The organism is Arthrobacter sp. NQ4, from assembly GCF_029077345.1.
GTDB lineage: Bacteria > Actinomycetota > Actinomycetes > Actinomycetales > Micrococcaceae > Arthrobacter.
The window spans coordinates 113,043-154,215 of the sequence record NZ_JARETC010000011.1; the positions used below are offsets into that span (position 1 = coordinate 113,043).

33 protein-coding genes, 1 tRNA gene, 1 rRNA gene and 1 riboswitch (1 of these 36 running past the window's edge) are annotated in these 41,173 nt (G+C 66.1%); of the genes, 12 read left to right on the top strand and 23 right to left on the bottom strand.

Annotated features, from left to right (window positions below; all coding sequences use genetic code 11):
* The 3 genes from PUN51_RS16905 to PUN51_RS16915 all read right to left on the bottom strand — a co-directional run.
* Positions 1–278: the beginning of a threonine/serine ThrE exporter family protein gene (locus PUN51_RS16905; RefSeq protein ID WP_159632870.1), read on the bottom strand. Its footprint begins 1,210 nt before the window's first position; only the first 278 of its 1,488 coding nucleotides appear in the window; its start codon is at positions 276–278; the stop codon falls past the left edge of the window.
* Positions 279–312: 34 nt separating this feature from the next.
* Entirely contained in the window at positions 313–1,629 is a 1,317-nt protein-coding gene (locus PUN51_RS16910; RefSeq protein ID WP_275181874.1) for a peptidoglycan bridge formation glycyltransferase FemA/FemB family protein, read from the bottom strand.
* 161 nt (positions 1,630–1,790) lie between these two features.
* Positions 1,791–2,924, bottom strand: a complete 1,134-nt coding sequence (locus tag PUN51_RS16915; RefSeq protein WP_275181875.1) for a lipid II:glycine glycyltransferase FemX — start codon at positions 2,922–2,924, stop codon at positions 1,791–1,793.
* A gap of 121 nt (positions 2,925–3,045) precedes the next feature.
* Between PUN51_RS16915 and PUN51_RS16920 the strand changes: the two genes are divergently transcribed.
* Positions 3,046–3,591, top strand: a complete 546-nt coding sequence (locus tag PUN51_RS16920; RefSeq protein WP_275181876.1) for a TspO/MBR family protein — start codon at positions 3,046–3,048, stop codon at positions 3,589–3,591.
* Positions 3,592–3,629: 38 nt separating this feature from the next.
* Here PUN51_RS16920 and PUN51_RS16925 read toward each other — a convergent pair whose 3' ends face one another.
* From PUN51_RS16925 to PUN51_RS16940, 4 genes are all read right to left on the bottom strand, one after another.
* On the bottom strand, positions 3,630–5,069 hold the full coding sequence (locus PUN51_RS16925) for an L-serine ammonia-lyase (RefSeq protein WP_275181877.1): 1,440 nt from the start codon (positions 5,067–5,069) through the stop codon (positions 3,630–3,632).
* 340 nt (positions 5,070–5,409) lie between these two features.
* Positions 5,410–6,558 carry a glycine cleavage system aminomethyltransferase GcvT gene (gene gcvT / locus PUN51_RS16930; RefSeq protein WP_275181878.1) on the bottom strand — a complete coding sequence of 383 codons (1,149 nt, stop codon included), beginning with the start codon at positions 6,556–6,558 and terminating at the stop codon, positions 5,410–5,412.
* 12 nt (positions 6,559–6,570) lie between these two features.
* Positions 6,571–9,417, bottom strand: coding sequence for an aminomethyl-transferring glycine dehydrogenase (gcvP, locus tag PUN51_RS16935; protein WP_275181879.1), 2,847 nt, complete (start codon positions 9,415–9,417; stop codon positions 6,571–6,573).
* A gap of 192 nt (positions 9,418–9,609) precedes the next feature.
* Positions 9,610–9,707, bottom strand: a riboswitch (glycine riboswitch).
* A gap of 91 nt (positions 9,708–9,798) precedes the next feature.
* The gene (locus tag PUN51_RS16940; RefSeq protein ID WP_159632877.1) at positions 9,799–10,335 is read right to left on the bottom strand and encodes a TetR/AcrR family transcriptional regulator; all 537 of its coding nucleotides are present in this window, start codon (positions 10,333–10,335) and stop codon (positions 9,799–9,801) included.
* A gap of 83 nt (positions 10,336–10,418) precedes the next feature.
* Here PUN51_RS16940 and PUN51_RS16945 point away from each other — a divergent pair, with 83 nt between their 5' ends.
* Positions 10,419–11,975, top strand: a complete 1,557-nt coding sequence (locus PUN51_RS16945) for an MFS transporter (RefSeq protein ID WP_275181880.1) — start codon at positions 10,419–10,421, stop codon at positions 11,973–11,975.
* A gap of 82 nt (positions 11,976–12,057) precedes the next feature.
* On the opposite strand, the gene PUN51_RS16950 is transcribed toward PUN51_RS16945, so the two are convergent.
* Entirely contained in the window at positions 12,058–12,537 is a 480-nt protein-coding gene (locus tag PUN51_RS16950; RefSeq protein WP_275181881.1) for a Dps family protein, read from the bottom strand.
* Positions 12,538–12,758: 221 nt separating this feature from the next.
* Between PUN51_RS16950 and PUN51_RS16955 the strand changes: the two genes are divergently transcribed.
* Positions 12,759–14,315 carry an APC family permease gene (locus PUN51_RS16955; protein ID WP_159632880.1) on the top strand — a complete coding sequence of 519 codons (1,557 nt, stop codon included), beginning with the start codon at positions 12,759–12,761 and terminating at the stop codon, positions 14,313–14,315.
* A gap of 71 nt (positions 14,316–14,386) precedes the next feature.
* On the opposite strand, the gene PUN51_RS16960 is transcribed toward PUN51_RS16955, so the two are convergent.
* From PUN51_RS16960 to araB, 7 genes are all read right to left on the bottom strand, one after another.
* Positions 14,387–14,938 (bottom strand): AMIN-like domain-containing (lipo)protein, encoded by a 552-nt coding sequence (locus PUN51_RS16960; RefSeq protein ID WP_159632881.1) that lies wholly within the window; start codon positions 14,936–14,938, stop codon positions 14,387–14,389.
* Positions 14,939–15,125: 187 nt separating this feature from the next.
* On the bottom strand, positions 15,126–15,428 hold the full coding sequence (locus tag PUN51_RS16965; RefSeq protein ID WP_018762118.1) for a DUF4193 domain-containing protein: 303 nt from the start codon (positions 15,426–15,428) through the stop codon (positions 15,126–15,128).
* A gap of 92 nt (positions 15,429–15,520) precedes the next feature.
* The gene (locus PUN51_RS16970; protein WP_159632882.1) at positions 15,521–15,724 is read right to left on the bottom strand and encodes a hypothetical protein; all 204 of its coding nucleotides are present in this window, start codon (positions 15,722–15,724) and stop codon (positions 15,521–15,523) included.
* Positions 15,725–15,800: 76 nt separating this feature from the next.
* Positions 15,801–16,832 carry a LacI family DNA-binding transcriptional regulator gene (locus PUN51_RS16975; protein WP_275181882.1) on the bottom strand — a complete coding sequence of 344 codons (1,032 nt, stop codon included), beginning with the start codon at positions 16,830–16,832 and terminating at the stop codon, positions 15,801–15,803.
* Between the two features lie 39 nt (positions 16,833–16,871).
* Positions 16,872–18,392 (bottom strand): L-arabinose isomerase, encoded by a 1,521-nt coding sequence (gene araA, locus PUN51_RS16980; RefSeq protein WP_159632884.1) that lies wholly within the window; start codon positions 18,390–18,392, stop codon positions 16,872–16,874.
* 29 nt (positions 18,393–18,421) lie between these two features.
* Positions 18,422–19,150 (bottom strand): L-ribulose-5-phosphate 4-epimerase, encoded by a 729-nt coding sequence (locus PUN51_RS16985; protein WP_275181883.1) that lies wholly within the window; start codon positions 19,148–19,150, stop codon positions 18,422–18,424.
* Entirely contained in the window at positions 19,147–20,907 is a 1,761-nt protein-coding gene (gene araB, locus PUN51_RS16990; RefSeq protein ID WP_275181884.1) for a ribulokinase, read from the bottom strand. Before araB ends, PUN51_RS16985 begins: the two co-directional genes overlap by 4 nt.
* A gap of 267 nt (positions 20,908–21,174) precedes the next feature.
* On the opposite strand from araB, the gene chvE reads away from it, so the two are divergent.
* From chvE to mmsB, 3 genes are all read left to right on the top strand, one after another.
* Positions 21,175–22,302 carry a multiple monosaccharide ABC transporter substrate-binding protein gene (gene chvE, locus PUN51_RS16995; protein WP_224025006.1) on the top strand — a complete coding sequence of 376 codons (1,128 nt, stop codon included), beginning with the start codon at positions 21,175–21,177 and terminating at the stop codon, positions 22,300–22,302.
* Positions 22,303–22,408: 106 nt separating this feature from the next.
* Positions 22,409–23,938 (top strand): multiple monosaccharide ABC transporter ATP-binding protein, encoded by a 1,530-nt coding sequence (mmsA, locus tag PUN51_RS17000; RefSeq protein WP_275181885.1) that lies wholly within the window; start codon positions 22,409–22,411, stop codon positions 23,936–23,938.
* A gap of 4 nt (positions 23,939–23,942) precedes the next feature.
* Positions 23,943–25,223: a multiple monosaccharide ABC transporter permease gene (gene mmsB, locus PUN51_RS17005; protein WP_275181886.1), complete on the top strand. Its 1,281-nt coding sequence runs from the start codon at positions 23,943–23,945 to the stop codon at positions 25,221–25,223.
* A 100-nt stretch (positions 25,224–25,323) separates the two neighbouring features.
* Here mmsB and PUN51_RS17010 read toward each other — a convergent pair whose 3' ends face one another.
* From PUN51_RS17010 to PUN51_RS17030, 5 genes are all read right to left on the bottom strand, one after another.
* The gene (locus PUN51_RS17010; RefSeq protein WP_275181887.1) at positions 25,324–26,574 is read right to left on the bottom strand and encodes an MFS transporter; all 1,251 of its coding nucleotides are present in this window, start codon (positions 26,572–26,574) and stop codon (positions 25,324–25,326) included.
* Between the two features lie 39 nt (positions 26,575–26,613).
* Positions 26,614–28,785 carry an elongation factor G-like protein EF-G2 gene (locus tag PUN51_RS17015; RefSeq protein WP_275181888.1) on the bottom strand — a complete coding sequence of 724 codons (2,172 nt, stop codon included), beginning with the start codon at positions 28,783–28,785 and terminating at the stop codon, positions 26,614–26,616.
* A gap of 85 nt (positions 28,786–28,870) precedes the next feature.
* Positions 28,871–29,296, bottom strand: a complete 426-nt coding sequence (locus tag PUN51_RS17020; protein WP_224024998.1) for a ChaB family protein — start codon at positions 29,294–29,296, stop codon at positions 28,871–28,873.
* 68 nt (positions 29,297–29,364) lie between these two features.
* Positions 29,365–29,441, bottom strand: a tRNA-Thr gene (locus PUN51_RS17025).
* A 149-nt stretch (positions 29,442–29,590) separates the two neighbouring features.
* The gene (locus tag PUN51_RS17030; RefSeq protein WP_159632893.1) at positions 29,591–30,478 is read right to left on the bottom strand and encodes a DsbA family protein; all 888 of its coding nucleotides are present in this window, start codon (positions 30,476–30,478) and stop codon (positions 29,591–29,593) included.
* 178 nt (positions 30,479–30,656) lie between these two features.
* Between PUN51_RS17030 and PUN51_RS17035 the strand changes: the two genes are divergently transcribed.
* The 4 genes from PUN51_RS17035 to PUN51_RS17050 all read left to right on the top strand — a co-directional run bounded on the left by PUN51_RS17035 (position 30,657) and on the right by PUN51_RS17050 (position 35,855).
* Positions 30,657–32,159, top strand: coding sequence for an alpha,alpha-trehalose-phosphate synthase (UDP-forming) (locus PUN51_RS17035; protein ID WP_275181889.1), 1,503 nt, complete (start codon positions 30,657–30,659; stop codon positions 32,157–32,159).
* Complete coding sequence (otsB, locus tag PUN51_RS17040; RefSeq protein ID WP_275181890.1) at positions 32,149–32,985, top strand: trehalose-phosphatase; 837 nt, start codon at positions 32,149–32,151, stop codon at positions 32,983–32,985. Before PUN51_RS17035 ends, otsB begins: the two co-directional genes overlap by 11 nt.
* A gap of 217 nt (positions 32,986–33,202) precedes the next feature.
* Positions 33,203–34,285 (top strand): ABC transporter ATP-binding protein, encoded by a 1,083-nt coding sequence (locus tag PUN51_RS17045; RefSeq protein WP_159632896.1) that lies wholly within the window; start codon positions 33,203–33,205, stop codon positions 34,283–34,285.
* A gap of 151 nt (positions 34,286–34,436) precedes the next feature.
* A complete protein-coding gene (locus tag PUN51_RS17050) occupies positions 34,437–35,855 on the top strand; it encodes a DUF4032 domain-containing protein (RefSeq protein ID WP_141158077.1) in 1,419 nt (472 codons plus the stop codon).
* A gap of 3 nt (positions 35,856–35,858) precedes the next feature.
* Here PUN51_RS17050 and PUN51_RS17055 read toward each other — a convergent pair whose 3' ends face one another.
* Complete coding sequence (locus tag PUN51_RS17055; protein ID WP_275181891.1) at positions 35,859–37,229, bottom strand: FAD-binding oxidoreductase; 1,371 nt, start codon at positions 37,227–37,229, stop codon at positions 35,859–35,861.
* A 189-nt stretch (positions 37,230–37,418) separates the two neighbouring features.
* On the opposite strand from PUN51_RS17055, the gene PUN51_RS17060 reads away from it, so the two are divergent.
* Both PUN51_RS17060 and PUN51_RS17065 read left to right on the top strand, forming a co-directional pair.
* On the top strand, positions 37,419–39,152 hold the full coding sequence (locus PUN51_RS17060; protein ID WP_374114965.1) for a glycoside hydrolase family 13 protein: 1,734 nt from the start codon (positions 37,419–37,421) through the stop codon (positions 39,150–39,152).
* Between the two features lie 2 nt (positions 39,153–39,154).
* Entirely contained in the window at positions 39,155–40,210 is a 1,056-nt protein-coding gene (locus PUN51_RS17065; RefSeq protein ID WP_275181893.1) for a LacI family DNA-binding transcriptional regulator, read from the top strand.
* Here PUN51_RS17065 and PUN51_RS17070 read toward each other — a convergent pair.
* Together PUN51_RS17070 and rrf are read right to left on the bottom strand one after the other, a co-directional pair.
* A complete protein-coding gene (locus PUN51_RS17070; protein ID WP_275181894.1) occupies positions 40,207–40,734 on the bottom strand; it encodes a hypothetical protein in 528 nt (175 codons plus the stop codon). The two genes, PUN51_RS17065 and PUN51_RS17070, sit on opposite strands and share 4 nt — an antisense overlap.
* A gap of 125 nt (positions 40,735–40,859) precedes the next feature.
* A 5S ribosomal RNA gene (rrf, locus tag PUN51_RS17075) occupies positions 40,860–40,976 on the bottom strand.
* Positions 40,977–41,173 lie beyond the last annotated feature (197 nt).

Sequence of the window (41,173 nt, forward strand, 5' to 3'; positions counted from 1 at the left end):
CGGAACATGGTCTCAGCCAGGTGCAGGGCGAAGTCCAGGGTTTTGCGCGCGGACGTATCCACGCCGCCCACCTGGATGGTGGGGTTGGCGTACGGGCTGCCCGCCAGCCGGTCCACGATGCTCAGCGGAGCCGTGGGAGGATTCTCGCCCTGCACCAGGCGGCGCAGCATCCTCTTGGCGGCGGCGTCCTGCCGAAGCTGTGCAGGGGTCAGCGGTTCAGTCTTGGGCAGGCCATCAGTCTTCGGCCTGGACCCTGGCCGTTCGGGCCGGTTGGTCATGCCCGTTTCCTCCCTGTGCGCGGTTGATGGACTCTCAGGATGCGCGCTTCAGCGGCAGTTTACCCAGCAGTGTGCGGGCGGCAGCGGCAGCGGACCTGGCCAGCCGGTTGGCGTGGAAGACGGCGGGGCGGACCGGGAGGACGAAGTCCCCCACCAGCTGGACCACTTCCCCGCCGAATCCCTTCTTGAATTCGTAGCCGCCGTGGCCTTCCTCGTCCTGCCCGGAGATGCCGAACGTGCCGTAGAAGTTGTACCGCGGGTAGCCCTTCTCCAGGGCGTGCAGCATCATTCCCCAGTAAAGGGAGGTTGCGCCGTTGAAGTAGATGTAGTCCTGGACGGTGCCGCCGATCACGCACACCACCTCGTCGCCGTAGCAGACGAAGTGGATGGCCGCGACGGTGGCCGTTCCCACGGAGTCGGGGAAGCGTTCGATGTCCTTCAGGCTCCGCTCGTAGCTGTCCACCAGGTCCTGGACCACTTTGAGCCGGTTGGCCTTCTTCTTGCTGCCGGTCTCCTCCACCTCGCGGCGGAGGTCCGCCGCTGTGGCCGACTCCGCGGCCAGCCGTTCGGTGATGGATTTGCGGTAGGCCGGGATGTCGATCTTGGCCATCATCAGCTTGGTGAACTCCGTGGAGGTGGTGCGGAGCAGGTTCTCGTAGTAGGCGCGTTCGCGGTACACGAACCCTTTTTCGTCGCCTGCCCGGCTCAGGGCGCCGTAGAAATCGTCGAGGGTTTCCAGGGTGGCCTGTTCGAGGAAGACGCCGTTCTTTTCCGCCTTGCGGATGGCTTTGCGGGTGCGGTAGCTGGTGCCCATGATCAGTTCTTCGGCGTCCTGGATCCCCACCAGGTTTTTGATGAACATCCAGTTGACGTTGATGAAGTTCATGTCCAGGCCCTGGTGCTGGAATCCGAGCTGTTCCAGGTCCGCCACCAGCGGCCTGTTGTCTTCGACGTCCGGGTGTTCGGCGCCATCAGCGTCGCGTGCGATGTACCTGATGTTCGGCGAGATCCGCAGTTCAGCCGCCTTGCGCTCAGCGGCATGGTTGCGGAGAAGCCCGACGACGGCGCGCACCAGGTCCCGGTCCGAGTAGTCCATGAGGGGGCCCTTGGCACACTCGCAGACGGTGTAGCCCAGGCGGGTGGTGGTGTAGTTGAGCTTTCCTGCGGCCACGAGTTCGCCGTCGCGACGGACCCCGAAGAGTTCCACCTGCTGGCCCCGGGCACGCTGGAAGCGGGCGAAGTCGATGGACTGCAGGAAGCTGTTCTGCGGGTGCTTCAGGGCGAAGGCCTCGAATTCGGCGTCGCTGAGGTTGGCGTATTCAAGCCCGGTCGCGGCGGAAACTGGATTCAAGGGGTGACCTTCTTCTGGACTCTTCGCGGCCTGTGGGCACGCACTGGGTGGAGGGTGTTCAGGGTGGAGGGTGTTCAGGGCGGACGGCGTTCGGGCCGGCCGGGTTCCCGCAGCGTACGGGCCGCGCGGGGCGCTCAGGAGAGGGCCCTGGCGGCAGCGGGTCAGTAGAACTGCTGCCCGGTTCGTGCGGTCTCGATCCGGCGGAACACTTTCTCTCCACCGTTGACCCAGAGCCGGTGCCGGAGCGGGGACAGGATGTAGTCGTGGCAGCCCACAAAGTCGGTGACCGTCTTGGTGAAGCTGGTCTTGAACATGCCCATTCCGTAGAGGTTGTGGGTCTTGTCTTTGATGCGGGCAGCCGGCGGGGTGCCGCAGAAGTCGTATTCCGTGCAGCCAAGTTCCTGCATCCGTCGGATGGCCGTCCACTGCACCAGGTGCGAGTCCCCGTACTGCTTGCGGTTCTGGGTGGAACCGCCGTCTTTGTACGTTGCCTTGCCCCCGTAGTTGATGACGAAGGCACCAACACTGGGTTTTCCGTCCTCATAGGCGAAGAAAAAGTTGCCCTGGCCGCGGTTGCAGAACTCCTCCCAGAACCGCTCGTAGTACTCATAGCTGCGCAGGGGCATGGAACCCTTTGCGTTGACCGTGTTGGCCATCAGGTCGTACAGGGCCCGGTAGGTTTCCGGTCCCTGTTCCTGCCGGACCACCTGGCAGCCCTCGCGCTCTGCGCGCCGGATTGCGTTCCTGGCCCGGGAAGAGATGGCCTTAAAGACTTCCTCTTCCGTGCCGGAGATATCCAGCAGGGCGGTGGAATCGTTGGACTGGATGTTGGGGGCTTTGGCCAGGTGGGCTGCTGCCAGTTCCCGCTGCGCTTCGTCTGAGTCGATGATGTCCGGTTCCACTTTGATGGTGAACACCTTCAGCTTGCTGCTGCGGACCAGCTGCGCGCACGCTGCGAGGGCAGCGCCCAGGTCTGCTGCCCCTGCCAGGTCGGGGCCCTTGATGAGGTACCAGAGCCGTCCCAGGACAGGGAAGCTTTTCTCCAGCACCAGGTTATAGCTGGCGTTCCCGCCGCCTTCCAGCACCAGGAACCGGACTTTCCAGCCGCTTCCGTTCTTGACCGATGCGTAGGCGGCGGACTGCAGCATGTTGCCGCCGTTCGGGTTGGCCGTGACGTGCTTGTCCCAGTTTTCAATTTCCTCGGCTGTGGCAAAACGTGCGGTGAATTCTCGCAAGGGGGCCGTGTCCAATCGGGTTTGTGCGCGGTTTCGGTACTTCTGGATGCGTGCGGACATGCAGCCTCAAGTCTAAAGCCTCAGGCGCTCCCGGCTTTTCTCCGGCATGCCCGGGACGGCGGCCGTCCGGGTGTGGAGCGTCACCTTGACGGAGCTCAGGATGTTCAACAAGGGTTGGGGTATGAGGCCGGATGGGGAACAGAGCACCGCTCCCGCGGGCAGCGGCGGGAAGCCGTACAGTGCCGGGGTGCAGGCCGCCGCGCTTGCCGGCTTCCTGTTGGCGTCCTTGGTGGTGGCGGCGCTGGGCGGTTTGGCATCGGCGGCCAATGTCACTGGCTGGTATGCAGCCGCGGACAAGGCCCCCTGGTCCCCGCCCAATGGCGTGTTCGGTCCGGTGTGGACCATCCTTTATGCGGCAATGGCCCTCGCTGCATGGCTGGTTTGGCGTAAACGCACCGCTGGGACACGGCAGGCCATGGTGGTTTACGCCATCCAGCTGGCCCTCAATCTCACCTGGACCCCGGTCTTTTTCGCCCTTTACCCGGCTCTTGGCACGGCGGCCCTGTGGCTGGGCCTGGCCGTCATCGTGGCCCTGGTCGCCGCGGTAACGGTGACGGTGCTGCATTTCGGTCCGATCAGCCGGACGGCAGGGCTGCTCCTGCTCCCCTACATCTCATGGCTGGTGTTCGCTGCCAGCCTCAATTGGTGGGCGGCAACTCACAATTAGGCGCACGGGCACCGCCCGTCCCGCCATTCGGGCGGGTGTCAGCATTCGACGACGTTGACGGCGAGGCCGCCCATGGCGGTTTCCTTGTATTTGTCGCTCATGTCTTTGCCGGTTTCGCGCATGGTGATGATGACTTCGTCGAGGGAGACGCGGTGGGTGCCGTCGCCCCAGAGCGCCATTTTCGCGGCGTTGATGGCTTTCGCGGCGGCGATCGCGTTCCGTTCGATGCAGGGGACCTGGACCAGCCCGCCGATCGGGTCGCACGTCAGTCCGAGGTTGTGTTCCATCGCGATCTCGGCGGCGTTCTCCACCTGGGCGGGGGTGCCGCCCATGACCTCGGCCAGGCCCGCGGCGGCCATCGAGGACGCGGAGCCGACCTCGCCCTGGCAGCCCACCTCGGCCCCGGAGATCGAGGCCTGTTCCTTGTAGAGCACCCCGACCGCGCCGGCGGCGAGCAGGAACCGCACCACCACATCGTCGCGGTCGGCCTGGGTGGCCTGGTCCATGCCCGGGGCGAAGTGCAGGGCGTAGAACAGCACCGCGGGGATGATCCCGGCGGCCCCGTTCGTGGGGGCGGTGACCACCCTCCCGCCGGAGGCGTTCTCCTCGTTCACCGCCAGCGCCACCAAGTTAACCCACTCCTGCCAATACCTCGGGTCGTAGTGGTCCTGGCCGTCCTGGCCGTCCTGGTCGGTGTCTTCGGGGCGGGCGGTTTCCTTCTTCAGCCGCTCGTACCAGTCCGGTGCGCGGCGGCGGACCTTCAACCCGCCCGGCAGCACCCCCTCACGCTTGAGCGAGGTGGCCACGCAGTTCTCCATCACCGACCAGATATGCCCCAGCCCGGCCCGGATCTCCTCCTCGGACCGGGAGGACTTCTCGTTCACGAACATCACGTCCGCGATGCCCAGCCCGGTCACCGCGCAGTGCTCCAGCAGCTCCGCCGCGGTCCGGAACGGCAGCGGCAGCACCTCCTTGGACGCGTCCAGTTCCTGCTGCGCGGCGTCCTCTTCACCCTCGCGGACGATGAACCCGCCACCGACCGAGAAGAACGTCGCCGCATGCACCACATCCCCGGCCGCGTCGGTAACGGTGAACGTCATCCCGTTCGTGTGCCGCGGCAACACCGTCAACGGCCGCAACACCATGTCGCCCACCCCATACGGCAACGCCACCGCACCGGCCAGGTTCAGGATCCCGGTCTCCGCGATCGAAGCCAGCCGCTCCTCCACCTCTTCGGGCAGGATCAGTTCCGGATGGAACCCCTCCAACCCCAACAGGATCGCCGTCATCGTCCCATGCCCATGCCCCGTCGCGGCCAGCGACCCATACAAATCCACCCGCAACGACGCCACGTCCGCGAGTTTCCCCGAGGCCTTCAACTCCTCAGCAAACACAGCAGCAGCCCGCATCGGCCCCACAGTATGCGAGCTCGACGGGCCAATCCCGATCGAAAAAAGATCAAAGACACCAACGGCCATGAGGAAATTCCTAACTAAAACAGGTTGTTGGGGTTGGAGCGGGCAGGACATCCTCTGCGTGCTCGGTCGCGAAGACGCCCGCTGCGCGGACGTGACGCTCCCTTAGACGCACGCTGCCGGATGCCCCGCCCACTCCGCAAGCACGTCACCAAGGCGACGCGGCAAGCAGGTAACGTCGTGCCCACGAGCGCCGGCGGAGCCGGACTTTTCGAAAGCGTGCTCCCCACCGTCTCCCTAGCCTCGCAAGCTCGGCCAGGGAACCCTGACGGCGTGGGCCCAACGCAGGCGTGAAAATGTCCGGTCCGCCGTCGCGAAGGTGACCACGGGGTGGAACAAGGGACTACTTGGCGCGGCGGTAGAACGGGAGGTCGACCACTTCGAAGGGTTCTGCCTTGCCGCGGAGATCGATGTCCAGGGCTGTGCCGGGTGCCGAGTGCTCGACGTCGACGTAGGCCATGGCGATCGGGTAGCCGAGGGTGGGCGAGGGCTGGCCGGAGGTGACTTCCCCGACCGGGGCGCCGTCCTTGAGCACGGGGTAGTGTGCCCGTCCGGCGCGGCGGCCTTTGCCTTTGAGCCCCACGAGGCGGCGGCCGGAGGTGGTGCCGGCACCGGCTTCCTTCTTTGCTGCCAGCGCAGCCTTGCCAACAAAGTCGCCTTCCTTGGAGAGCGCGACGACGGGGCCGAGGCCTGCAGCGTACGGGTCACCCTGCAGGGACAGTTCGTTGCCGTACAGCGGCATCCCCGCTTCCAGTCGAAGCGAGTCGCGGGAGGCAAGGCCGGCCGGGGTCAGCTCCCCGTCGTCGGCGATGGCGACCAATGCCTGCCACAGTGCCGGGGCGTCTGCGTTGTCCACGAAGATCTCGAACCCGTCCTCACCGGTGTACCCGGTACGCGCGAGCAGGAGTTCCTTGCCGGCGCCGCCCACCAGGAACGGAACCTCCACGGCGGCGTAGTACTTCAGCTCCGTCACCAGGGAGTGCTGTGCGGCCGGGACCAGGCGAAGCAGGAGTTCCTGGGCCTTGGGGCCCTGCACTGCGATCAGCGATGTCCGGGCCGAGGCGTCCTCCACCTGCACGTCGAACCCTGCGGCCCGTTCGTGCAGGGCCGCCGCCACCACCGCGGCGTTGCCCGCATTGGGCACCACCAGGAAGACGTCCGTGCCGTCTCCAGCGGCGGGACGGCGGTAGGTGATGAGGTCGTCGATGATGCCGCCGTCCTCGTTGCAGATCAGCGAGTACTTGGCCTTGCCCACGGCCATGGCGGAGATCTTTCCCACCAGGGCGTAGTCCAGGAACGCGGCGGCCTGCGGCCCGGTGACCCAGACTTCGCCCATGTGGGAGAGGTCGAACAGGCCGGCGGTGCTGCGGACGGCGTGGTGTTCAGCCAGTTCGGAGCTGTACTTCAATGGCATCTGCCAGCCGCCGAAGTCGGTGAAGGAGGCGCCAAGCTTTTTATGTTCGTCGTAAAGGGCGGTGTATTTCTCGGTCACGGTGCCGGTCCTTTAGTTTTCGAACTCTTCGAGCGGCGGGCAGGAGCAGATGAGGTTCCGGTCTCCGGCGGCGCCGTCGATCCGGCCCACCGGCGGGAAGTACTTGTCCTGCTTGTGGCGGGAAGGGAACGCCGCCTGCTCGCGCGGGTAGGCACGGTCCCAGTCCGAGCTGACGACGGCGGCTGCCGTGTGGGGTGCGCGGCGCAGGGGTGAGTCCGCTACGGCAAAGTCGCCGTTGGCCACCTGGTCGATTTCCTTGCGGATGGTGATCATGGCTTCGATAAAGCGGTCGATCTCGGCCAGGTCCTCGGACTCGGTGGGCTCTACCATCAGGGTGCCGGCCACCGGGAAGGCCAGGGTGGGGGCGTGGAAGCCGAAGTCGATGAGGCGCTTGGCCACATCCTCGGCCGTGACACCGGTCTTGGCAGTGAGGTCGCGCAGGTCCAGGATGCATTCGTGCGCTACGAGGCCGCCTTCACCGGTGTACAGCACCGGGAAGTACTCGTTCAGCCGGGCTGCGACGTAATTGGCAGCGAGCAGCGCGGACTTGGTGGCCTCGGTGAGCCCTTCCCCGCCCATGAGCTTCACGTACGCCCAGGAGATCGGCAGGACGCCGGCCGATCCGAAGCGGGAAGCCGAGATCGCGACCCCGTGGCCTTCCTCATGCGTTGCCTTGTTGGCGTCGCCGGGCATGAACGGCGCCAGGTGGGCCTTGGCCGCCACAGGTCCGACGCCGGGTCCGCCGCCGCCGTGGGGGATGCAGAAGGTCTTGTGCAGGTTCAGGTGGGAGACGTCGCCGCCGAACTTGCCGGGCTGGGCCAGTCCCACCAGGGCGTTCAGGTTGGCGCCGTCGATGTAGACCTGGCCGCCCGCCGCGTGCACGGCGTCGCAGACCTCACGGACGTCCCCGTCATAGACGCCGTGGGTGGACGGGTACGTGATCATGATGCAGGACAGGACGTCCTTGTTCGCTTCGATCTTGGCCGTCAGGTCATCGTGGTTGATGGTGCCGTCCGCGGCCGTGGCAACGACGACGACCTTCATGCCGGCCAGGACGGCAGAGGCGGCGTTGGTGCCGTGGGCGGAGGCGGGGATCAGGCAGACGTTGCGCTGCTCTTCGCCGCGGGAGTGGTGGTAGCCGCGGATGGCCAGCAGGCCGGCGAGCTCGCCCTGGGAACCGGCATTGGGCTGGATGGACACCTGGTCGTAGCCGGTGATTTCCGCAAGGTCGGCTTCCAGGCCGCTGATCAGTTCACGCCAGCCTTCGGTCTGGGAGTCCGGGGCGAAGGGGTGGATGGAGGCGAATTCCGGCCAGGAGATGGCTTCCATCTCGGCGGTGGCGTTCAGCTTCATGGTGCACGAGCCCAGCGGGATCATGGTGCGGTCCAGCGCCAGGTCCCGGTCCGACAGCTTCCGGATGTAGCGCAGCAGCTGGGTTTCGGACCGGTGGGTGTTGAACACCGGGTGCTGCAGGTATTCGGAGGAACGTCCGACGGCGGCCTCCAGTCCGAAGCCTTCAGCCGCTGCAACGGAGGCCCCAAAGACGTCCGCGACGTCGGCGACGATGGCCGCCGTCGTGGTTTCGTCGAGCGAGATGCCCACGGTATCGGCGTCGATGGAACGCAGGTTGATGCCGCGCGCTTCGGCATCGGCGACAAGCGCGGCAGCGCGTCCGGGGACGCGGACGGTAAGGGTGTCGAAGAAGCTCGTGTGCAGCACCTCCACACCGGCAGCTGCCAGCGAGGCCGCCAGCACCCGGGCGTGGCCGTGCGTCGTTTCCGCGATCGCCTTCAGCCCGTCGGGGCCGTGGTAGACGGCGTACATCGAGGAGACGATGGCCAGCAGGGCCTGCGCGGTGCAGATGTTGGACGTGGCCTTTTCACGGCGGATGTGCTGCTCGCGGGTTTGCAGCGCCAGGCGGTACGCGGGCACCCCTGCGTCGTCCTTGGACACACCCACCAGGCGGCCGGGCAGCGAACGCTCCAGGCCCTTGCGGACCGCCATGTAGGCGGCGTGCGGGCCGCCGAAGAACAACGGCACCCCGAAGCGCTGGGTGGAGCCGACGGCGATGTCGGCGCCCTGCTCGCCCGGAGGGGTGATCAGGGTCAGGGCCAGCAGGTCAGCGGCCACGGTGACCAGTGCGCCGCGGTCTTTCGCCGCCGCAATAGTGGCGGACTGGTCCCAGACCCGGCCGGAGGCGCCGGGCTGCTGGAGCACGATGCCGTTGATGTCGCCGTCGGGCAGGCCGTTGGACAGGTCGGCGACCTCAACCTCGAAGCCGAGCGCCTCGGCGCGGCCCTTGACGATGGCGATGGTCTGCGGCAGCACGTCGATGTCCAGGACAGTCTTGCCGTCCGCTGCAGGCTTGGTCTTGTTGGAGCGGCGCATCAGCAGCACGGCCTCGGCCACGGCGGTGGCTTCATCGAGCAGGGACGCGTTGGCGATGGGCAGGCCCACCAGGTCCTGGACCATGGTCTGGAAATTCAGGAGTGCCTCGAGCCGGCCCTGGGAAATCTCGGGCTGGTACGGGGTGTAGGCGGTGTACCAGGCCGGGGCCTCGAGGATGTTCCGGCGGATGACAGCAGGGGTGATGGTGTCGTAGTAGCCCTGGCCGATCAGTTGCACGGCGGTCTTGTTCTTGGCGGCGAGCCTGCGCAGTTCCGCAAGGACTTCAACTTCGCTGAGGGCATCCTGCAGGCGGAGGGCTGTTTCCTGGCGGATGACTTTGGGTACGGCGGTGTCCACCAGGGAATCGACCGTGCCGTAACCAACGGCTTTGAGCATGGCGTCGACGTCGTCCTGGCGGCGTGCACCAATGTGGCGGTCTACGAAGGTGGTGGAGGCTGGGGTAACCGACACGAAGGAACTCCATTTATTCAGGCGGCGCAGGGTACGCCACAGCTATTCGGGTCCCTCCCCGCTCTGTATTGGACCTGAGAGTTTCCGCGTTGCCTGCCTGGGCAGGACCCGCTTGCACCGTCGGTGAGCACAACAGCCGTCTCGCTTCCCCCAAGGGAGGCCGGACAACTGCCTGCTGCTTTCCAGAGGTGCCTCGCCGCGGCGGTACAGGGGCCTGCGAGATTCCTGGGGAGGATTTGCTCCTACGGCGCCTGCCTGTACTTCCGGCAGAACTCTCCCGCCGCAGATCAAAGGCTATTCATTTGTTGATGATGACGGCCGGTGACAGCCCTCACAACTCTCCATTGTCCTACGCCACAAGCCCTCCCGGCAAATGGAAAGCTACCTGCGGAGCCGTTCCAAAGCAGCCAGGAGTTCCTCCACATCGGCGGCCGCTCCGCCTTCCGGCGCAGGGCCCACGGAAAGCATGGCATTGAAGTACAACCCGTCACCCATATACAGGACAGCCTTGGCCAGGCCGTGCCCCACATCTGCTGCGATCTCGTCCAGCCACCGCTGCTGGATGGCGGCGAACCGGCGGCGGGTCTCTTCATGTGCCACCTCGGCAAGCCGCGTGGCAGCCACGATGACCCGGTCAAGCGGAGTATCCGCCCAGACGGAGGAGCGGATGAAATACGCGGCAGCACCTTCGCTGGCGGAAGCCATCGCGTCGGCGTCCTGCCTGGCCAGGCCTTCCAGGCGGTCAAGCAGCACGGAGATGAGCGCTTCCTTGTTGGGAAAGTGATAGAGGAGGCCGCCTTTGGACACCCCGGCCTTCCGGGCTACGGCGTCGAGGGTTGCAGCGCGCTCCCCCACGTCGATCAGCAGGGACTCGAAGGCGTCAAGGACCGCATCACGGGCTACAGGCTTTCGGGGCATGCCTTCCATCATGCCCTCCACCGGCAGGGAAGAAGGAATGCCCGCGTTTTCAAACTGTACCGTCCAGACGGTACAGTTATTGCATGACGACTTCCATCAGCCCGGCCCCCACCCAACGGGACAGCACCGCCGCGCGGCCTCCGTGGCGGGATTGGCTTGCGCTGGGGCTGCTGATGTTTCCCGTGCTGCTGGTGGCAGTGGACAACACGGCCCTGACGTTTGCCCTGCCCGCCATCGCACGCGCCCTGGAACCGACCGGCCTGCAGCTGCTGTGGATCGTGGACTCCTATCCGCTGGTCCTGGCCGGGCTGCTGGTGTCAATGGGAAGCCTCGGCGACCGGATTGGGCGGCGGCGGCTGCTGGTCATCGGCAGCCTGGGCTTCGCCGGACTGTCCGCCGCCACAGCCTTCGCGCCCACCCCGGAGTGGCTGATCGCCGGCCGCGCGGCGCTCGGGTTCTTCGGCGCCATGCTGATGCCGTCCACCCTGTCGCTGATCCGCAATATATTCCCGGAACCCAACCGCCGGCGGCTTGCAGTGGCCATCTGGGCGGCCGGATTCTCCGGCGGCGCCGCCCTGGGCCCCATCCTGGGTGGATGGCTGGTGGAGCACTTCTGGTGGGGCGCCGTCTTCCTGGTGGCCGTGCCGCTCATGCTGCCCCTGCTGGCTCTGGGGCCGGCCTTCATTCCGGAATCAAAGGATCCCGCGCCGGGCAGGGTGGATATCCCAAGCGTCCTGCTCTCCATGCTGGTCATGGTGCCCGTGGTGTACGGCATCAAGTCAGTAGCCACCGAAGGCCCGGGCACGGCCGGGCTGGGCAGCATCGCCTTCGGCGTGGTCATGGGGATCGTGTTCGTGCGCCGCCAGCAACGCCTGGAATACCCCCTGCTGGACATGTCGCTGTTCCGGAACAGGGTGTTCAGCATGGCCATCAGCGCCAACATCCTGGCCCTGTTTTCCTTCAACGGATTCATCCTTTTCCTTGCCCAGCACCTCCAACTCCTGGAGGGGATGACGCCGTCCGCGGCAGGCATTGCCATGCTTCCGGCCCTGGCAGCCACAGTGGCGGCAGGCCTGGTGGTAGTCCCGCTGGTCCGGAAGGTCCGCCCGGGGTACGTAGTGGCCGCGGGCCTGTCCTTCAGCGCCGTCGGCTACAGCATGGTGGCCTTCGGAAACCACGACGGCGGGCCTTCCCTGCTGCTGGCAGCACTGCTGGTCCTGGCGCTGGGCGTCGGCACGGCGGAAACCATCTCGAACGACCTCATCCTCGGCTCGGCCCCGCCGGCGAAATCAAGCGCTGCGGCGGCGATTTCCGAGACGGGCTACGAGGTGGGCTCGCTGCTGGGGACTGCCGTGCTGGGCTCCATCCTGACCGCGTCCTACCAGCAGAACCTCCGGCTGCCGGCAGGGCTGGAGGCCATGCTGCCCGGAGCCTCACTGCACAACGCCGGGGAAACGCTGGCCGGCGCGGTGGAGGCGGCCGGCCTGCTGCCGGAATCAGTCGCGGGGGCAGTCCGGGATGCCGCGGCCGCCGCGTTCGATTCCGGCGTGCACATCACGGCCGCAATTGGGCTGGCACTGATGGCGACGGCGGCAGTGCTCGCCGCCGTCGTGCTTCGGAAAGTTCCCAAAGCGGCCTAGCAGTACAACGGCAGTGCTGTCCGGGGCAAAAAGCGTCCTGCGCCGGGGCAACCCCGGCGCAGGACGCCCTGACGGATGTCCGCTACTTGGAGTCGGGGGCCGTGACCTTGGCGGTGGGCTTCATCTTCTCGGCCTGCACCATCCAGGCGAACTGCTCCAGCCTGGCGATGAACTCGTGCAGGAGGTCCGCGGAGGTGGGGTCTTCCTCATCCACTTCGTCGTGGACCTTGCGCATGGTGCCAACGGCAGCTTCCATGGCGGCGACAATTAGCTCAATGGCATCCCCGGTGCTGATGAGCCCGTCAGGGAACTGGGCCAGGCTGGTGGTCCCGGCCACGGTGGAGCTGCGGCCGTCCGGAAGCGCGTGCAGGGCACGCATGCGCTCGGCGGTGTCGTCGGCGAACTGGCGGGCGGCGTCGACGATCTCATCGAGCTGCAGGTGGAGGTCGCGGAAGTTGGTGCCCACGATGTTCCAGTGCGCCTGCTTGCCCTGGATGTGGAGCTCGATCAGGTCCGCCAGGACGGCCTGCAGGTTGTTGGTCAGTGTCGGTGAAGCTTTCATGCGTCCTCCTCAATTGGTCCAGTACGGCAGACGCTACCAGCCGTGGACGGCGCGGCGGCAGGGCTAAAGACAATTTCTCAGTGGGCTTACTAATTTCGAAAACCAGTCATAAACGAACGTGATTCATATTGCGTCTTGCATCACACGCCCGCCACCCCCATACTAAATGAACGCCATTCATATAGTGACCTCCGTCTCACAGCCTTCCAGAAAGTGGTGCCATGACAGAGACAATCCGCACCAGTACTGCCAAACCCGGTCCGCACGCCCACGCCCCCTCCGCGGACGGCGTCAGTGCCAAAGGACTCAAGGGCGGCCAGCTCGGGCTCCTGGCCGTCGTCGTGCTGGGCATTTCAACCATCGCCCCCGCCTACACCCTCACCAGCGCACTGGGACCCACCGTCAATGAAGCCGGCCTCCAGCTGCCCGTCATCTTCCTCATCGGGTTCATCCCCATGATCCTGGTCTCGCTGGCCTACCGGGAACTCAACGCCGACTCTCCGGACAGCGGCACCACCTTCACCTGGGTCACCAAGGCCTTTGGCCCGTGGGTGGGCTGGATGGGCGGCTGGGGCCTGCTGGCAGCAAACATCATCGTGCTGTCCAACCTGGCGGGCGTCGCCGTCGACTTCTTCTACCTCTTCCTGTCACAGCTCACCGGCTCCCCCGAACTGGCGGACCTGGCGGACAACAAAGCCCTGAACGTCATTACCTGCTTCGTCTTCGTGGCGCTGGCCGTCTGGGTCAGCTACCGCGGCCTGCACACCACCAAGCTGGTGCAGTACAGCCTGGTGGGCTTCCAGTTGCTGGTGCTGGGCCTGTTCGTCGTGATGGCCTTTGCCAACTGGTCCACCTCGGAAACGGCCATCCCGTTCAGCTGGGAGTGGTTCGATGTCACCAGGATCGAGACGTTCGGTCAGATTGCCGCCGGCATCTCCCTGTCGATCTTCGTGTACTGGGGCTGGGACGTCTGCCTCACCGTGAACGAGGAAACGGCCAACGGCAAGAAGACCGCCGGCGTGGCAGGCACCCTGACCGCCGTCATCGTCCTGGCCATCTACCTGCTGGTCAGCATCGCCACCATGATGTTTGCCGGCGTCGGTGATACCGGCAACGGCCTGAACAACGCTGAAAACCACGAAAACATCTTCACCGCACTGGCCTCCCCCATCATGGGCCCGTTCGCCATCCTGATGTCCCTCGCCGTGCTCTCCAGCTCCGCTGCGTCCCTGCAGTCAACCTTCATGTCGCCGTCGCGCAGCCTGCTGGCCATGGCCCACTACGGCGCACTGCCGGAACCCTTCAGCAGAATGAGCAGGAAGTTCGCCACGCCGGGCTTCGCCACCATCGCCGCCGGCGTGATGTCAGCGGGGTTCTACGCAGTGATGCACGTGGTCAGCGAGAACGTCCTGAACGACACCATCCTGGCCCTGGGCCTCATGATCTGCTTCTACTACGGCCTCACCGCCCTGGCCTGCACCTGGTACTTCCGCCACAGCCTGTTCAACAGCGTGCGCCACTTCGTGCTGCGGCTGGTATGCCCGGTGGTGGGCGGCGTGGGCCTGTTCGTGGTGTTTGTCCAGACCGCCGTGGACAGCCTGGCACCGGAGTTCGGCAGCGGTTCCGAGGTGTTCGGCGTGGGCCTGGTGTTCATCCTGGGCGTCGGCATCCTGGCCCTGGGCGCCGTGGCCATGCTGGTCATGTCCCGCACTCACCCGGGCTTCTTCCGCGGCGAAACCCTTAAGCAGGACACCCCTGCGCTCGTCGTTCCGGAATAGCCGCCAGCCCAGAAAGGTGCCGTGCCCCCGCCAGGGGCACGGCACCTTTTGTGTTGACGACGCCGGATGGCTCACCAGTAGTGCGCCACGTCGACCACCAGGCGTGAGCCGGAGCCCGGGCCGTCGAGGGTGAACACCCGGAACGGCAGCCGGGCACGGACGCCGAGCCCGATGGTGGTCTGGCCCTCGAAGCTTCCGGCCCAAACCACCTGGCGGAAGGTCTGGTAGCCCGAAACGTTGGAGAGCTCAGCCTTGTCGGCAGGGGTGTAGGTGGGCTGGCCGTTGTTGTCATAGGCCGGCGCCTTGACGACGACCTGCAGCCGGGCGCCGCCCCGCGTTGGCACCACTGCTCCCGAGCCGTCCTGGATGATCTGGGGGACGTAGCGGACCGTGTAGCCGGGGGCCGGCGCGCCGCTTAGGTCAACCACCAGCCGGTCAAAGCAATAGTGCTGCCCGGTCCGGACATTGGTCACGGGTGCGCCGCCCATGGCGCCGTCCGACTTCATCAGCGAACCCCACGTGAGTCCGCAGTACGACGTGGTTGCCGAGGCGGCGCCCGGAACCACCAGGCCCAGGCCTGCAGCCAGCAGGACGGCTGCGAGCCAGATGAAGAACTTTTTCATTGCAGTGCCATCCAAAATGAGAGCCATTGGATGCTTCCAGCGTAGGAGCGTTCGCGGGCGGAAACGAGGGGTCATTTTGGTAACGACGGCGGCACCGGGCCAAGCAGCCGGACCAGAGCAGCACAGGACAAAGAAGCGCCGGCCACCTCGTGTGAGGTGGCCGGCGCCGGGAAACCAGGATGGAGATTTAGCCTTCGCAGTCGCGGCAGTACTTCAGGCCGTCCTTTTCGCGGGCAACCTGCGACCGGTGGCGGACCAGGAAGCACGACGAGCAGGTGAACTCGTCAGACTGCTCGGGAACCACAATGACGGTCAGTTCCTCGTTGGACAGGTCGGCGCCGGGCAGGTCGATACCTTCAGCGGTGTCGTTCTCGTCGACATCGATAACCGCGGTCTGCGCGTTGCCGCTCCGTGATGCCTGGAGGGCCTCGAGAGAGTCGGCCGGCGACTCTTCTTCCTGCTTGCGTGGAGCATCGTAATCGGTAGCCATAGCATGTTCACTTTCGTTGCTGCGCAGCGCCATTTCAGGCACCTCAGTGAAGCAGTTTAGGGCATTATCCCGCTACCGGCGCAATAGTGTGCTTAACCAGACATTGGGCCGGTTTCTGCCGTTGTTCCCGCGTGCACCGAGCGGGCGTGGCCGGCTCCGATGGACACTCCGCTCAAGGCCGGCAGCCAGCCCCACCGGGTGGCGTCAGCCATGGCGCCGGCGGCGTCCGTTTCGGAGTCGAAAGTGAGGGTGTCCAGCAGCCAGCCGCGGAGCCGGACGAACAGGGTAGGCGTCATGCCTGAAACCTACGCAGGTATTGTTGTGGCCACGTTTCGCCGCCGTCTCCTCCGGATTAATTCCGCGGTCCCGGCGTTACCGCACCGGCGGGGCCGTGCTGCTGCGCAGGATGAGCTCGGGCTGCACAACAAGGGTCCGCGGGCCGCCCGTGCCATCGAACGCAGTGAGCATCATGTCCATGCACCGCCGGCCCAGTTCTTCAAAGTCCTGCCGGACCACCGTCAGCGGGGGACTGAAATAGCCGGCTTCGGGCTGGTCGTCGAAGCCCACCACGGATACGTCCCCGGGCACCTTGATGCCTGCCTCGTTCAGGGCACGCAGGACCCCAAGGGCCATCTGGTCGTTGCCGACGAAGAGAGCCGTGGCCCTGCGGCCGGCTGCCAGCCGCCTGCCGATCCCGTATCCGCTGCCCGCGCTCCAGTCGCCCTCGATGATCAGGTCTGCCTCGAGCCCGGCGGAGACCAGGGCTCCCCGCCAGCCCTCGGCGCGGGCTACGGCGTCGATCCAGTCCTGTGGCCCCGCGACGTGTCCGATCCGGACGTGCCCCTGCCCGATGAGGTGTTCCACTGCCAGTTCCGCGCCGCGGCGCTGGTCCACCTTGACCCCGCCCACGGAGTCATTTCCGTTGGGACCGACGGCCACCACCGGCACTCCAATGGGCAGTTCCGCCAGGGCGGCCAGCGTCTCCAGGTGCGGGACGATCACTACTATTCCGTCCACCGACTGGTCCAGGAAGTGCCGGACGGCGTCCAGGATCGCGTCCCGGTTGACCTCCCGCAGCGCTGCGACGCTGACGAAGTATCCTGCGTCCCGTGCAGCACGTTCCACTCCCAGCAGGGTGTTGGCAGGGCCGTACTGCGAGAGCTCGCTGCCCAGGACGCCGATGGTCTGCGAGCGCCGGGTGACCAGGCTCCGCGCGGCGGTGTTGCGGCGGTAGCCGAGTGCGGCAATCGCCGCTTCCACCTTGCCGCGCGTGCCGGAGCTGACATTGGGGTGGCTGTTGACCACCCTTGACACGGTCTGGTGCGAAACCCCGGCCAGTTCCGCCACGTCCTCGAGCGTTGGCAGCCGGGGTGGCCTGCCGTCCGTCACGGGGTTCCGCTCCATGGCAGCCGCCGGGGCCGGCACCTCAGCCGTGCCACTGGGTCAGATCCCGCCGGCCAGTTTGTAGTAGGCCGCGTTCCAGTTCAGGTCCTTCTTGAACTGGCGGATGGTGGTGCCTTCGTCGATGGTGAGCAGTTCGGTTTTGGCGATTTCGGCGAAGTCCTCGAAGACGTCCATGCCCACCTGGGTGGAGAGCACGGTGTGGTGGGCGGCGCCGGCGGTCAGCCAGGCGGCCGCCGAGGTGGCGAAGTCCGGCTTTGGCTCCCACAGCGCGCGGGCCACGGGGAGGTTGGGCAGCGGCTGGTCCAGGGGAACGACGTCGACGGCGTTGGCCACCAGGCGGAAACGGTCCCGCATGTCGGACAGGGCGACGACGACGCCTGGCGAGGCGTCGGCGTCGAACACCAACCGGACAGGGTCTTCCTTGCCGCCGATACCCAGGGGGTGGATTTCCAGCCGCGGCTTTGCTGCCGTGAGGGAGGGGCAGACCTCGAGCATGTGGGCGCCCAGGATTTTTTCGGAGCCGGGTTCCAGGTGGTACGTGTAGTCCTCCATGAGCGACGCGCCGCCGGGCAGGCCGGCGCCCATCACCTTGGCGGCACGGACCAGGATGGCGGTCTTCCAGTCGCCCTCGGCTCCGAACCCGTACCCGGCGGCCATGAGCCGCTGCACGGCCAGGCCCGGCAGCTGGCGGAGGGCACCGAGGTCCTCGAAGGACGTGGTGAAGGCGGCGGAGCCATTGCCTTCCAGGAAGCTGCGCAGGCCCAGTTCGATCCGGGCGCCATACCGCAGCGATTCGTGCCGGGCCGCGCCTGCGCGGAGCTCCGGCACCACGTCGTAAAGGTCCTCATACTCGGCCACCAGGGCGTCGACGTCGGACTCTGCAGCACCGTGGACGGCGTCCGCGAGCTCGTTGACGGACCAGGTGTTGACCGCGACGCCGAAGCGCAGCTCGGCCTCGGTCTTGTCGCCTTCGGTCACGGCGACGTTGCGCATGTTGTCGCCGAAGCGGGTGAGCTTCAGGCTCCGGACGGCGGCCCAGCCGGCGGCGGCGCGCTGCCAGGAGCCCACCTGGCGGGCCACCTCGGGGTTGGAGACGTGCCCGACGACGGTCTTCCGGGCGATGCCCAGGCGGGACTGGATGTAGCCGAATTCGCGGTCGCCGTGGGCGGCCTGGTTCAGGTTCATGAAGTCGAAGTCGATGTCCGCCCATGGCAGGTCGCGGTTGGCCTGCGTATGCAGGTGCAGCAGGGGCTTGCGCAGCAGGTCCAGGCCCTGGATCCACATCTTGGCCGGGCTGAAGGTGTGCATCCAGGCCGTCACTCCGATGACCGAGTCATCCGAGTTTGCCTCCAGGGCGGTGCGCCGGATGGCATCGGAGTCGGTCAGGACCGGCTTCCACACGATCCGCACGGGAACCGACGAGGAGGCATTGAGCTGGTTGGCGATCTCCTGCGACTGGGCGGCCACCTGCTTGAGGACTTCCTCCCCGTAGAGGTGCTGGCTGCCGGTGAGGAACCAGACTTCGTAGCCGTCGAGGGAGGTGTTTGCTGCGGTGCTCATGGATTCTCCTGGGAAGAGTCTTGGGCCGGTTATTGGCCGTAAACGTTCTGGTAGCGGGCGTAGAGGGAGTCGATGTGGTCCTGGTTGATGGGCAGCGGCTCGCCCAGTTGCCGGGAAATGTGGACGGTGCGGGCCACTTCCTCGCACATGACGGCGGCCTTCACGGCGGACCGGGCATCCTTGCCGATGGTGAACGGGCCGTGGTTCTGCATCAGGACCGCCGGGGATTTGGAATTCTTCAGCGTCTCCACGATCCCGTGGCCGATCGAGTCGTCGCCGATCAGCGCGAACGGGCCCACCGGGATGGAGCCGCCGAACTCGTCCCCCATCATGGTCAGCACGCACGGGATGGCTTCGCCCCGGGCGGCCCAGGCGGTGGCGTAGGTGGAGTGGGTATGCACCACCCCGCCCACCTCCGGCATGTGCCGGTACACATAGGCGTGCGCGGCGGTGTCCGACGACGGCGACAGCGGCGGGTTGCCCCAGTCCACCGTGCCGCCCCCACCAAGGTTGGTGCCCCTGACCGGGGTGCCGTACAGGTCGGTCACGATCATCTGCTCCGGGGTCAGGTCCTGGTACGAGACACCGGAGGGCTTGATGACCATGAGGTCGGTGCCGGGCACGCGGGCGGAGACGTTGCCCGCGGTCCACACCACCAGGCCATACCGGGTCAGCTCGGCGTGCAGGGCGCACACCTCCGCCCGGACACGGGCGATGGTTTCCAGGAGGCCGGTTCCGGCGCCTGCTGCGGCGCTCATGCGGACACCTCCACGGGTGATTCGGACACGGAGCCTGCGCCTGACGGACCCGTGCGGGCAACTCTGCGCTGGATGGCCTTGAGCCGGTGCATGACGTCGTTGCCGCCCCTGCCGAAGTAGTCGTGGAGGGCCTTGTATTCCTGGAACAGTTCTTCGTAGGCGGCCGCGTTTTCGGGATTTGGGGTGTAGACCTCCCCGGGCTCGGCGCCCATGGCCGCGGCGGCCGCACGGATGTCCGCGTATTCGCCCGCTGCGACAGCGGCGTGGATGGCCGATCCCAGGGCCGGACCTTGTTCCGAGCCGATGGTGGACAGCTGCAGGCCGGTGGCGTCTGCGTAGATCTGCATCAGGAGTTTGTTCTTGAGCAGGCCGCCGGCCACGATGAATTCCTTGACCGGAACCCCGGCGTCGCGGAAGGCGTCCACGATGGTGCGGGTTCCAAAGGCGGTGGCTTCCAGCAGCGCGCGGTAGGTGTCCTCGGGCCTGGTGGCCAGGGTCTGGCCCACCACAATGCCCGAAAGCTCGTGGTCCACCAGGACCGAACGGTTGCCGGAATGCCAGTCGAGCGCGATCAGGCCGTGCTCTCCGATGGCCTGCCGGGATGCCAGTTCGGTGAGGTACTCGTGGATCCCCAGTCCGGCGCCCTCGGCAGCCTGGTGGTATTCGGGCGGGACGCCGTACTTGGTGAACCAGCCGAAGATGTCTCCCACGCCTGACTGTCCGGCCTCGTAGCCCCACAGGCCCGGCACGATTCCGCCATCCACGGCACCGCACATTCCCGGCACCTCGCGCAGCTCACTGCCGTTCATGACGTGGCAGGTGGAGGTGCCCATGATCGCCACCAGCTGGCCGGATTCCACAGCCTTCGCGGCCGGGGCCGTGACATGGGCGTCAACGTTTCCCACGGCCACCGCGATGCCCTCCGGCAGCCCGGTCCAGGCGGCTGCCTCCGCCGTCAGGGTGCCGGCGGCGTCCCCCAGCTGGCCGATGGTGTGCTCCAGCTTGGAGCTGACAAAGTCTTTGAAGTCCGGGTTCAGGGCGGCCAGGAACTCTTCGGACGGATACCGGCCATCCTGGTAGATGCCCTTGTAGCCGGCAGTGCAGGCGTTGCGGACATACCGGCCGCAGAGCTGCCAGACGATCCAGTCCGCAGCCTCCACCCAGTGGTCCATCGCGGCGTAGGCCTCCGGGTCCTCCTCCAGCAGCTGCAGCCCCTTGGCGAATTCCCATTCGGAGGAGATCAGGCCCCCGTAGCGGGGAAGCCAGTCCTCCCCCCGTTCAGCGGCAAGCCGGTTGATCCGGTCGGCCTGGCCCTGCGCAGCATGGTGGCGCCAGAGCTTTACATAGGCGTGCGGGCGGTTGGCGAAGCCGGGCAGTTCGTTGAGGGGCGTGCCGTCCGACTTGACCGGAACCATGGTGCAGGCAGTGAAATCCGTGGCAATGCCGACGACGGCGGCGGGGTCGATCCCGGCGTTCGCCACCGCGGCGGGGACGGCGGTCCGCAGGACGTCCCGGTAGTCGTTGGGCACCTGAAGTGCCCATTCCCCGGGAAGGCGGGCGCCGTCGTCGCCCGCGGTGTCCCGGGGCAGGACGTCGGTAACCACCGCGTGGGGGTACTCATGGACGGCGCTGCCCAGTTCCTTGCCGTCGCGGACACGCACCACCACGGCACGGCCTGAAAGGGTTCCGTAATCCACCCCGATGACGCAATGGTCATGGTGGGACTCGGAGCCGGGAGTGAACAGCGCATCTGGCATGGGGTTGCCTCCGTCCGGGAGGCTTAGGCCTCATTACCGGGTTTGTAGGGGTCAGGGTGTAGCTACGTGCTGCAGCAAGTGTGAACGCTAACAAAGAAGAAGTCAATGAAGCCGAAAAGTTTCCGAAATTCCTGCCGGGCACTCTTGTTAGCGTTCACAAACCGGTCTATATTGAACCGACACATCAACAATGTGGCCAGGACCAGGGAGCACTGGTGCTGCCTGGTCCACCAACACTTCGCGGCAGTGCTGCCGCGGAAGGAGAAAATGGTGAGAATCAAAAAACTGATGGGCGCGGTGGCCCTTGTCCTCGCCCTGACGGTGGGCGCCACAGGTTGCGGCTCCCGCGGCGGGGCCAGCGAATCCAGCGGTGCCGCCAAGCCCAGTGATTCACTGGTAGGCATTTCAATGCCCACGCAGACATCCGAACGGTGGATCGCTGACGGCGCCAACGTGGAGAAGTCCCTGAAGGACCTCGGCTACAAGACGGACCTGCAGTTCGCCAATGACGATATCCCCACGCAGGTGTCGCAGATCGAGAACATGCTGACCAAGGGCGCCAAGGCCCTGATCATCGCCGCCATTGACGGCACCACCCTGACTGACGTCCTGGCCAAGGCCAAGGAGCAGAACGTCAAGGTCATCGCGTACGACCGCCTCATCAACGGCACGCCCAACGTCGACTACTACACCACGTTCGACAACTACACCGTTGGTGTCCAGCAGGCCACCTCGCTGCTGACCGGGCTGGGCCTCGTTGATGCCAGCGGCAAGAAGGTGGACGGCAAGGGCCCCTTCAACATCGAGCTTTTCGCGGGCAGCCCCGACGACAACAACGCCAACTTCTTCTGGACCGGCGCCATGGACACCCTCAAGCCGTACATGGATGCCGGCACCCTGAAGGTCCCCAGCGGACAGACCAAGTTTGAGCAGGCAGCGATCCTCCGCTGGCAGGCACCCGTGGCCCAGAAGCGCATGGAGGACATCATCACCTCCGCGTACAGCTCCGGCACCAAGCTGAACGGCGTCCTGTCCCCGTATGACGGCCTGTCCATCGGCATCATCTCGGCCCTCACCAGCACCGGCGGCTACGCCAAGGGAAGCCTGCCCGTAGTAACCGGCCAGGACGCCGAAAAGGGTTCCGTGAAGTCCATCGTCGCCGGCGAGCAGTACTCCACCATCTTCAAGGACACCCGCCAGCTCGGCGCGCAGGCCGTCAAGATGGTTGATGCTGTCCTCAAGGGCCAGGAACCGGAAACCAACGACACCAAGACCTACAACAACAAGGTCAAGGTTGTCCCGGCCTTCCTGCTGAAGTCCGTCATTATCACCAAGGACAACTACAAGAAGGAACTGATCGACTCGGGTTACTACAAGGACTCCGACGTCAAGTAGTCAGCGTCCGGGGGCTGTGGCCGGACCTCCATCCGGCCACAGCCCCGCCCGCAGCCTCCTGCAGCAGCAGGAAGGCCCAGCTTCGACCAGTCAGTGGGAATTGACGATGAACACACCCATTCTTCAAATGCGAGGAATCACCAAGACGTTCCCGGGCGTGAAAGCGCTGCAGGACGTCACCCTGGATGTGAACCGTGGCGAGGTCCACGCCATCTGCGGTGAAAACGGGGCCGGCAAATCAACGCTCATGAAAGTGTTGTCCGGCGTCTATGCACGCAACACTTTCGACGGGGAGATCCTGTTCGAGAACGAACCCTGCAACTTCTCCAGCATCTCGGACAGCGAGAAGCGCGGGATTGTCATCATCCACCAGGAACTGGCCCTGAGCCCGTTCCTCTCCATCGCCGAGAACATCTACCTGGGCAATGAACAGGCCACCAATGGATGGGTGGACTGGCGCAAGACCAACCTCGAGGCAGCCAAGCTGCTGGCCCGCGTTGGCCTGGACGAGAATCCTGTCACCCCCGTGCAGCACATCAGTGTCGGTAAGCAGCAGCTGGTGGAAATCGCCAAGGCATTGTCCAAGGAAGTGAAGCTGCTGATCCTGGACGAGCCCACGGCCGCCCTCAATGACGAGGATTCCGGCCATTTGCTGGACCTGATCCTCCACCTGAAGGGCCAGGGCGTCACCAGCATCATCATCAGCCACAAACTCAATGAGATCCGTAAGGTGGCGGACGCCGTCACCATCATCCGGGACGGCAGGACTATCGAAACCCTGCGGCTCGACGAAGGCCAGATCACCCAGGAGCGGATCATCCGCGGCATGGTGGGCCGGGACCTGGAGAGCCTGTACCCGGACCGCGAGCCGCGAATCGGCGAGGAAGTTCTGCGGATCGAGGACTGGTCCGTGCGCCACCCCCAGGACCACAGCCGCATGGTGGTCAACAACGCCAACCTCCACGTCAGGAAGGGCGAGGTGGTGGGCCTTGCCGGCCTCATGGGTGCCGGCCGCACCGAACTTGCCATGAGCGTCTTCGGCCGCACCTACGGCACCGCCACCTCCGGCAAGGTCTACAAGTACGGCGAGGAAATCAACACCGCAACGGTGTCCGACGCCATCAGGCACGGCATCGCCTACGCCACCGAGGACCGGAAGCACTACGGGCTGAACCTCATCGAGGACATCAAGCGGAACATTTCCCTGGCAGCCCTGCGCAAGCTCGCCAAGCGCGGCTTCGTGGACAAGAACCAGGAAACCGTGGTGGCCAACGGCTACCGCACGAGCATGAACATCAAAGCCCCGTCGGTGGCCGCCATCACCGGGAAGCTGTCCGGCGGAAACCAGCAGAAGGTGGTGCTGAGCAAATGGATGTTCTCCGACCCGGACGTACTCATCCTCGATGAGCCCACCCGCGGAATCGATGTCGGGGCCAAGTACGAGATCTACACGATCATCGCCAAACTCGCGGCCGAAGGAAAAGCCGTCATTGTGATTTCCTCGGAGCTTCCCGAGCTCCTGGGCATCTGCGACCGAATTTACACCCTCGCTGCCGGGCACATCACCGGTGAGGTGCCCATCGCCGAGGCCACACAGGAGACCCTGATGCACTACATGACCAAAGAGAAGGAATAGCGAAATGTCCGCCCTACGAGAATCGCTCGGATTCCTCACCAGCCGCCTCCGCCAGGTCGGCATCTTCGTTGCCCTGATCCTGATCGTCCTGCTGTTCCAGGGACTGACGGGCGGGATCCTGCTGGAACCGCAGAACGTCACCAACCTGGTGGTCCAGAACAGCTACATCCTCATCCTGGCCATCGGCATGGTGATGGTGATCATCGCCGGGCACATCGACCTTTCCGTCGGGTCGGTGGCCGGGTTCATTGGCGCCGTGGCCGGTGTCATGATCGTGCACTGGGGCTGGCCGTGGTGGGCCGCCATCCCTGCCTGCCTGCTGGTCGGCGGCCTGGTGGGTGCCTGGCAGGGCTACTGGATCGCCTACGTGGGGATCCCGGCCTTCATCGTCACGCTGGCGGGCATGCTGATCTTCCGGGGGCTGACCCTCATCACCCTGAAGAACCAGCAGATCACCCCCTTCCCCGCCGAGCTGCGGGCCCTGGGCGGAGGATTCCTCCCGGACATCTCCGGCGGCACCTCCGTGCTGGAATGGCTCACCGTCATCCTGGGCATTGGCGCCACGGTTGCCCTGCTGATCCAGGCGCTCAAGGAGCGCAGGATCCGCCGGAAGTTCGATCTCGAAAGCGAACCCCTGGTCTGGTTCGTCATCAAGACCGCCTTCACGGCCCTGCTCATGCTCGTCATCACCTTCCTGCTGGCGTCCTACCGGGGCACGCCGATCGTCCTGGTGGTGCTGGCCGCACTGGTAATCGCCTACACCGCCCTGATGAACAACAGCGTCTTCGGGCGCCACACGTACGCCATCGGCGGCAACCTCCACGCAGCTGAGCTGTCAGGCATCAAGACCAAGGCCGTTACCTTCCGTCTCTTCGTGAACATGGGCGTCCTGGCCGCACTGGCCGGCCTGGTCTTCACCGCCCGCCTCAACTCGGCACAGCCGGCCGGCGGAACCGGCTTCGAACTCGACTCCATCGCCGCGGCGTTCATTGGCGGCGCCGCCGTCACCGGCGGCATCGGAACAGTGGCCGGAGCCATGATCGGTGGCCTCATCATGGGTGTCCTCAACAACGGCATGTCCATCCTGGGCCTGGGCACCGACTACCAGCAGCTCATCAAGGGCCTGGTGCTCCTTATCGCCGTCGGCTTCGACATCTTCAACAAGAACCGCAGCGGTGGCGGCGGCAACATTGGCAAGCGCTTCAAGCTCAAGACCAGCCCTCCGCCGGCAGCAGAGAAGCCGGCGCCTGCCGCCAGCGAAACGGTGGAGGCAGGCATCAAGTAGGAAACACCCCCCCGTGCACCTGTTGGCCCCCGCCGCCCCGGACCGAGTCCTGGCAGCGGGGGCCTTCCTGCGTGCGCCCGTGGCGGTTCCGGGCAACTGCTCAGGGCGCGGCCACGCCGGTTGCCGCATCTGCCGGCGAGCGCCGGCGGCGGCTCAGCACGATGAAGGGGGCCGCCAGCAGCTGCACCGCGCCGCCCAGGGCCAGTGACGCCGGGTAGCCGTAGAGGTCCGCGGTCCTGCCGAGCAGCGGCTGCACCACCACTCCCCCGCTGGACCCCATGAGCGAGGCGAAGCTCAGGACGGTGGCCCGCTGCTTCGAGGCGATCATGTCGTTGAGGTACGCCTGGCGCACGGGGGTGCCGGCGGAGGCAACCACCGCCCAGAGCGCCAGGAGCACCAGGGCCAGCCAGAAGATGTGGGTGGCCAGGAGCACCACCAGGACCGCGGAGCTGGTGATGGTGGAGGCGATCAGGACCGTGGTGCGCCGGCGGACCAGCTTCCGGACCAGCGGGGCAAGCCAGCCGCCCACGATGTCCGCGCCGGCAACGATGGCTGCTGCCAGGCCTGCGATGGCGTAGGCCCTGGGATCGCCGAAGAGCTGCAGAAGGTAGGGCTGGAGTGCGTAGAAAACGTAGAATCCCACGCCCTCCGTGAACGGGGCGGCCAGCATCATGAACCGCACCGGGGGGTTCTTCAGTCCGCCGTCCACCGAGGCCTGCAGGACTGCGCGGGTGGCCTGCAGGGGGTGCGCCGACCGCTCGGGGGTGAAGCCGACGTCGTGCATGAGCAGGAAGGCAACAGCGAACATGGCCACCAGCACCGCGACGCGCAGCAGGAACGGCACGCCCAGGTTGGTGGCCTGGGCAATGACCCCGCCCGCTACTGACCCGGCCAGCATGGCGATGCCGGAAACCATCTGGCCCCGGCCCAGGACGGCTTCGAGGCCACCGTCGTAGCCGGAAAAGTGGAGGGCATCCACCAGCCAGGCCTCCACGGCCCCCGAGAAGAAGGTGAAGCCAAGGCCCAGGAGTGCAGACACTGCTGCCCACCACCAGAACGGAGCCGACAACTGCCACAGCAGGTAGTACAGGTAGGTGGACCCGGCCAGGGTCACGGTGCCCAGCAGGAAGGACGTGCGGCGTCCCCAGCTGTCGGCCACCACCCCGGTGGGCACCTCGAAGAGAACCATCCCTGCCGTGAAGAAGGCGTTGGCCGCGAAGGCCTCCAGGTTGGTGAGCCCGGCATCGAGCAGGAAGAGCGTATTGATGCCCCAAATGAACGACGCCGCAAGGGTGTTTCCCAGCGTCAGCGTCAGGTAGACGTTCTGGATCTTTCGTGCTGCGGCGTTCACCGGCGGCCGTTCCCTTCGGGCTGTTCCTGGCCGGGCGGATCAGGACGGGCTGAAGTTGGGGGGAACGGGGTCGTGCCGCAGGTACTGCCGGCGGAACCGGCCCGTACCTGCCGTCAGGGCCCGCAGTTCCACTGCGTAACGCAGGAGTTCCTGGTCCGGGACTTCGGCGCTGATCTCCGTCAGCCCTTCGCCGGAGGAGGTTGTGCCGGTGAGGCGTCCGCGCCGCCCGGACAAATCGCTCATCACGGTGCCCACATGTTCGTCGGCAACGGTGATGGACACGGCGGACACCGGTTCCAGGAGCTGGATTTTTCCAGCGGCCGCCGCCTCGCGGAGGGCCAGGGCCCCCGCCGCCTGGAATGCCGCGTCGGAGGAATCGACGCTGTGGGCCTTTCCACCGGTCAGGGTCACCCGCAGGTCCACCACGGGAAAACCCGCAGACACTCCCCTGTCCATTTGGGTCCGGACTCCTTTTTCGATGGACGGGATGAACGTTCCCGGGATGACGCCGCCCACTGTCTTGTCCACGAATTCGAACCCGCCGCCGCGGTCCAGCGGTTCAACCTGGATGTCGCACACGGCGTACTGGCCGTGGCCGCCGGACTGCTTGACGTGGCGTCCATGGCCGGTGGCGGGGGCAGCGAAGGTCTCCCGCAGCGGTGTCACCACGTCCACGGTGTGCAGCTTGACGCCCTGTTCCCGCAGCCGGTCCAGGACCACCTCGGCGTGTGCCTCACCCATGCACCACAGCACCAGCTGGTGCGTTTCAGCGTTCCGCTCCACCCGCAGGGTGGGATCCCCGGCCGCGATCCGGCCAAGGCTGCGGGCCAGCGCATCCTCGTCGCTGCGGGAATCCGCTTCCACGGCAACCGGCAGCAGCGGTTCGGGCATCTCCCACGTGGCCAGCAGCAGCGGGCTTTCCCGGGCGGAAATGGTGTCCCCGGTTTCAGCGCTGCCCAGCTTCGCCAGGGCGCACATGTCACCTGCCACGGAGAAGGGAACAGGCCGCAGGCTGGCACCCAGCGGGGAGTAAATGTGGGTGACGCGTTCATCGGTGTCGTGGTCCTGGTGCCCGCGGTCAGCGAGGCCGTGTCCGCCCACGTGGACAGGCGTGTCTTCCCGCAGCGTCCCGGAGAAGACGCGCACCAGGCAGATGCGGCCCAGGAAGGGATCGTTGGAGGTCCGCACTACTTCAGCGGCGAGCGGCCCATCGGGATCGCAGGACAGTCTTCCACCCGGTTCCCCTGCAAGGTCAGTCGTGTCCGGCAGTTTGCCTTCCAATGGTGCCGGGAAGGCGCGCACCAGGACATCGAGCAGTTCCGCCGTGCCGAGTCCTGTGACGGCGGACGTTGGCAGGACGGGAAAGAACGAGCCCCGGGCGACGGCGGTTTCCAGGTCGTCCGCCAGCACCCCTGTATCGATGTCCTCCCCTTCCAGGTAGCGGTCCATCAGCGTTTCGTCTTCGCTCTCGGCGATGATGCCCTCGATCAGGGCGCCTCGCGCGGCGCCAGCGGCTGCAAGTTCCTCCGAGGCGGCTGGACGGACCTCCGGTGCGGGATCTCCGGAGGAGTAGTCAGTCACCTCCTGGGACAGCAGGCCGAGGAGACCGGCTGCCCCGCCTTCGGCCGGCACCGGGACGTACAGCGGGAGCACGCCGTCGCCGAACGCTTTCTGGCAGGCGGCCAGGGCGCCGTCGTAATCCGCCCGCGGGTGGTCCACCCTGGTGATGACGACGGCGCGTGGCAGGCCCATGTGCGCGCACTCGCCCCAGAGCGCGGTGGTGGTCGCGTCGATGCCGTCCACGGCGGAGACCACAAAAAGGGCGGCATCCGAGGCCCTGAGCCCCGCCCTCAGCTCCCCGATGAAGTCCGGGTAGCCGGGGGTGTCCAGGAGGTTCACTTTGACGTCGTCGACCATCAGCGGCACCAGGGACAGCGTGACCGAGCGTTGCTGGTGGACCGCTGCCGGGTCCGAGTCGCTGACCGTGGATCCGTCCGCAATGGAGCCCTTGCGGGTGATCACGCCGTTGGCTGCCAGCAGGGCCTCGATCAGCATGGTCTTCCCGGCGCCGGAGTGCCCCACCAGGGCCACGTTCCGGATCCGGGCCGGGTCCTGCGCCGCGATGCCGGCGGCCTGGTCTGCCCGCTTCGAATCAGGCCCGTTCCTGCCGCCCGCTGCCCGCGCTGACTCCCTGGTGCTCTTCACCGACATTGGAACCTCCTGGCATCATTGCCGACCGGACCGGACGTGTCCTCTGATTCGACACCTTGGGACGGCGGGACGGCAAGAGCACAGGCTATTTGCTGCGGGCTTTGCGGGTAGCGGCGTCGTTGGCCTTCTGGAGAGCGTGGACCAGCTGGTCCTTGTCCATCTTCGAGCGGCCCTTGACATCCAATTCCCTGGCGAGCTTGTAGAGGTGCTCCTTGGAGGCGTTGGCATCGACGCCGCCGGCGGTGGGTTCGGACGAACGGATGCCCTGCTCCGCGCGCTTGTCAGAGGGGCCGCGCTTTTCCTTGGGCTCCCAGTGGTCGCCCACCTTCTCATAGCTGTGCTTCAGGGAGGCGTAGGCTGCACGGGCAGCGCGCTCTTCGTCCTGGTCGTAGGACTCGAGGGCGGAATCGTAGGTTTTCGCGAACGTGTCCTGGGCCTTCTGGTCCGAACGCTGCAGGGTCGAGGGAAGCTCGTCCTTGCGGGCATGGTCGTTCTTGCCGGTCTTGGGCATGGCACCCATCCTCCTTTAGTCAGCAGGCTGATTATTCGGATGGATCCAGCTTAGACCCGGAGTTGGTGTGGAGCCCCCTGTCGGATTCGAACCGACGACCCCCGCTTTACAAGAGCGGTGCTCTGGCCAACTGAGCTAAGGAGGCGTGCCCCGGAAGGGCGTGCGCCCGCAGGCGCTAGATAAGGTTAGCCCAACTCCCGCCGGGGGTAAAAACGCCCGCGGAACCTGCGGCGGACGCGCAAGGGCCCGCCCCGGAGCCGATCCGGAGCGGGCCCTTGCCCGGGCTGTTTCGCGTTAGCCCTTGGCCGTGATGGCTGCCTGCAGGAAGTCCGGGAACGGCGTCTGGGCACTGTCGCCCTTGCCCCACTGCTTTCCGTCCACGAACACGGTGGGCGTACCGGTCACGCCGATCGCCGCCGCTTCCTTGGTGGTGAACTTCACGAACGGGCGGTACGTCTTGTCATCCACGCAGGAGTCGATGTTCACGCCCAGGTCGGAGGCCATCTTCTTCAGGTCGTTGTCCGACAGGCCTGCGCTGCCCTCCGCGGGCTGCTTGGCAAACAGCGCGTTGAAGAAGTCGGAGTACTTCTCCGGTGACGCGTTGACCACACAGGCCGCGGCGTTGGCGGCGCGGGACGAGTAGTTGGTGGTTGACCGGCTGTCCAGGAAGCCGAGGGCACGGTATTCCACGGTGATCTTGCCGTCATTGCGCAGCGAGGTGAGCTGGTCGTTGTACTGGGCCTCAAAGTTCTTGCAGACGGGGCAGATGAAGTCGATGTAGAGGACAACCTTCACCGGCTTGCCTGCCTCTGCCTCGGCACCCGGGGCCACTACCTCGGCGGGCGGAGTCTTCGGGGCGTCCCCCACGGAAGCCGCGTCAACGGTTGCCGCTTCGGTCTTGGCCACACCCGTGTTGGCCAGCAGGGTCACGCCGCCGTGGGCGTTGGCATTGGCCGGAACGGGGCCCTGGTCCGCAACCGGCGCGTTTTGCTTGAGGCTGTTGGTGACCACCAGGGCCACCACCACCAGGATGGCCACGACCGCCGCCACGATGCCCCAGCCGATCAGCATCTTGTTGCGCTTGTCCTTCTTTACCTGCGCTTCGCGGATCAGGCGCGCTTTTTCCCGCGCCTCGGCGGTTCGCTCAGCCTTGGACTTACGTACTTCGTTTGCGGGGCTCATGAGTTCCTTGGGTCGGTCGACGTAGGGGGACCACTTGGTGGCACCCCAACATTTTAGGGGAGAAAGCTGAGAGCTTGCGGGTTCAACCATTCTTCCGGGTTGACCAACGGACGAATAGCCCCGATGATTCCGTCCGGCTAGGGTGGCTTAGAGGCACAAGCAACCCCAGGGGGCCGCAATGCAAACACCCGTCCAGGAAAAACCAGCCGGAACAGCTACGGCCGGCAGTTCCGGTTCCGGCCACGCCGGCCATACCAAGTACGACTTCATGGTGGTCTCGAACAGGCTGCCCGTCGACCGCGTGGCACCGGGGGACGACAGCGATGACGGCTCCGGCTGGCGCCGGTCGCCCGGAGGGCTGGTGACCGCCCTCGCACCGATGATGACCAAGACGGACGGCGCCTGGGTGGGCTGGCATGGTGCCCCCGACGAGACGGTCGAGCCGTTCAGCCACGGCGGCATGGACCTCGTTCCAGTACAGCTCAGCACCGATGACGTGGAGCTGTACTACGAAGGGTTCTCCAACGCCAGCCTTTGGCCGCTGTACCACGACGTCATCGCCCCGCCGGAGTTCCACCGCACCTGGTGGGACGCCTACCGCCGGGTTAACCGCAGGTTCGCCGACGCCGTGGTGCGCCACGCGGACCAGGGGGCCACCGTGTGGGTGCAGGACTACCAGCTGCAGCTGGTGCCCCGGTTGCTCCGCGAAGCACGGCCGGACCTGCGAATCGGCTTCTTCAACCACATCCCGTTCCCGCCGCCTGAGATCTTTGCCCAGCTCCCGTGGCGCCAGGCCATCATCGACGGCCTGCTGGGTGCCGACCTGGTGGGCTTCCAGCGGCCCAGCGACGCTGGAAACTTCATGCGCTCCGCGCGCCGCTTCCTGGGTGCCAGCGTCAAGCAGCAGCAGGTGCACGTCAAGGACCACAACGGCCAGCTGACCCACATCGCGCGGGCGCAGGCCTTCCCCATCTCCATCGACGTCAAGCAAATCACCGAACTCGCTGCCAGGCCGGACATCATCGAACGCGCCCGGCAGATCCGGCAGGACCTTGGCAACCCCAAGACCATCCTGCTCGGCGTGGACCGGCTGGATTACACCAAGGGCATCCGGCACCGGCTGAAAGCCTTCGAGGAGCTCCTGGCGGACGGCCGGCTCACGGTGGGTGACGCGACCCTCATCCAGGTGGCCTCCCCCAGCCGGGAGCGCGTGGAACAGTACCGGCTTCTGCGCGAGGAGGTGGAAGGCACCGTTGGACACATCAACGGTACCTACGACACCCTCGAAAACACCGCCGTCCGCTATCTGCACCACAGCTACCCCGTGGAGGAGATGGTGGCGCTGTACCTGGCCGCGGACGTCATGCTGGTCACCGCCCTGCGGGACGGGATGAACCTCGTGGCCAAGGAATATGTCACCGCGCGCAACAACAACGACGGCGCCCTGGTCCTGAGCGAGTTCGCCGGGGCGGCCGACCAGCTGAAGCAGGCGCTGCTGATCAACCCGCACGACATCGCTGGCCTGAAGAACACCATCATGACCGCCGTCGAGCTGACCCCGCGGGAGGCCTCGCGCCGGATGAGGGCCATGCGAAAGCAGATCCTGGACCACGACGTGGACCACTGGTCGGCCGACTTCCTGCGCGCGCTGAATGAAAAGGTGGTCCGCGATGACTCCTGAGGGCCGCCGCGCCAAGGCGCCGCTGGCGCTCTCCCCGGAACTGCGGGAGGCCCTGCGCCGGATCGCCGGCACGGAGCACCTGCTCGTGGCCATGGATTTTGATGGCACCATGGCGCCCATCGTGGGCCGCGCACAGGATGCGCGGCCGCTTCCGCGGTCCGCCGCAGCGTTCGCGGGCCTCGCCGTGCTGCCACGCACGACGACGGCCCTCATCTCCGGACGCGCCCTCGCCAGCCTGCGGGAGGTCGCCTCCCCGCCGGTCGACACGTTGCTGATCGGCAGCCATGGCGCCGAGGCGTGGCTGGGGCCGGGCTCCACCGAACTGGCCCTTGAAGAGGACCAGAAGGCGCTCCTTGAAGAGGTCCGCGCCGAGTTGGCCGGCATCGTCGCCGAGGCGCCCGGCACCTCCCTGGAGGACAAGCCTGCCGGCGTCGTCCTGCATACCCGCCAGGCGGAGGACGACGTGGCAGAAGATGCAGTGGCGGCAGCACGGTCGGTGCTCCAGGACCGCAAGGGAGTCTTCCTGAAGGAAGGAAAACGCGTCCTGGAGACTTCGGTTGTCAATGCCTCCAAGGGCGAAGGTGTCACCTTCCTGCGGCAGGCCACCGGGGCCACTGCCGTGCTGTTCGCCGGCGACGACGTCACGGACGAGGACGCTTTTGGCCGGCTCGAACCGGGCGACGTGGGGGTCAAGGTAGGTCTTGATTTCACCCAGGCCCAATACCGGGTGGAGGCTCCCGTCCACATTGCGGAACTGCTGGAGGCCCTGCTCCAGGAGCGGAGCGTCGCGGTTGCCGAAGAGGATCCGCAGGCCGCGTCAGGTTAGGACGTGGCCGGCGGCACATGTGACGTTCGTAACATTTTCGCAAGGAAGCGCAACCTCTGGCATACTCTGTGTGTGATGTGGCGCACAACCAGCGTGCGGCGTCATTTTGTGCCCCGGGCTCAGGCTCGGAGCACTTTGCAGGAACAAAACTGAATAAACATGAACCATTCACAACGGATCGTCCGGCACGTACCTGCCGGTGAAGGGATTGATAACTGTGGCTACAGTTACTTTTGATAACGCTACGCGTCTGTACCCGGGCACAGATAAGCCCGCCGTCGATAAGCTCAACATCGACATCGCCGATGGCGAATTCCTGGTCCTCGTGGGACCCTCCGGTTGCGGCAAGTCCACCTCCCTGCGCATGCTCGCAGGCCTGGAGGACGTCAACGCCGGCCGCATCCTGATCGGTGACCGTGACGTTACCGATGTTCCGCCGAAGGACCGCGACATCGCGATGGTTTTCCAGAACTACGCGCTGTACCCGCACATGACTGTGGCCGACAACATGGGCTTCGCCCTGAAGATCGCCGGTGTCTCCAAGGAAGAGCGCGCCGAGCGCGTCCGCGAAGCCGCAAAGCTCCTTGACCTTGAGCAGTACCTGGACCGCAAGCCGAAGGCACTCTCCGGCGGCCAGCGCCAGCGTGTTGCCATGGGCCGCGCCATCGTTCGTAACCCCCAGGTCTTCCTCATGGATGAGCCGCTGTCCAACCTGGACGCCAAGCTCCGCGTCCAGACCCGCACCCAGATCGCGTCCCTGACCCGCCGCCTCGGCGTCACCACCGTCTACGTGACGCACGACCAGGTTGAAGCCATGACCATGGGCGACCGCGTGGCCGTGCTGAAGGACGGCCTGCTGCAGCAGGTGGACACCCCACGCAACCTCTACGACCGCCCCAAGAACGTCTTCGTTGCCGGGTTCATCGGCTCCCCCGCCATGAACCTGCTGGAGCTTCCCGTGGTGGACGGCGGCGTCCAGTTCGGCGGCACCGTCTACCCCGTGCCGCGCGACGTCCTCGAAGAGGCACACGGCTCCACGGTCACGCTGGGCAGCCGTCCCGAAGACCTGGAAACCGCTCCCCAGGGTGAAGGCCTGAAGGTGGAAGTGGACGTCGTCGAAGAACTCGGCGCCGACGCCTACGTCTACGGCCACACCAACCTCGACGGCAAGGACCACGACATCGTGGCCCGCGTCGACGGCCGCCGTCCCCCGATGAAGGGCGAGGTCATCTACGTCCGTCCGCAGTCGGGCCACGTGCACCTCTTCGACACCAAGACCGGCCTGCGCCTCGGCGACTGATTCCTTGGCTCCGGCGGTTGGGCCTGGTACAACCGCCGCTTGTCCGACGGCGGCCCGCACCTTTTTCGTAAACGGTGCGGGCCGCCGTCGGCCTTTAACGATGTCCGGGCGAAATTTAGCCGCCCTGCCCCGAGTACGGAAGAATTGACCCATGACCGAGGAATACAGCGCCCAGTGGCACGATGAACCCACCGACTACGCGCAGATCGGTAAACTGCCGCGGTTCGTGGCAGCCAGTGCCGATGACAACAAGGCAGCCTCGGTAGCATCGTCGCTGAATATCACTGCGGCAGCGGCGGATCCCGAACTGCTGGACCTGCCGTGGCACATCGCCCTCGAGGAGTGGCCGGCGCAGTACCTCGCGGCACTCCCCCGAGGCATCTCCCGGCACATCGTGCGCTTTGCCCACCTGGGCGGCTCTGTCATCGCCATTAAGGAAACCTCCGAGCACGTGGCCCGGCACGAGTACCACATGCTCCGCAAGCTGGCCCGCTTCGATGTGCCGTGCGTGGAGCCGGTTGCGGTGATCACCGGGCGCACCACCCCGGACGGACGCCCGCTCAACCCGGTCCTCGTGACCCGGCACCTAAAATTCTCCATGCCCTACCGCGCCCTCTTTTCCCAGATGCTGCGCAAGGACACCCTCACCCGCCTCATCGACGCGCAGGCCCTGCTGCTGGTGCGCCTGCACCTCATCGGTTTTTACTGGGGCGACGTCTCGCTGTCCAACACGCTGTTCCGCCGCGACGCCGGCGCCTTCGCCGCGTACCTGGTGGACGCCGAAACGGGCGAGCTTTACCCCGACCTCTCCACAGGGCAGCGCGAATACGACCTTGAAATTGCCCGGGTCAACATCGCCGGCGAACTGATGGACCTGCTGGACGGCGGCCTCATCGAGGAGAAGGTGGACCCCGTGGCCACCAGCGAGCTGATCATGGACAGCTACCGGCGGCTGTGGGCTGAGCTGACCGAGAAGGAATCCTTTGAACTGGGCGAACGCTGGCGGGTGGGCGCCCGCATCCGGCGCCTGAACGAGCTCGGCTTCGACGTCGAGGAATATGCCATCAAAACCACCCAGAACGGCTCCACCATCCAGCTGCAGCCCAAGGTGGTGGACGCAGGGCACCACCAGCGGCGGCTGCTGCGGCTCACCGGCCTGGATGCGCAGGAGAACCAGGCCCGCCGCCTCCTCAATGACATGGACTCGTTCCGGGCGGACAACAACCCGGAGATGGATGAGGAATACAGCGCCCATCTGTGGGTGAGCCAGATCTTCGAGCCGATCGTGCGCTCCATTCCGCGGGACCTCTCCGGCAAGCTCGAGCACGCCGAGGTGGTGCACGAGGTACTGGAGCACCGGTGGTACATGTCGGAGAAGCAGGAGCGCCATATTCCGCTGGCAGAGGCCGTGCAGTCCTACATCGACTCGATCCTCCGGCACCGCCGGGACGAGGCCGCGATCATGCTGAACCCGGACACCGAACTGCTGAAGATCCTCGAGGTGGAAAACGAGGAATCCCGCTACGGTGCCGATGAATCAGACGACGAATACCCGGATTCGGACGACTGAGGCCTAGATCGCCTTTCCGGGGTTGAGGATTCCGGCAGGATCGAACAGCTCCTTGATCCGGCGCTGGAGCTCCCGGATAGGCTCCGGCTGTTCCTGGCCAAGCCAGCGCAGCTTGTACTGGCCCACGCCGTGCTCCCCCGTGATGGTTCCACCCATTGCCAGGGCGGCGGTAATGGACTCGTCCAGGGCCCCCTGGAGCCGCTCCATGGCGCCGGCCTCAACGTCGGGGCCCTGCCGGTCGATCCAGAATGTGGGGTGCAGGTTCCCGTCGCCCGCGTGTGCCACCACCTTGAGGTGCACCTGCTGGGCGGCGGCCATGGCCTCGAGTGCCGCGACGTAGTCCACCAGACGCGAGCGGGGAACAGCGACGTCTTCGCCCACACGGTACTCGTCGTCCACCTCGGTGCCCCTGCTGTGCCGTCGCAGCTCCACCAGCCGCTCGGCTTCGGCGCTGGCCTCGGTGCTGACGGCGGCCCCGCCTTCGCGCAGGACCTGCCGCACCACATCGGCTTCCGCGGCAGCCCCAAACCCGTCTGTCTGGATCAGCAGCAGTGATGTGCCGCGTGCGGTGAGGTCGGAGCCATGGATGTCGTCGAGCTGGGCCAGTGTGCCGCCGTCGAGCAGTTCCATGATGGCGGGCTGGACACGGGCCCTTCCCACCGCCAGGACGCCTGCGGCGGCAAGCCTGAAGTCCGGGTAGAACGCGGCAATGGTGTGTACTTCCCGGGGCAGGTACTTCAGCCGCACGGTAATTCCGACGACGATGCCCAGCGTGCCCTCGGACCCCACGAAGAGGCCCGTGAGGTCATAGCCCGCCACGCCTTTGAAGGTCTGGTGGCCGGTGTGGATGAGGGAGCCGTCAGCAAGAACGACATCCAGGGCCAGGATCGAGTCCCGGGTGACCCCATACTTGGCGCAGCGCAGGCCACCGGCGTTGGTGGCAACGTTGCCACCGATCGTGGAGCTCCGGAAGCTGGCAGGGTCCGGCGCGTACATGAGGCCATGCTCTGCGGCCGCTTCATTCAGGACGGCATTGACCACACCGGGCTCCACCATGGCGGTTTCATCGTCCGGGTTCAGGGCGAGGATCCGGTCCATCCGCTCCAGGGAGAGGATGATGCAGTTGGTGGTGGCATGGGCACCGCCGGATACACCCGTTCCGGCGCCCCGGGGGACGATCGCCACCCCGCTGCCGAGGCAGGCTTTCACCACCGCCTGCACGTCCGCCACTGATTCGGGGAACACCACGGCCAGCGGAAGCTGGAAGTCGATCACGGGCGCCTGATCTACGGCGTACCGGCGGAGCGGGACCTCGCCCGTGTCGACCTGACCCGGCGCCAGGAAGGCTTCCAGCTCGTCAACGATGCTTCCCACAAAGCCTCCACCCGTCGTCGGACATACCTTCACAGTCTAGGTGCGCTGCCGGCTGATGCCGCGGCTACCCGCCCGTGTAATCGTTTCCAGTTCCCTTGCTGTGCATGCATTCGCCTGCGCGATGAGCGCCGCGAAACAATTATGGAAGCGTTTTCAGTTAATCGGCGTGACGCAGCTATGCTGACTTCCATGTCTGTCGAAACTGTGACCCAGGACACTCTGGCTTGTGCCGGGCCCCTGACGCTCATCCATGCTGCTGACACCGCTCCAGGCTGGTGGCGCTCTGCTGTGATCTACCAGGTCTACCCCCGGTCCTTCCGTGACTTAAACGGCGACGGCATTGGCGACTTGGCCGGAATTACCCAGGAGCTCCCGCATCTCGCAGACCTGGGAGTCGATGCAGTCTGGCTCTCGCCCTTCTACCGTTCCCCGCAGCGTGACGCCGGCTATGACGTCAGCGACTACTGCGACGTGGACCCGGTCTTCGGTACGCTGGCCGACTTCGACGTCATGATGGCCGAATCCCACCGCCTGGGCCTGCGGGTCATCGTGGACCTGGTGCCCAACCACTGCTCCGACCAGCACCCGGCATTCCAGGCAGCCATTGCCGCGCCGGCCGGAAGCCCCGAGCGGGACATGTTCATCTTCCGGGACGGGACCGGCCACGACGGACAGGAACCACCCAACAACTGGCAGTCCCACTTTGGCGGACCTGCCTGGACTCGGGTGGCAGGAACTGACGGGCAGCCGGGGCAGTGGTACCTCCACCTCTTCGATTCCTCGCAGCCGGACTTCAACTGGGACAACCCCGCCGTCCACGCAGAATTCGAACGCGTGCTCCGTTTCTGGCTGGACCGCGGCGTCTCAGGTTTCCGGGTGGACGTCGCCCATGCGCTGGTCAAGGCCCCCGGACTGCCCGCCTGGGGCGGCCGCGCCGACGGCGGCAGCAGCGACGGGTACCCGGGCCATGAGGCTCCCATGTTCGGCCAACCAGCTGTCCACGACATCTACCGCACATGGCGGCTGATCCTGGACGAATACGGACCCGACCGGATCCTCTGCGCCGAGGCCAGCGTGGACCTGCACCGGCTGGCGCACTGGGTCCGGCCCGACGAGATGCACCAGGCGTTCAACTTCCCGTACCTCCACGCGGGCCTGGACGTCTACCGCCTCCGCTCCGTCATCACCGACTCCCTGACAGTCCTCGACGGGGTAGGTGCTCCCAGCACCTGGGTACTGTCGAACCATGACGTGGTCCGCCACGCCAGCCGGTTCGGGTACAACGGGCTTGGTCCGCGGGACGGCGACGGCATTGGCCCGGCAGATCACCAGCCGGACCACGATCTTGGCCGCCGCCGCGCGGCCGCTGCCTCGATGTTCATGCTGGGACTCCCCGGCGCCGCGTACCTGTACCAGGGCGAAGAGCTCGGGTTGCCGGACGGCATCGACATTCCGGACCACCTGCGCCAGGACCCCACGTTCGCCCGCACCGGCGGCCAGCGGCTGGGCCGTGACGGTTGCAGGGTGCCGCTGCCCTGGCGGGGCGGGGACCCGCACCTGGGGTTTGGCTCGGGCAGCGACCCCTGGCTGCCCATTCCTGCCACGTTCAAGGCGCTGGCGAGGGACCTGCAGGCGGAATCACCGTCGTCGCACCTGTCGCTGTACCGTGACGCCCTGGCCTTCCGCCGGGAGCTGGACCTGGGCAGGGGATCCTTGTCCTGGGCCGAGGACTGGTGCACCGGCTACTCCCTGGGCTACCTGAACGGCACTACGCTGGTGGTTATGAACCTGAACCACGAGCCGCTGGAAATGCCTGCGGGACATGTCCTGATCCGCAGCCTGCCCGCAGGCGCGGGCCGCGCCCTTGCCTCCGGTGAGACCGCGTGGATCCAGCTTGGACCGGACGCCGCAGCAGCCCTCTGACCGTGGCAGGCATCAAAGAAGTTGCCAGCCGGGCCGGGCTGTCGGTGGCCACCGTCTCGCGGGCACTGAGCGGCAAGTCCAACGTCTCTTCCAAGAGCCGCCGGCTGGCCCAGGAGGCTGCCCGGGAACTCGGGTTCGTTCCGTCCTACCACGCGTCGAGCCTCGCCTCAGGGCGGAACCACAACATCGGGCTGGTGGTACCCAACGTCCAGCGCTGGTACTTCTCTTCTGTACTGGAGGGCGTATCCGAAACCCTGCTCGATGCCGGCTATGACCTGACGCTCTATAACGTGGGTGAACAGCCGGAGCGGCGCAACAGCATCCTGACCGACTTCCTGCTGCGGAAACGCCTGGATGCGGTCATCGCCGTGGCGCTGGTGCTCAGTGAGGAAGAGATCGGACAGCTGCTGGCCGTGCACCGTCCCATCGTGGGGATCGGAGGCGCCCTGCCCGGGGCGTCCACCATCAGGATCGACGACGAGGGCCTGGCGAAGATGGCCACCAGCCACCTGATTGGGCTGGGCCATACCCGGATTGCCCATATCACCGGGGACGCGGGGCTGAACAGGGACTTCAAGCTTCCGCAGCTCCGGCAAAAGGGCTTCGCGGCGGCCATGGCGGCAGCAGGGCTTGGGTTTCGGCCCGAGTGGCATGCCACTGCCGACTTCACCATCCAGGGCGCTTACGCGGCAGGCCGCCGGCTGCTGGGAACACCCACCGAACGGCCCACGGCAGTCTTTGCCGCCTCCGATGAGATGGCGGTGGGCGTCATGCTTGCCGCGCGCGACTTCGGACTTCGGGTCCCGGAGGATCTCTCCGTGGTGGGGATTGACGGGCACGAGCTGGCAGAGACCTTCGGGCTGACCACTGTGAGCCAGGACCCAAGGGGCCAGGGGAAGCTGGCGGCCGCGACTGCTTTGGCCCTGCAGGACGGCGCCGGCAGGGATCCCGACGGCGGTCCGGCAGTTACGGCAGCCCAAGACCAGGAATACCCCACGGAATTCGTGATCCGGCACAGCACCGCCGTACCACCGGACGTTGCCGCGAGGATGGCCTAGGACAGGCCTTCGGAAGGGGCGGCATCCGTTGGGTCGCCGGCACCCATGAACCGTGCAAACCGTTCCAGGATCAACGGCCACGCCTCCACATAGGCTTCGCGGGCGGCAACCGGGTCCTCGGCCCCTTCCCAGCCCTCATGGAAGACCCGGACCTCCGTTTCCGCCTCAACGGCGCGGAACACCACCAGGAGCTCGGTGGACCACAGCGCCGTGGTTCCGGGATGCCAGGAGGCATGGAAGGACAGCGGCGGCTGCCAGTCATCGAGGGTCCCCCAGATGCTGGTGCGGCCGTCGTCAGCCGTCTCAAGGATGAGGTTCTCCTCGAACTCCACATAGGAGCCGGCCCCGTAGACGCCGTGCCGCTCCAAGGGCCACCACAGGTGGGCGTGGTCGGTGAAGCCTGCGAAAGCCCGGGCCACCGGTCCTGGTACGCGGACGGTGTTCACCACGGGCTCCAAGGGATCCGAGGCCTGGCGGCCGTCGTCTTGGGAGGGGTCCGGGGCGTGGCTGAAGATGCTGCTCATGAGGGTCAATCCTACCCGCGGACCTTTGGCCGTCCGGCGGCACCGGTCTTGGGGTCAAAGGCACCGGTACTGAGGTTAAAGTCGAAGGGCCCTGACAATCCTTGTCAGGGCCCCCCGTAATGTATGTCCGGCGGTGACCTACTCTCCCACACCCTCCCGGGTGCAGTACCATCGGCGCTGTGGGTCTTAGCTTCCGGGTTCGGAATGGGACCGGGCGTTTCCCCCACGCTATGACCGCCGTAACCCTTTTACCCGTCACCAACCCGTAAGGGGTGGTGTGGGAAAACTAGTGGTTACAACATCCCTGCCCGTGGGCAGGGGGTGGTGTTGTATTCAATTGTTAGGTTCCGCCAACAGGGTTGTTGGTTGGGAACCACATAGTGGACGCAAGCAGAATGTTTTTCTGTGTGGTGTAAGTTATTGGCCTATTAGTACCGGT

What these genes read in the sequence shown, in the direction of transcription:
- PUN51_RS16915 (WP_275181875.1), bottom strand. Translation starts at nt 2,924, where the DNA reads ATGTCCGCACGCATCCAGAAGTACCGAAACCGCGCACAAACCCGATTG.
- PUN51_RS16920 (WP_275181876.1), top strand. Translation starts at nt 3,046, where the DNA reads ATGAGGCCGGATGGGGAACAGAGCACCGCTCCCGCGGGCAGCGGCGGG.
- PUN51_RS16925 (WP_275181877.1), bottom strand. Translation starts at nt 5,069, where the DNA reads ATGGCCGTTGGTGTCTTTGATCTTTTTTCGATCGGGATTGGCCCGTCG.
- PUN51_RS16940 (WP_159632877.1), bottom strand. Translation starts at nt 10,335, where the DNA reads ATGCCCCGAAAGCCTGTAGCCCGTGATGCGGTCCTTGACGCCTTCGAG.
- PUN51_RS16945 (WP_275181880.1), top strand. Translation starts at nt 10,419, where the DNA reads ATGACGACTTCCATCAGCCCGGCCCCCACCCAACGGGACAGCACCGCC.
- PUN51_RS16950 (WP_275181881.1), bottom strand. Translation starts at nt 12,537, where the DNA reads ATGAAAGCTTCACCGACACTGACCAACAACCTGCAGGCCGTCCTGGCG.
- PUN51_RS16955 (WP_159632880.1), top strand. Translation starts at nt 12,759, where the DNA reads ATGACAGAGACAATCCGCACCAGTACTGCCAAACCCGGTCCGCACGCC.
- PUN51_RS16960 (WP_159632881.1), bottom strand. Translation starts at nt 14,938, where the DNA reads ATGAAAAAGTTCTTCATCTGGCTCGCAGCCGTCCTGCTGGCTGCAGGC.
- PUN51_RS16965 (WP_018762118.1), bottom strand. Translation starts at nt 15,428, where the DNA reads ATGGCTACCGATTACGATGCTCCACGCAAGCAGGAAGAAGAGTCGCCG.
- PUN51_RS16970 (WP_159632882.1), bottom strand. Translation starts at nt 15,724, where the DNA reads ATGACGCCTACCCTGTTCGTCCGGCTCCGCGGCTGGCTGCTGGACACC.
- PUN51_RS16975 (WP_275181882.1), bottom strand. Translation starts at nt 16,832, where the DNA reads ATGGAGCGGAACCCCGTGACGGACGGCAGGCCACCCCGGCTGCCAACG.
- araA (WP_159632884.1), bottom strand. Translation starts at nt 18,392, where the DNA reads ATGAGCACCGCAGCAAACACCTCCCTCGACGGCTACGAAGTCTGGTTC.
- PUN51_RS16985 (WP_275181883.1), bottom strand. Translation starts at nt 19,150, where the DNA reads ATGAGCGCCGCAGCAGGCGCCGGAACCGGCCTCCTGGAAACCATCGCC.
- araB (WP_275181884.1), bottom strand. Translation starts at nt 20,907, where the DNA reads ATGCCAGATGCGCTGTTCACTCCCGGCTCCGAGTCCCACCATGACCAT.
- chvE (WP_224025006.1), top strand. Translation starts at nt 21,175, where the DNA reads ATGGTGAGAATCAAAAAACTGATGGGCGCGGTGGCCCTTGTCCTCGCC.
- mmsA (WP_275181885.1), top strand. Translation starts at nt 22,409, where the DNA reads ATGAACACACCCATTCTTCAAATGCGAGGAATCACCAAGACGTTCCCG.
- mmsB (WP_275181886.1), top strand. Translation starts at nt 23,943, where the DNA reads ATGTCCGCCCTACGAGAATCGCTCGGATTCCTCACCAGCCGCCTCCGC.
- PUN51_RS17015 (WP_275181888.1), bottom strand. Translation starts at nt 28,785, where the DNA reads ATGTCGGTGAAGAGCACCAGGGAGTCAGCGCGGGCAGCGGGCGGCAGG.
- PUN51_RS17020 (WP_224024998.1), bottom strand. Translation starts at nt 29,296, where the DNA reads ATGCCCAAGACCGGCAAGAACGACCATGCCCGCAAGGACGAGCTTCCC.
- PUN51_RS17030 (WP_159632893.1), bottom strand. Translation starts at nt 30,478, where the DNA reads ATGAGCCCCGCAAACGAAGTACGTAAGTCCAAGGCTGAGCGAACCGCC.
- PUN51_RS17035 (WP_275181889.1), top strand. Translation starts at nt 30,657, where the DNA reads ATGCAAACACCCGTCCAGGAAAAACCAGCCGGAACAGCTACGGCCGGC.
- otsB (WP_275181890.1), top strand. Translation starts at nt 32,149, where the DNA reads ATGACTCCTGAGGGCCGCCGCGCCAAGGCGCCGCTGGCGCTCTCCCCG.
- PUN51_RS17050 (WP_141158077.1), top strand. Translation starts at nt 34,437, where the DNA reads ATGACCGAGGAATACAGCGCCCAGTGGCACGATGAACCCACCGACTAC.
- PUN51_RS17060 (WP_374114965.1), top strand. Translation starts at nt 37,419, where the DNA reads ATGTCTGTCGAAACTGTGACCCAGGACACTCTGGCTTGTGCCGGGCCC.
- PUN51_RS17070 (WP_275181894.1), bottom strand. Translation starts at nt 40,734, where the DNA reads ATGAGCAGCATCTTCAGCCACGCCCCGGACCCCTCCCAAGACGACGGC.